At 66.8% G+C, this 56725-nt stretch carries 60 protein-coding genes (2 of these 60 only partly in view); 29 read left to right on the forward strand and 31 right to left on the reverse strand.

Annotated elements, in window-relative coordinates; genetic code table 11:
* Positions 1–131 carry the 5' portion of a PD-(D/E)XK nuclease family protein gene (locus ACIBG8_RS19535; RefSeq protein ID WP_397344244.1) on the reverse strand. Its footprint begins 670 nt before the window's first position, so only the first 131 of its 801 coding nucleotides appear in the window; the start codon lies at positions 129–131; its stop codon lies beyond the left edge, outside the window.
* A 392-nt stretch (positions 132–523) separates the two neighbouring features.
* Complete coding sequence (locus ACIBG8_RS19540; protein ID WP_397344245.1) at positions 524–943, reverse strand: hypothetical protein; 420 nt, start codon at positions 941–943, stop codon at positions 524–526.
* Between the two features lie 1047 nt (positions 944–1990).
* Here ACIBG8_RS19540 and ACIBG8_RS19545 point away from each other — a divergent pair.
* Complete coding sequence (locus tag ACIBG8_RS19545) at positions 1991–2182, forward strand: HNH endonuclease (protein WP_397346146.1); 192 nt, start codon at positions 1991–1993, stop codon at positions 2180–2182.
* A 541-nt stretch (positions 2183–2723) separates the two neighbouring features.
* Positions 2724–3149 (forward strand): hypothetical protein, encoded by a 426-nt coding sequence (locus ACIBG8_RS19550; RefSeq protein ID WP_397344246.1) that lies wholly within the window; start codon positions 2724–2726, stop codon positions 3147–3149.
* Here the strand turns inward: ACIBG8_RS19550 and ACIBG8_RS19555 are convergent, their stop codons facing one another.
* Positions 3150–3686 carry a hypothetical protein gene (locus tag ACIBG8_RS19555; protein ID WP_397344247.1) on the reverse strand — a complete coding sequence of 179 codons (537 nt, stop codon included), beginning with the start codon at positions 3684–3686 and terminating at the stop codon, positions 3150–3152.
* A 335-nt stretch (positions 3687–4021) separates the two neighbouring features.
* Here ACIBG8_RS19555 and ACIBG8_RS19560 point away from each other — a divergent pair, with 335 nt between their 5' ends.
* The 20 genes from ACIBG8_RS19560 (at position 4022) to ACIBG8_RS19655 (ending at position 22638) form a co-directional block, all read left to right on the forward strand.
* Entirely contained in the window at positions 4022–4177 is a 156-nt protein-coding gene (locus ACIBG8_RS19560; protein ID WP_397346147.1) for an HNH endonuclease, read from the forward strand.
* Positions 4178–4183: 6 nt separating this feature from the next.
* Entirely contained in the window at positions 4184–5782 is a 1599-nt protein-coding gene (locus tag ACIBG8_RS19565; RefSeq protein ID WP_397344248.1) for a terminase TerL endonuclease subunit, read from the forward strand.
* Between the two features lie 12 nt (positions 5783–5794).
* Positions 5795–7285 (forward strand): phage portal protein, encoded by a 1491-nt coding sequence (locus ACIBG8_RS19570; protein ID WP_397344249.1) that lies wholly within the window; start codon positions 5795–5797, stop codon positions 7283–7285.
* An 89-nt stretch (positions 7286–7374) separates the two neighbouring features.
* Positions 7375–7956, forward strand: coding sequence for a hypothetical protein (locus tag ACIBG8_RS19575; RefSeq protein ID WP_397344250.1), 582 nt, complete (start codon positions 7375–7377; stop codon positions 7954–7956).
* Positions 7957–7999: 43 nt separating this feature from the next.
* The gene (locus ACIBG8_RS19580; protein ID WP_397344251.1) at positions 8000–8893 is read left to right on the forward strand and encodes a phage capsid protein; all 894 of its coding nucleotides are present in this window, start codon (positions 8000–8002) and stop codon (positions 8891–8893) included.
* Positions 8894–8961: 68 nt separating this feature from the next.
* Positions 8962–9351, forward strand: coding sequence for a hypothetical protein (locus ACIBG8_RS19585; RefSeq protein WP_397344252.1), 390 nt, complete (start codon positions 8962–8964; stop codon positions 9349–9351).
* On the forward strand, positions 9348–9719 hold the full coding sequence (locus ACIBG8_RS19590) for a hypothetical protein (RefSeq protein ID WP_397344253.1): 372 nt from the start codon (positions 9348–9350) through the stop codon (positions 9717–9719). Before ACIBG8_RS19585 ends, ACIBG8_RS19590 begins: the two co-directional genes overlap by 4 nt.
* Complete coding sequence (locus tag ACIBG8_RS19595; protein WP_397344254.1) at positions 9716–10009, forward strand: DUF5403 family protein; 294 nt, start codon at positions 9716–9718, stop codon at positions 10007–10009. The genes ACIBG8_RS19590 and ACIBG8_RS19595 overlap by 4 nt, the downstream gene beginning before the upstream one ends.
* Entirely contained in the window at positions 10006–10416 is a 411-nt protein-coding gene (locus ACIBG8_RS19600) for a hypothetical protein (RefSeq protein ID WP_397344255.1), read from the forward strand. The genes ACIBG8_RS19595 and ACIBG8_RS19600 overlap by 4 nt, the downstream gene beginning before the upstream one ends.
* 45 nt (positions 10417–10461) lie before the next feature.
* A complete protein-coding gene (locus ACIBG8_RS19605; RefSeq protein WP_397344256.1) occupies positions 10462–11313 on the forward strand; it encodes a hypothetical protein in 852 nt (283 codons plus the stop codon).
* A 137-nt stretch (positions 11314–11450) separates the two neighbouring features.
* Entirely contained in the window at positions 11451–11792 is a 342-nt protein-coding gene (locus tag ACIBG8_RS19610) for a hypothetical protein (RefSeq protein WP_397344257.1), read from the forward strand.
* A 546-nt stretch (positions 11793–12338) separates the two neighbouring features.
* Complete coding sequence (locus tag ACIBG8_RS19615) at positions 12339–15470, forward strand: hypothetical protein (protein ID WP_397344258.1); 3132 nt, start codon at positions 12339–12341, stop codon at positions 15468–15470.
* A gap of 102 nt (positions 15471–15572) precedes the next feature.
* Positions 15573–16574 carry a hypothetical protein gene (locus tag ACIBG8_RS19620; RefSeq protein ID WP_397344259.1) on the forward strand — a complete coding sequence of 334 codons (1002 nt, stop codon included), beginning with the start codon at positions 15573–15575 and terminating at the stop codon, positions 16572–16574.
* Between the two features lie 2 nt (positions 16575–16576).
* The gene (locus ACIBG8_RS19625; protein WP_397344260.1) at positions 16577–18112 is read left to right on the forward strand and encodes a hypothetical protein; all 1536 of its coding nucleotides are present in this window, start codon (positions 16577–16579) and stop codon (positions 18110–18112) included.
* A gap of 87 nt (positions 18113–18199) precedes the next feature.
* Complete coding sequence (locus ACIBG8_RS19630; RefSeq protein ID WP_397344261.1) at positions 18200–19414, forward strand: hypothetical protein; 1215 nt, start codon at positions 18200–18202, stop codon at positions 19412–19414.
* Positions 19415–19436: 22 nt separating this feature from the next.
* A complete protein-coding gene (locus tag ACIBG8_RS19635) occupies positions 19437–20627 on the forward strand; it encodes a hypothetical protein (RefSeq protein ID WP_397344262.1) in 1191 nt (396 codons plus the stop codon).
* The gene (locus tag ACIBG8_RS19640) at positions 20624–20872 is read left to right on the forward strand and encodes a hypothetical protein (protein WP_397344263.1); all 249 of its coding nucleotides are present in this window, start codon (positions 20624–20626) and stop codon (positions 20870–20872) included. Before ACIBG8_RS19635 ends, ACIBG8_RS19640 begins: the two co-directional genes overlap by 4 nt.
* Positions 20873–20936: 64 nt before the next feature.
* Positions 20937–21653, forward strand: coding sequence for a peptidoglycan-binding protein (locus ACIBG8_RS19645; protein ID WP_397344264.1), 717 nt, complete (start codon positions 20937–20939; stop codon positions 21651–21653).
* 10 nt (positions 21654–21663) lie between these two features.
* Positions 21664–22023, forward strand: coding sequence for a hypothetical protein (locus ACIBG8_RS19650; RefSeq protein ID WP_397344265.1), 360 nt, complete (start codon positions 21664–21666; stop codon positions 22021–22023).
* Positions 22024–22518: 495 nt separating this feature from the next.
* On the forward strand, positions 22519–22638 hold the full coding sequence (locus ACIBG8_RS19655; protein WP_397346208.1) for an L-serine ammonia-lyase, iron-sulfur-dependent, subunit alpha: 120 nt from the start codon (positions 22519–22521) through the stop codon (positions 22636–22638).
* A gap of 734 nt (positions 22639–23372) precedes the next feature.
* On the opposite strand, the gene ACIBG8_RS19660 is transcribed toward ACIBG8_RS19655, so the two are convergent.
* Positions 23373–24221 (reverse strand): helix-turn-helix domain-containing protein, encoded by an 849-nt coding sequence (locus tag ACIBG8_RS19660; RefSeq protein WP_397344266.1) that lies wholly within the window; start codon positions 24219–24221, stop codon positions 23373–23375.
* Positions 24222–24622: 401 nt separating this feature from the next.
* Here ACIBG8_RS19660 and ACIBG8_RS19665 point away from each other — a divergent pair, with 401 nt between their 5' ends.
* Complete coding sequence (locus ACIBG8_RS19665) at positions 24623–25003, forward strand: hypothetical protein (protein ID WP_397344267.1); 381 nt, start codon at positions 24623–24625, stop codon at positions 25001–25003.
* 52 nt (positions 25004–25055) lie between these two features.
* Positions 25056–27788, forward strand: a complete 2733-nt coding sequence (locus ACIBG8_RS19670) for an ATP-binding protein (RefSeq protein WP_397344268.1) — start codon at positions 25056–25058, stop codon at positions 27786–27788.
* A gap of 4 nt (positions 27789–27792) precedes the next feature.
* Here the strand turns inward: ACIBG8_RS19670 and ACIBG8_RS19675 are convergent, their stop codons facing one another.
* Genes ACIBG8_RS19675 through ACIBG8_RS19685 form a run of 3 tightly spaced genes read right to left on the reverse strand, consistent with a single transcriptional unit; the run spans position 27793 to position 29990 of the window.
* Positions 27793–28617 (reverse strand): alpha/beta fold hydrolase, encoded by an 825-nt coding sequence (locus ACIBG8_RS19675; protein WP_397344269.1) that lies wholly within the window; start codon positions 28615–28617, stop codon positions 27793–27795.
* Between the two features lie 27 nt (positions 28618–28644).
* Entirely contained in the window at positions 28645–29301 is a 657-nt protein-coding gene (locus tag ACIBG8_RS19680) for a DUF4386 domain-containing protein (protein WP_397344270.1), read from the reverse strand.
* Positions 29298–29990: an NAD(P)-dependent oxidoreductase gene (locus tag ACIBG8_RS19685; RefSeq protein WP_397344271.1), complete on the reverse strand. Its 693-nt coding sequence runs from the start codon at positions 29988–29990 to the stop codon at positions 29298–29300. The genes ACIBG8_RS19680 and ACIBG8_RS19685 overlap by 4 nt, the downstream gene beginning before the upstream one ends.
* 55 nt (positions 29991–30045) lie before the next feature.
* On the opposite strand from ACIBG8_RS19685, the gene ACIBG8_RS19690 reads away from it, so the two are divergent.
* Positions 30046–30714, forward strand: coding sequence for a TetR/AcrR family transcriptional regulator C-terminal domain-containing protein (locus ACIBG8_RS19690; protein ID WP_397344272.1), 669 nt, complete (start codon positions 30046–30048; stop codon positions 30712–30714).
* Here the strand turns inward: ACIBG8_RS19690 and ACIBG8_RS19695 are convergent.
* The 4 genes from ACIBG8_RS19695 to ACIBG8_RS19710 are packed head-to-tail and all read right to left on the reverse strand — an operon-like array spanning position 30711 to position 33621.
* Positions 30711–31187: a ferritin-like domain-containing protein gene (locus ACIBG8_RS19695; protein WP_397344273.1), complete on the reverse strand. Its 477-nt coding sequence runs from the start codon at positions 31185–31187 to the stop codon at positions 30711–30713. The two genes, ACIBG8_RS19690 and ACIBG8_RS19695, sit on opposite strands and share 4 nt — an antisense overlap.
* A complete protein-coding gene (locus ACIBG8_RS19700; protein ID WP_397344274.1) occupies positions 31187–31585 on the reverse strand; it encodes a hypothetical protein in 399 nt (132 codons plus the stop codon). The genes ACIBG8_RS19695 and ACIBG8_RS19700 overlap by 1 nt, the downstream gene beginning before the upstream one ends.
* A gap of 3 nt (positions 31586–31588) precedes the next feature.
* Positions 31589–32857, reverse strand: coding sequence for an erythromycin esterase family protein (locus ACIBG8_RS19705; RefSeq protein ID WP_397344275.1), 1269 nt, complete (start codon positions 32855–32857; stop codon positions 31589–31591).
* 2 nt (positions 32858–32859) lie between these two features.
* Positions 32860–33621 (reverse strand): SDR family NAD(P)-dependent oxidoreductase, encoded by a 762-nt coding sequence (locus ACIBG8_RS19710; protein WP_397344276.1) that lies wholly within the window; start codon positions 33619–33621, stop codon positions 32860–32862.
* A 76-nt stretch (positions 33622–33697) separates the two neighbouring features.
* Between ACIBG8_RS19710 and ACIBG8_RS19715 the strand changes: the two genes are divergently transcribed.
* Positions 33698–36832: a BTAD domain-containing putative transcriptional regulator gene (locus tag ACIBG8_RS19715; protein ID WP_397344277.1), complete on the forward strand. Its 3135-nt coding sequence runs from the start codon at positions 33698–33700 to the stop codon at positions 36830–36832.
* Here ACIBG8_RS19715 and ACIBG8_RS19720 read toward each other — a convergent pair.
* Positions 36829–37980 (reverse strand): MFS transporter, encoded by a 1152-nt coding sequence (locus ACIBG8_RS19720; RefSeq protein ID WP_397344278.1) that lies wholly within the window; start codon positions 37978–37980, stop codon positions 36829–36831. The genes ACIBG8_RS19715 and ACIBG8_RS19720 overlap by 4 nt on opposite strands.
* Before the next feature lie 65 nt (positions 37981–38045).
* On the opposite strand from ACIBG8_RS19720, the gene ACIBG8_RS19725 reads away from it, so the two are divergent.
* Positions 38046–38546 (forward strand): DinB family protein, encoded by a 501-nt coding sequence (locus tag ACIBG8_RS19725; RefSeq protein ID WP_397344279.1) that lies wholly within the window; start codon positions 38046–38048, stop codon positions 38544–38546.
* 177 nt (positions 38547–38723) lie between these two features.
* Here ACIBG8_RS19725 and ACIBG8_RS19730 read toward each other — a convergent pair whose 3' ends face one another.
* The 13 genes from ACIBG8_RS19730 to ACIBG8_RS19790 all read right to left on the reverse strand — a co-directional run bounded on the left by ACIBG8_RS19730 (position 38724) and on the right by ACIBG8_RS19790 (position 48218).
* A complete protein-coding gene (locus ACIBG8_RS19730; RefSeq protein WP_397344280.1) occupies positions 38724–39656 on the reverse strand; it encodes a LysR family transcriptional regulator in 933 nt (310 codons plus the stop codon).
* A gap of 15 nt (positions 39657–39671) precedes the next feature.
* Positions 39672–40613 carry an acyl-CoA desaturase gene (locus ACIBG8_RS19735; protein ID WP_397344281.1) on the reverse strand — a complete coding sequence of 314 codons (942 nt, stop codon included), beginning with the start codon at positions 40611–40613 and terminating at the stop codon, positions 39672–39674.
* The gene (locus tag ACIBG8_RS19740) at positions 40610–40885 is read right to left on the reverse strand and encodes a UBP-type zinc finger domain-containing protein (RefSeq protein WP_397344282.1); all 276 of its coding nucleotides are present in this window, start codon (positions 40883–40885) and stop codon (positions 40610–40612) included. The genes ACIBG8_RS19735 and ACIBG8_RS19740 overlap by 4 nt, the downstream gene beginning before the upstream one ends.
* Positions 40886–40961: 76 nt before the next feature.
* The gene (gene ilvA / locus ACIBG8_RS19745) at positions 40962–42167 is read right to left on the reverse strand and encodes a threonine ammonia-lyase (protein WP_397344283.1); all 1206 of its coding nucleotides are present in this window, start codon (positions 42165–42167) and stop codon (positions 40962–40964) included.
* Positions 42164–42991 (reverse strand): YhjD/YihY/BrkB family envelope integrity protein, encoded by an 828-nt coding sequence (locus ACIBG8_RS19750; RefSeq protein ID WP_397344284.1) that lies wholly within the window; start codon positions 42989–42991, stop codon positions 42164–42166. Before ACIBG8_RS19750 ends, ilvA begins: the two co-directional genes overlap by 4 nt.
* A 227-nt stretch (positions 42992–43218) precedes the next feature.
* Positions 43219–43368 carry a DUF3073 family protein gene (locus tag ACIBG8_RS19755; protein ID WP_397344285.1) on the reverse strand — a complete coding sequence of 50 codons (150 nt, stop codon included), beginning with the start codon at positions 43366–43368 and terminating at the stop codon, positions 43219–43221.
* A gap of 87 nt (positions 43369–43455) precedes the next feature.
* Positions 43456–43815, reverse strand: coding sequence for a fluoride efflux transporter CrcB (gene crcB, locus ACIBG8_RS19760; RefSeq protein ID WP_397344286.1), 360 nt, complete (start codon positions 43813–43815; stop codon positions 43456–43458).
* On the reverse strand, positions 43812–44150 hold the full coding sequence (locus tag ACIBG8_RS19765; RefSeq protein WP_397344287.1) for a DUF190 domain-containing protein: 339 nt from the start codon (positions 44148–44150) through the stop codon (positions 43812–43814). Before ACIBG8_RS19765 ends, crcB begins: the two co-directional genes overlap by 4 nt.
* The gene (locus ACIBG8_RS19770) at positions 44147–44494 is read right to left on the reverse strand and encodes a fluoride efflux transporter FluC (RefSeq protein WP_397344288.1); all 348 of its coding nucleotides are present in this window, start codon (positions 44492–44494) and stop codon (positions 44147–44149) included. Before ACIBG8_RS19770 ends, ACIBG8_RS19765 begins: the two co-directional genes overlap by 4 nt.
* 11 nt (positions 44495–44505) lie before the next feature.
* Positions 44506–46308 (reverse strand): hypothetical protein, encoded by a 1803-nt coding sequence (locus ACIBG8_RS19775; RefSeq protein ID WP_397344289.1) that lies wholly within the window; start codon positions 46306–46308, stop codon positions 44506–44508.
* An 11-nt stretch (positions 46309–46319) separates the two neighbouring features.
* Positions 46320–47102, reverse strand: a complete 783-nt coding sequence (locus tag ACIBG8_RS19780; RefSeq protein ID WP_397344290.1) for an alpha/beta fold hydrolase — start codon at positions 47100–47102, stop codon at positions 46320–46322.
* A gap of 9 nt (positions 47103–47111) precedes the next feature.
* Positions 47112–47612: a hypothetical protein gene (locus tag ACIBG8_RS19785; RefSeq protein WP_397344291.1), complete on the reverse strand. Its 501-nt coding sequence runs from the start codon at positions 47610–47612 to the stop codon at positions 47112–47114.
* Positions 47613–48218 (reverse strand): DUF6286 domain-containing protein, encoded by a 606-nt coding sequence (locus ACIBG8_RS19790; protein ID WP_397344292.1) that lies wholly within the window; start codon positions 48216–48218, stop codon positions 47613–47615.
* Positions 48219–48345: 127 nt separating this feature from the next.
* Here ACIBG8_RS19790 and ACIBG8_RS19795 point away from each other — a divergent pair, with 127 nt between their 5' ends.
* Positions 48346–49533 carry an amino acid deaminase/aldolase gene (locus ACIBG8_RS19795; RefSeq protein WP_397344293.1) on the forward strand — a complete coding sequence of 396 codons (1188 nt, stop codon included), beginning with the start codon at positions 48346–48348 and terminating at the stop codon, positions 49531–49533.
* A 1-nt stretch (position 49534) separates the two neighbouring features.
* Here ACIBG8_RS19795 and ACIBG8_RS19800 read toward each other — a convergent pair whose 3' ends face one another.
* Positions 49535–49873, reverse strand: a complete 339-nt coding sequence (locus ACIBG8_RS19800) for a DUF3618 domain-containing protein (protein WP_397344294.1) — start codon at positions 49871–49873, stop codon at positions 49535–49537.
* A 62-nt stretch (positions 49874–49935) separates the two neighbouring features.
* Here ACIBG8_RS19800 and bcp point away from each other — a divergent pair, with 62 nt between their 5' ends.
* Positions 49936–50409: a thioredoxin-dependent thiol peroxidase gene (gene bcp / locus ACIBG8_RS19805; RefSeq protein WP_397344295.1), complete on the forward strand. Its 474-nt coding sequence runs from the start codon at positions 49936–49938 to the stop codon at positions 50407–50409.
* On the opposite strand, the gene ACIBG8_RS19810 is transcribed toward bcp, so the two are convergent.
* From ACIBG8_RS19810 to ACIBG8_RS19830, 5 genes are all read right to left on the reverse strand, one after another.
* Positions 50384–51715: a pyridoxal phosphate-dependent decarboxylase family protein gene (locus ACIBG8_RS19810; protein ID WP_397344296.1), complete on the reverse strand. Its 1332-nt coding sequence runs from the start codon at positions 51713–51715 to the stop codon at positions 50384–50386. The two genes, bcp and ACIBG8_RS19810, sit on opposite strands and share 26 nt — an antisense overlap.
* The gene (locus ACIBG8_RS19815; protein ID WP_397344297.1) at positions 51715–52836 is read right to left on the reverse strand and encodes a cytochrome P450; all 1122 of its coding nucleotides are present in this window, start codon (positions 52834–52836) and stop codon (positions 51715–51717) included. The genes ACIBG8_RS19810 and ACIBG8_RS19815 overlap by 1 nt, the downstream gene beginning before the upstream one ends.
* Positions 52833–54242 carry an APC family permease gene (locus tag ACIBG8_RS19820; RefSeq protein WP_397344298.1) on the reverse strand — a complete coding sequence of 470 codons (1410 nt, stop codon included), beginning with the start codon at positions 54240–54242 and terminating at the stop codon, positions 52833–52835. Before ACIBG8_RS19820 ends, ACIBG8_RS19815 begins: the two co-directional genes overlap by 4 nt.
* Positions 54243–54691: 449 nt before the next feature.
* Entirely contained in the window at positions 54692–56284 is a 1593-nt protein-coding gene (locus ACIBG8_RS19825) for a restriction endonuclease (protein ID WP_397344299.1), read from the reverse strand.
* A gap of 143 nt (positions 56285–56427) precedes the next feature.
* A protein-coding gene (locus ACIBG8_RS19830; RefSeq protein ID WP_397344300.1) for a hypothetical protein crosses the window boundary here: on the reverse strand, positions 56428–56725 show its 3' portion. The gene runs 131 nt beyond the window's last position; the window shows 298 of its 429 coding nt (coding positions 132–429); its start codon lies off the right edge, out of view; its stop codon occupies positions 56428–56430.

The raw sequence follows: 56725 nt of genomic DNA on the forward strand, positions 1-56725 counted from the left end.
CCCTGCATGGTCCAGCCAGCTTGGAGCTGGGGAAGGCGCTCCACGCGTTCGAGTTCATATGCCGTGCCGCATCGGGCGATACCGGTGACGCGGGAAACGGATGTTCGGGTTAGCAGGAAATCAGCTTCCAATCTTTGTTTTAGGGAGAGGTATTAGTTTGCGGCCCAGAAGCCTAGACAGACGTCCTCTTCGTCGTCGGTGGCGAAAACGGGCACCGCCTTGCTGGGGATGCTCTGAAGCGCCCTATTGACGGCCTCGCGCGTGGCATCGCCGACCGTAGCGAGCACCTCGTAATAGAACCCTTCTCCACTCATTTGCTCGAACTCGGAGACAGTGACGCCATGCCTGTCATACACGAGGGTTGGCGACTTGAGTGCAGACCTAGAGGTGCGAGGATCGAACATATGTGAGTGATTCCAATCTATGTTTTGAGCGGTAAGAATAAGCCCGGCCCATCAGCACAGGCCGGGCTTTGCATGCGGGGAAGGGGTCCTATCAGGTAATCACTGAATTAGGGAAGCCTCTAGTCCTCGATGACTTCCCGCACGTCCTCCAGCACCATCTTGATGTGCCAGGGCTCCCCAGCAGGCTTCTCAAAGAAACCCCGCTCCGGGTCGTAATCGATATCCAGGTTGTTCTCCTCAAGCCCGACTGCCCACCGAAGTGCACTGTTCAGCTTGGTGATGGGAATCGCCTGCCCCTGAGAGACCTTCGAGAGGTTGCGCAGGGAAGTGATCGGTCCCGACTGCCTGTGCTCTACGGCTATCTCATCCCACGGAATAAACTTGTCATGCCGAAGGTTTTTTCTCTGAAATCCGAGCCTTTCAGCAGCCGACTGAACACCAGCGACGGTGGTGTTGTAGCGGCGGGCGATATCGCGGTACGGCGTCTTAGCCTCGAACATGAGGCGAAGTTCGTCGTCTTCCATCTTCTTGTTAGCCATTTTCGTAGTCCAATCCGAAGTCTAACTGGCGCATATCATCAAGATCATCTCCGTTCCTTTTACCTGACGGCTCAAGGAAGTGACACTCGCGGATGGTACTTCCAAGACAAACATTAACTTGTCGCCTCTATGGATTCCGAGAAAGAGGAGAGAAACTTGGGTCTTAGCTGAACACGCGAACAGAGGTCCATACGCTCAATAAGACTCGAAACTTTGATCAAGTCATAGGCCAGCCGCCAATCGCGAAACACTACCAGAAGGTAACATGCACGAGTGGAGGCGGCCCAAGATCTTGCTTTGGCTGCAAACTGGGGCGCGGCGAATGACGGCCGTCTTTATATCTCCACCTCACGGGGCTAGACGGGTCGCTTTCGGCTTAGCTACCTGCCCCGGACCGTTCTTCTGGCGACGGTGCCCATAGATTGACATACAACAAGCGCGTGACCGCCGTCCATCCCGCAGATGCGGAACCTCTCGGCAGTGCGTCTAGATTCAAGCTACCACTCTTGGTTTTGGCTGTCAATCTCGCCTTGACCAGCACCAGAAGCTCCCGTTGGGGCGAGGACCCAAGAGCCTCACCCCTTCGATGCTGCGAAGCTACCACACAAGGTTTCGACACCCAATACATTTCGATTACTTGTTCGATTCCAAGCATGTGACGCATATCACACATGCTGAGTTGGACCAGCCACACGAAAGTCCCTCCCATAGCTCTATGGGAGGAGGGAGAGGAGGAGCGAAGCGAAACTCCCCGACCGACGAACCCCCCTCCTTCGATCGGAACCCCCTAAGGGGTTCCGATACTCACTAACTCCTTAGGACCGCCTCCGGGGCGGTCCTTTGAGGTTCCAGGGGTTCTTCCTTCTTTCGACTCCAGGCCGTACGACGTCTGAGGGGGTGGCGACAATGATCAGAGCCCCGAAGAAGTGCCTTGAGCCAGGATGCTCCAAGGCTGCCAGCGCCAGAGGGCGCTGCCTCCTTCACCACAAGCCATGGGCCCAGCAGAGCCCACGCAACCGCTCACGGCCCTCCAATGCCGCGACGCTGATGCGTCGAGTTCGCCAACGCGACCGAGAGCGCTGCTACCTATGCGGCAAGCCTGGACGGATCGTTGACCACATCCTCGCGGTGGCCGAAGGCGGCACCTGGGAGATGAGCAACCTGGCGTGCATCTGCGATGCCTGCCACGCCGACAAGACCCAGCAAGAGTCAGCACGCGGAAAGGCACGAAGGCATTGACCGATGGCACAAGGACTGCACAGGGCCCCGAGCGACCCCCGGAGGATGCTCCCCGTTGGAGCTGCGATCGTGGCGGCCCTGGCTGCGGGTCTTGTGGGGACTTTGACGATCAGGACTTTGCCTCCCTCGTCGAACGAGGCCCCGAGGCCGACGACGAACTCGAAGACTTCGACACGGGCTGTGCCCGCTGGAATGACCCCGACGCCGACTGCGACGGGTGCGAAGCGGCGGACCTCTGCTACGCCGACTTCGAGGAGTAGCCCAAAGGACTGAACAACTGCGGCTGCCAGCGATACGACCGAGCCTCGGGCCGGTGGGGCTGGCTTGCGTGTGTGAGGGCGGGTTCCACACGCACAACTTCTTCCTTCTACCTTCAGGGGGTTCCTGATGGCCCAAGCTGCGCGCGGACGCGGCTCCCGAGCAGCCAAGCCCGTGGAGACGCCCGAAGACGACAAGCTCAATAGCCCTACGCCCGACCACACCGACGACTCGTGGACGGTGAGCGACATCCTTGCCGGCCGATACCGGGTGGGGTGAGCCGGTGGCAGGACGTGGACCCGCTCCCAAGGAGAACGCGGTCCGGCGCAACGCCGTGGACCTGTCCCACCTCGAAGGCGACGAGGACGTCCCCGACAAGCTGAGGAAGCTCTTCAAGCGCGACGGCTACTCCGTGGCCACCCAGCGTTGGTGGGACACCTGGGTTGACTCCGACCAGGCCGACAGCTTCAAGGCCACCGACTGGCAGCGCCTCCAGATGTTGGCGCCTCTTGTCGAGTCGTACTACCGCCGCCCCGGCCACAACGCGCTGGCCGAGATCAGGCAGAACGAGTCCCTGCTGGGCGCGACGGTCACTGACCGGATGCGCCTGCGCATGAACAAGACCGACCCCAAGCAGAACGACAAGCCAGATCGCTTGCCCGAGAACGTCGCCGACTTCGAGCTGTACCGTTCCCTAGGTGGCACTTAGTTAACGCTCTATCTGGCGCATTTCCGTGCCTGCGGCTCGAAGCTTTTGATATGCCTTCTTGGCCCGCTCCGCCTCCGCTCGCCCCTTATACCACGAGGTTTGAAGCGTCGGAAACCATGAACCAAGTTTCGCCGGATTCTTGAGCAGGTAGATGACGGTTCCTACAAGGCTCCCACTCCCGACGCCGGTAATAAGTAGTTCCATTGCAAACGGCGAGTTCATGGACAGCTTTTGGACGAACGCATTTCGCTCGGTGGTGAAGCGTTTAATGCCAACGTTATCGCTGATGCTGATTATCGGATCCTCGTCAAGGAAGCGCAGTTGTGCGTCGTCGGCTTCTTTTAGGTACATAGCATCATCCACGGCTTCCACCACCGTCTGTACAGCAACTAAAAGGTCATTCATTTCCGCAATGGTTGGCGTGGAGCCCGGTCGGACGCGATCTATTCCGTCCATGCCGAATATTGCTGGCGAACGAATCCCGACGTGGAGCAGGCTGCCGGTGCGTGTCCCAACGTCTGTCCAGAGGTCCGTCATAGCCAACAGATACTAGCGCCCCTGAACTTGGGAGGTGATGCCTGTTGCTGACCGTCTGCATCGACTGTGGAACCCCCGAGAAGTACCACGGCTCTCGCCGATGTAGGACTTGCTACAACAAGCGGGCGGCCGAGCAGGCTGCCGCTAGGGGAGCTGATCCGGGGCACAGGGAAGCCCTCAAGGCTCGGGCGCGAGAACGCGAACGGGAGCGGTACCAAACCGACCCGGAGTTCAGGGCTCGGAAGCAGGCGGCGCAGACAAAGCGCCGCCTTTTCTATCACCAGGGCTCGCTAACTGAGGCCGAGTGGACGGTCCTCAGCAAAATCTATGGCGGGTTGTGCGCCTACTGCGCGTCCCCTGCTGAGGTCATCGACCACGTAGACCCATTGGCCGTTGGCGGCTCACATACCGCCGCCAACGTCGTTCCAGCTTGCTCCTCCTGCAACTTGTCGAAGGGGGACCGGCTGCTCATCGAGTGGGGCGGGAGGTGACCCAGCTTGCAAACGGGAAACCTCAGAGAGGGCGTACCGCACCCCTCCCGGTCACTCGGCTACGGCATCCTCCGCTGGGCTCGCACGTACATCGTCCAGCCTGACGGCGAGAACGCTGGTGAGCCGTGGGAGTTCACTCCCGAGCAGATCCGGTTCGTGTTGTGGCTGTACGCCATCGACTCCAAGGGGCGATGGCTTTACGACACTGCCACGCTGCGCCGGTCGAAGGGGTGGGGCAAGACCCCGGTCCTTGCGGCCTTGGCCATCATCGAGTTCATCGGGCCCGCCCGCTTCTCCCACTTTGACGAGAACGGCCTGCCGGTCGGCAAGCCCGTCCCCCTGCCCCTGGTCCAGCTCGCTGCAACGTCGATCGACCAGACGCAGAACACGCGCGACATGGTCCGCGGCATGCTAGCCAGTTCTCCCGCCGAGTACGAGTACGGGCTTGAGCTTGGCAAGGAACGCATCCAGTTCAAGGATGGCCGTCCGGGTCGGATCGAGCCGGTTACCAGCTCGTCGCGCGGCCTGGAGGGCGCACGACCCACGTTCGTCGTGGGCGATGAGACCCATCACTGGGTCTCCTCCAACGGTGGCATCGCCGTCTATGAGGTGCTCGACCGTAACGTCCGTAAGACGGCTGGCGCGGGCTCACGCTTGGTGGAGTCGACCAACGCGTTCAACCCGAACGAGGACTCCGTCGCGCAGCGCGCCTACGAGGCGTATCTGAAGAAGCCCGATGGCAGGCAGCTCTACGACTGCGTTGAGGCCGACTCCGACGAGATCGACCTGAAGGATATCGAGGCTGTCGAGCTTGGCCTGAAGCAGGCGTATGGCGACTCGCACTGGGTGGACATTCAAGGTCTGATCGACGCTATCCAGGACCCGCGTACGACGCGGGCCCAGGCGTACCGCTTCTACCTGAACAAGATCCAGGAGTCGGCTGACGCGTGGATGCCGAAGGCCATCTGGGATGGCCTGGCCGACTCCGACGACCCGATCAAGCCGGGCGATCAGATCGCCGTGGGCTTCGATGGCTCGCTCTACAGCGACTCCACCGCGATCGTCGGCTGCCGTTTGCGCGACGGCAAGCTGTTCTTGATCCACCTGGACGAGCAGCCTGACCCGAAGCACTCCAAGTTCGCAGCCGACTGGCAGGTGGACACGCTTCTGGTGGATCGCAAGATGCGTGAGGCCCGCGATACCTACCGGATCGAGTGGGCCTACTGCGATCCGTCGTACTGGCAGAACGTGGTCGCCACTTGGGCGCTGGACTTTACCGAGAAGGACAAGCTCGGGCGCGACATCGTCTTTGAGTTCTCGCCCCAGCGGGCCAAGCAGATGGCCGAGGCCATCGAGCGGTTCCACACCGCCGCGCACCTGGGCGAGGGCATCCGCCACGACGGTGGCGCGGACATGGCCCGCCACATCGGCAACGCGGTGACCTACGAGGTCCCCCAAGGGCTGCTGATCCGCAAGGAGTCCAAGCGCTCCCGGAAAAAGATCGACATCGCCATCGCGGCCGTCCTCGCTTACGAGGCCCGCGCTGAGGCCATCGCTGACGGACGCATGAGGGTGCGTCGCATGGCTCGCCTACGCAGCTACTAGAAAGGAGGGCCCTTGACGCCTGGCCGCATTGGGGGCCGTCCCGAGACACCACTTGAGTGGGTCGTCTACCTCGAAGGCAAGCTGAATTCCCAACGCTCTGCGAGCGCCCGGTACGTGCAGTACTACGACTCCGAGAACAAGGCGCTGAACTACGCCCAGTCCAAGTTCCGCGAGATCTTCGGCGACATGTTCCTCGGGTGGCGGGACAACTTCTGCCCGCTGATCGTGGACTCCATCAGCGAGCGCCTGCGAGTGCAGGGCTTCCGGATGGGGCCTGAGGAGGCGGCCGACAAGGAAGCTACCGAGATCTGGCAGCGCTCCTTCATGGACGCCGAGAGCAACGCTGCTCACATCGACGCTCTGGTGCAGGGCACCTCAGCCATCACGGTGTGGGGCGATGAGGACGATGAGCCGACGATGACGCCCGAGTCGGCTGACGAGGTCGTCGTCCAGTACAAGCCCGGCTCGCGGCGGCTGCTCGAAGCCGCGCTGAAGAAGTACAACGACGACTGGGGCGCGGAGTACATCACCCTGTGGACTCCCAAGACCATCTTCAGGACTACCCGGCTGATGGACGGTCAGAAGTGGGCCGACCCAGAGGAGATCACCAATCCCCTGGGCCGGGTGCCGGTCGTGCCTTTGATGAACCGCACCCGGCTGAAGCCAACCCCGTTCTCTGAGCTGGCCGGGATCATCCCCGTTCAGGACGCGATCAACAAGGTCGCCGCCGACGCATTGGTGGCCTCAGAGTTCGCGGCCTTCCCGCAACGGGTGATCACCGGCGTCGAGCCGCTGCCCGATGACGCCACCGATGACCAGGTGGCCGCCGCGCGCCAGGAGGCGCTCAAGGCGTACATCGACCGCATCCTGACGCTGGACAACCCCGATGCCAAGTTCGGTCAGTTCCAGGCCGCCGACCTCAGCAACTACGTGACGTTGATCGACATGCTGGTCCAGCACATGGCCAGCCAGTCGAGGGTGCCATTTCACTACTTCCTCCTCAACGGCGGGCAGGCCCCCTCTGGAGAGAGCATCACCGCTGCCGAAGCCGGGCTTGTGGCCAAGGCCCGCGAGCGGATGCTGCACTTCGGAGAGTCCTGGGAAGAGGCTCTGCGGATCGCGTTCCACGTCAAGGGCGACATGTCCAAGGCGAAGGCGTACGCCGCAGAGGTCATCTGGGAAGACCCCGAGTACCGCTCCAAGGCCGCTCTTGCCGACTCCCTTCTGAAGATGAAGGAACTCGGCGTTCCGGAGAAGCAGCTCCACGAGGAGTACGGCTACACCCCCACGCAGATCGAGCGGTTCGCCGCCATGCGCGAGGAGGAGATGAAGAGGCAGAAGGAGCTGAACGACAAGTACGGCTCCGACCTCCTCGATCCCGTGACCGGCGCACCAGTCAAGCACGGCAGGCCGGGCCAGGCCCCCGCACGCGGTGAGGCCAAGCCGAAGACCCCCACCGACAAAGTTGCCGCTGTCGAGCGCCAGCGCTCGAAGGCCGCCTGACCTTCTTACTTCTTCCGACGGGCCCTAGCCGACATGGCTGGGGCCTTTTTCATGCCCCCAATCCGACATGGAGAGGACCCACCCCGCCGATGGACCCGCAGGACACTCCGCAGACCGAGCCGAACGTCGAACCCACCACGACCGCCCCGCCCAACGAGGCCGAGGTGGATTGGAAGGTCGAGGCCGAGAAGTGGAAGACCCACGCGCGCAAGCACGAGACCAACTGGAAGAGGGCCACTTCCGAACTCGATGAGGCGCGCAAGGCCAGCCTGAGCGACGCCGACAAGGCGCTCGTGGAGGCCGAGGAGCGAGGCCGTAAGGCCGCGCAGGGTTCCATCGCAACCGAACGCGCCCAACTGAAGCTGGAGGCCGCCGCCGCAAAGGCCGGCGTCGACCTGTCCGTGGTCTCCGACCTGCTCGATGTCTCCAAGTTTCTGACGAACGACGAGGTCAACGTGGACGCGATCGGCGACTTCGTCTCTCAGCTCTCCGCACAGTTCACCGCGCCGAAGGGCCCGCGGTTCCCGCAGGGACTCGGCATCGGACCACAGTCGAGCGCCGGTAAGCCCGGTCAGCTGACGCGGGCGGACCTGAGCCGGATGAGCGCCGCCGAGATCGCCGAGGCCGATGACAAGGGCCTGTTTGACGACCTCAAGAACGGCCTCGCGTAGGCCACCCCTCTCCCCCTGACTCCTTACGGATTGGAACTCCTACATGGCTAACGCCTTCAACGCCACCGCGCACGGTGTCGTGAATCCGGGCTTCGTCCCGGAGATCTACTCCGCCAAGCTCCAGATCAAGCTGGAGGGCTCGCTGGTCCTTGCTTCCGCCCTGGTCGCCAACCGCGACTTCGAGGGCGACATCCGTGATGCCGGTGACACGGTCAAGATCCCGATGGAGATCCTGGACCCGACCATCACCCCGTACCACCTTCAGACCGGCCTGGGCACTCCTCAGGAACTCACCCTGAAGGACACCGACCTGAAGATCACTGAGGCGGACAGCTTCAACTTCCGAGTTGAGGACATCGCACAGGTGCAGAACAAGGTCAAGGGCCTTGTCGCCAAGGGCCAGGAACGCGCGGCGCGCAAGCTGGCTGAGGCCGCCGACGTGTTCGTGTCCGGTGTCATCACCACGGCGGTCGCCACGGCCGACAGCCGGGGCAAGAAGGTCACCCAGATCGTCCGCGACCCCGCCGCTGTGGGCGGCGCGGGCAAGGCGTACGAGACCATCGTCGCCGCGAACCTGGTCCTGGACACCAACGACGTGCCCAGCCAGGGCCGCTACATCGTGGTCTCGCCGAAGATCTACAGCGAGCTACTGCTGGATGAGCGGTTCATCTCCGCCGACAAGTACGGCGCTGGCTCCGTCATCACCAACGGCGAGGTCGGCCGCATTCTCGGCATGACGGTCTACATGACCACTGTGATGTACACGCGCGAGATGGTCATCGGCCACCAGATGGCCGTCACCTTCGCCAACCAGATCGTCAAGACCGAGAGCTACCGCCCCGAGAAGTACTTCAGCGACGCGGTCAAGGGCCTCCATGTGTATGGCGCCCGCGTGATCCGCCCGGAAGCGCTGGTCACGGTCATTCCGAAGCCCTAGTCCCCCGTCTGCGAAGTTAGCCTCCGGCCCGTTGGGGTCGGGGGCTTTCTCCTGTTGAAGGGAGTTTCGTGCTGCTCGTTGATGTTCCTGACATCGAGGCGCGCTCCGGCCGATCCCTCACGGGTGCCGACCTGGCCAAGGCGCTGGCCTACATCGCGGACGTCTCGGCGCTGATCGAGTCCTACCTGCGGCGCACCTACACCTCACCCGGCGAGGTGCCTGGGGTGGTGAAGGCGATCTGCTGCCTTGAGGTGCAGCGCTTCATGAACACCGACCCCGGAGTTGCCAACGACCGGGTTGGCGATCTGTCCACCATGTACGCCGATGGCGGCTCGGTGGTTGCCCTGTCGGTCGATGCCAGGGTAGCGCTTCGCCCGTTCAGGGCCGGTGGCGGGATCGGCACGATCAGGCTTTACAGCCACCTGCTTCCCCCGCTCACCGCGGGAGGTACGCCGTGATTCTCGATAGGGCACCCACGCCGGTCAAGGTGTTCAAGGTCGACTGGGTCGAGGACGGCTACGGCGGCCGGTCCCCCAAGCCCTCCACGGAGTTCGTCACCATCAACGCGTTCGTTCTGCCGACCGGCTTCTCCGGCGCTGGCTGGGCCGCTGCGATGCGCTACGCCTCCGAAGGCTGGGCTGATACCGCCCGATCCACGATCGTGGCCAACTGGACTCCCGAGATCGCTTCCCTGGACTTGGGCCGGTGGACTCGCGTGGAGATCAACGGCCAGGACTGGACGCTCGTGCAGACCCCCAAGCAGTGGTCCTCGCTCCGTGTGCACTACTTCACCGCTCAAATCGAGCTGAAGGGCGACGCCGCGTGAGTTTGTGGATCGACCCTGACATCGCCGAGATCGTGGCGGGACTCGACGGAGTCCACGACGAAGTCATGAAGGTAGCCCACAAGGGCGCGGGCCTACTGCGTGCCGCGATCAGGTCCAAGACCGGAGCCATGGCCGCGAGCGTGGAGTCTTCCGCGCTCGGCAGCAAGGACGCCTGGTTCGGGATGTCCGATGAGGGCGCGATCGGCTACAACTTCGGCCACCACAACACGTGGGCGGATCGGCCGGTGTCTGGCAGCCATGTGATCGAAGAGGCTGTGAAGCGGCTGTGATCGACATCGATCCGGAGAAGCTCATCATCAAGGCGCTCCAGTACTACCTTCCTGAGCACTCCGACCGGGTGATGACGCTCGCTCCCACCGACTGGAGCGACCGGGAATTTCTGGTCGTGCGCGCTACCGGAGGTGGTGCGTCCAGCCAGCCCCACCTGTACAAGGTGTGCTACTTCGAGATCGAGGCGTTCTCCTCCACCCGAGGGGATGCGTCCCGGCTCGCTCGGCGGGCCGGGGAAGCGATGATCGCTGCCGCGCGGGAGAACTTCCGCGATGAGACGGCCTACCTGTTCCGCTTCCGCGAGGTCAATGCCCCCTGGCTGGTGCATGACGGTCTGTCGTCCAAGCACGGCGACGAGTTCATGTTCCAGGGGACCTACAACATCTCGATGCGCTCGCTGCGTTGACGCGGGCCTCTTCGTTCTTCTTCCTACGCCACCCAGGAGTTTCGCATGCCACCGACTTACCTCACGAAGGACCCCGTCCTCGTCCCGAACACGGGATACATCTTCGTCGCGCCAGAGGGCACTCCGAAGCCGACGCTCCCCCTGGACATCCGTAACCTGCGCACGCTGCGCGAGACGGTTGGTTTCCCGTGGGCGTCGATCGGTAACACCTCGCTGGAGAACGGCGTCGGTCACGAGACCGAAGGTGATGACGCGGAGGTGCTGGGCACCTGGCAGAACCCTTCGCTGCGGACGACCAACCCGCCGAAGGTCTACACGGTGACGCTGGCCCTGGCCGACTTCACGATCGACACCTACAAGCTGTACTACGGCGGCGGGACGGTCACGGCCGATGGCAGCTTCCAGATCCCGTCCGTCCCGGCCGCGAGCACCAAGGCGATGCTGATCGTCGCGGTGGACGGCGACCGGCACGTGGTCGAGTACTACGAGCGGGTCTCCCTGATCGGCGCTGAGGGGGTTACCTTCGACCCGTCCGCCCTGACGGAGATGCCGGTGAAGGCCACCATCCTGGGTGGCGTCGCTGGCTTGGGCGAGATCTCGCCCGTCATGTGGGGTAAGGCAGTGGTCGTCAAGCCGCCGACCGTGACCGCTCTGGACAAGACCACGTCGGCTCCGGCTACCCGTATCAAGATCACCGGCACCAATCTGAACGCCCCGCTGACGGTCTGGTTCGGCGTCTACGAGGGCACGGATGTGGTCACAACGCCGACCGGCACTGAGCTGACGGTCGCGGTGCCCAAGCCGGTCGAGACGGGCGACCTGGCGGTGGATGTGAAAGTCGAGACGAACTTCGGTGAGTCTGCGGCCAAGCCGTTCACGATCAAGCAGACCCCCTAGCCCTCCCCCCTTTTTTGCCCTCAAAACCGAGATTGGTAGCTCTTGAGGGCTCTTTATCAACCCCGCCGAGCGTGCTTGGGAATGGCGCGTTCGGCGGGGCTTTCCATTCCCACGTTCCCATCTTGAGAGGAAATCCTGTGGCTGTACTGAAGTTCGACGACCTGAAGGCTGACGTAGATCGTGAACTCAGGGCGAAGGGCCTGGAATTCATCGCCAAGAACGGCGATACCGTTCTGCTCCGGCCAGTCATGCTTCTAGGCAAAGAAGAGCTGAAGGTCGTCCGCACCCTCCTCGAAGTCATTCAGGACGACAAGTCCGATGCTTTCACCCGGCTTGAGGCCATGGACTCCATGATGATTGCCGCCTCTGACGGCAAGAAGGCGTTCAAGGACTCGCTGGCAGAACTGCCTCCACAGATTCGATCCAAGATTTTCGATGCCTGGATGAAGGGCGGCGAGCTGGGGGAAGCCTCAGCCTGATCGAGCTGCTCGACAGCCACGGCGGGGAGATCACCGCAGACCTGCTGCGGTATTACGGCCTGGACATACGTGACGTGGTGTCCGGCCGACGCTCCCCCAAGGTGGCGCTCGAACTCATCAGGCACCTCCCCCTGGAGTCGGCCTATGGCTTGGCCATGCGCGGTTCGGAGTTTCTCGGCTGGGACCGGCATGCGTACATGCTCGCGGACCTATTCGACTCCGTCCAGCAACTTACTTACTTCTTCGCGGTCTCGAAGGCAGAGAAGCCGAAGAAGGTCCCGACTCCGACGCGCTATCCGAGGCCGGGCGTTGAGCAATCCCCCGAGTCGAAAAAGACCAATCCACTGCTTTCCCGCCTTCGGGGTGAGGGCGCAACGCCTGCGCACCTAGGGCCTGGGTCGTCGATTCCCCTGCCTCCATCACGCCCGATTGAGCGGGCCTAATGGAGGTTTCATGGCTGGCAGCCCCGCGCGTAAGGAAGTCTCGCGTGTAGGCGTAAAGGTTGTTCCCGACACTAGCGGATTCGGCAAGGAACTCGAATCCGAATTGGCCCGTTACGCGAACAAGTCCATCGACATCGAGATCAAGGGAAAGTTCGCCGAATTCGAGGCCGATCTCAAGCGGATCACCTCCGGCCAGCATGAGGTCGAGATCAAGGTCAAGGCCGACACGTCGGCCGCCGAAGCCGCTCTCGCCAAGGTCTCCCGCGACCGTACGGCCAAGCTCAACCTGGACGTCGAGTCCAGCGCCATCGAGTCGGCCATCGCACGGGCCCAGCAGAGGCTCGCGGGCCGGAACTCCGCGAAGGTCACCCTCAAGGTCGACCTGGACGCCGCTGCGGCCGAAGCCAAGCTTGCGCTGCTCACCCGCACGGAGACCAAGCGGATCAAGGTCGACCTCGACGTCAGCTCCTTCGACACCGCACGGGACAAGATCCACGACATCTCCAACGGGCTGACCACCCTGTTCTCCGCGATCAGTGGCGCAACCAGCGCGATCAGCAACTCCTTCAGCACGCTGGCCAGTTCCGGATCTAGTGCGCTGAACGGGATCACCTCCGCCAGCTCGGGCGCGGCTTCCGGGCTCAGCTCGGTTTCCAGCATGGCCCTGTCGATCGCAGGCTCGATCGCCCAGTGGGCGGGCCTGGCGGTCCTCATTTCCGGCGTGATCGCCATCCTCGGGGCGGTTGTGGTTGCCGCTGGTGCGGCGGCCATCGCCATTGGCGGGGTGCTGATCGGGGCTACAGCCCTGATCGCCCTGCCGGTGATCCTCGCAGGGGTCGTCTACGCCTTCATGCAGAGCTCCAAGGAGCTCAAGGAGGAGTGGGACGCGGTCATCGGGGCTTTCACCGAAGCCTTCCGATCGTCGATCCAGCCGATGCTGGAGTCCTTCACCGACCTGGCCACGCGTGCCGGAAACGCGATGCGGGAGGGCCAGCCCTTCTACGACGCGTGGGTCCTGGCGCTCCAGGCGTCGGCCCAGGCCCTGGAGCCCCTGGCTCGGGGCATGGCGGATTTCGCCACCAACGCGCTGGTCGGCATGGCCAACGCCATGGAGGACCTCATGTCCTCCGGCTTCTGGGAGGGCATCCAGCAGGGGCTCGCCACACTGGGCCAGGCGTTCGGGGACTTCTTCACCAGCCTGTCTGCGTGGGCCCCCGGGTTCGCGGCCGGCTTCCAGGCCGTGGCCGATGCGGCGCTGATTCTGCTGCCCTCGATCGCCAATCTGGCAGGCGCTTTCTCCTCTTTTGCGCCAGATGTGCTCACAACGATCGCAGAGGCCTTTAAGAGGCTGTTCGACGCCTTTTCCGCGAACAAGGATGTCTACGGCGCTGCGGCGCAAGCCCTGGCCGACGCGCTCGTCCAGATGGCGTCCCCGCTGGAGCAGGTGGCCCGAGCCTTCGCCCTGATGGCTCCGGAGGTCCTCTCAGCCCTGGCCATGGCCGTATCCCAGTTCGCTGAGACGTTGTCGGACCCCGACATCATCGCGGGCCTGACCACTCTGGCCGAGACCATCATCCTGCTGGGTGAGAAGGCCGCCGAGGTGGCCACCAACATGGCGGCGACCACCGGGGCCGCCATCGACGAGGCGGGCAACTACTGGGACAAGCTGACGGGCGTTCTCAAGACCACCGCCACGGTTTCCAGCGAACACCTCAAGGGCCTGGTCACACAGGCCGATTCCACCGCAGAGGCGGCCAACAACCTCCAGCGCCAGCTCGCCGTCTCACTCCAGAGTGCGGTCTCCGCAGCCGAGACGGGCATGGGCCAGATCTCGCTGACCTGGCAGCGCGGCTGGAACCAGATGGTGACAGATGGCAACACCAGTGGAGCCCAGCTCAACCAGCAGTTCCAGTCCACCTTCCAACAGCTACTCACTGACCTGGCGTACGCCGACGGGCAGATGAGCGCCGAGTGGCGCAAGGCGATGGAATCCCTGTTGTCGGAGGCCGAGAAGTCCGGCGATCCGCTCGCCCAGAAGATGGCCGCGAACATGCGCGCCGTCCTGGCCGAGATCGACAAGGGCGGCCAGGCCAATGTCGAGAAGGTCAAGGCCATGCTCCTGAGCATGGACAACCAGGTTCAGGCGTCGCAGATCGCCAGCCTGCTCGGCATCAAGATGAACGAGTCTGCCACGCAGGTGGATGCAGGTGGGCAGAAGATCACGCAGTCGTTCTCCAAAGTCCTTGAAGCGCTGCCGGAGATGATCCGTAACGCCAAGACCCCGGAGGAGCTTCAGACCAAGCTCGACCAGATGACCACGATCGTCTCGGGGGCCGCTCCTGCGATGGGGCAGGCGTTCACCGCGCTTGGCCAGTCGATGGTCAAGGGCATCGCCGACGCGGACGTCTCCAAGGCGACCACCACGCTGATGACCTCGATCGCCACGGCGGTCACCTCCGGCGTTCCGGCCGTGGTGACGGCCTTCCAGGCGCTACCGACCCAGCTCGCGTCCGCGATGACCACCGGTTCCGCCACGGTCACCGCAGCCGTGACGACCCAGATGACCAGCATCACCACAGCGGTCACGACGGGCGTCACCAACACGGTGACGGAGTACAAGAAGCTGCCCACCGATATGGCCGCGGCTTCTGACTTCTCGACAACCAATCAGAAGATCACCGAGGCCCTGACCAAGGGCAAGGAGGACGTCACCACCAACGTCTCCGCCATGATCAAGGAGCTGGAGAAGCTACCCCCGGCAGGCAAGAAGGCCGGGGAACTGGGCGGGTTCGCCAACGCCATCAAGTCGGAGATGAGCCAAGCCCAGTCAGCCGTCTCCTCAGGTGTCGCTGACATCCTGGCTCAGCTTGAGCAGCTCAACCGCACCTTCACCACGAACATCGTGGTGAACATCGAGCGGAACGAGACAGGCGGAGACGGCGGCGGCGGGGGCGACGACGGCGGAGACAACTTCCGATCCATGGCCCCCATGGGTGTCAGTCCGCTCGCGGCCGAACCCATGGCCCTGATGGCAGCCCCGATGGCGGCCCAGGCCGATATGGCTGAGCAGATGTCCTCCTACGCCCGCGCCATACGCGCACCGGAGGACGACCGCTCGGCGAAGGCCCCGACCGTGCAGAAGATCTACAACTTCACGATCACCGCAGCGCCGAACATCCCCACCGAGGAGCAGCTTCGCAAGCAGCTCTCCTACGCCGACGCGCTGTACGAGTAACCCTCCGCCCTCCACCAAGCCCCGGCTCACCAAGCCGGGGCCTTTCCCTTGCCAGGAGGCTTCTTCGTGCTGTTCAAGCCCACCGCCGTGCAGCTACGCGGCGTGGACAACAAGCTCTACACCCTGGCCGGTGAAGGCAACGACGCCACCGCCGTCCTCCTCCAGCCCAAGGCCAAGGGTCTGGATGCCCCCTCGTTCACCATCAACGCCGACGAGTACCCGGCGATCCCCGGTGGGTTCGTCCGCTCGGTGCGAGCGGGCATCCGTGAGATCTTCCTACCCCTGAAGATCGTGGCCCCTACCCGGCCGGAGATGATGCGCCTCAAGCGCAAGTTCATCGCCAGCCTCAACCCCAGCCAAGGGCTCGTCAGCCTCATCGTCACCGAATACACCCAATACTCCCCTGGCGGCCCGTGGGAGGCCGAACCCGCTCGGCAGCTCACCTGCTACTACGTTTCGGGAGCCGAGGGCGGCGAGGAAAGCTCGGCGGGAGTCAACTGGACCACCTACGGCCTGGTCCTTCGCGCGACTGACCCGTACTTTCGCGGCTTGGCCCGTGCCACCGCGAGCTTCGTCCGCTACGGCAAGCTCAGCCCGTTCATCGCCGAGACCGGCAGCCAGTTCCTCAGCCCCGATGGCGTTACACCTGGCGATGGCCTCGTCCTGTCCGCCAACCCTGAGTGGATCACCTCTCAAGTGGTCACCAACGTTGGCGAGGTTGCCGCTCAACCTCGCTGGTGGATCGAGGGCCCGCTGGCGTCTACCTTCAGCATCCACCTGGCCGACCTGGCGACGGAGACGGCCAGAACGCTCCGCTTCAACAAGCCCGTCACGCTGACGACCGACGACGCCATATTCATCGAGACCGCCAAGGGCGAACTCGACATCTACAAGCAGCGCAAGGACGGTAACGGGCCGCGCACTCCCCTGTGGGGTGCCGTGGACATCACCTCCGAGCTGTGGGCGCTGGAGTCCGGCGAGAACATCGTCGAGCTTGCGATCGACAAGCCCCCCGGTATGACCCCGGCCGAGGAGTTGGACTGGCTCTCCCGTAACCGCCCCGTGGTCTCCCTGTCCTATCTGCCTGGCTACCTCGGGATCTGATCGTGTCCTTCGCCTTCCGCGTCCTCGTGCGCGAATCTCTCTTCCCCCGCGACCCCCATGCTGTCCCGCTGGCCATCGTTGGCGAGCTGGACTCCTACAGCGATTTCGAGGCAATCGCACGGCACAACATCGTGGGCGCCTGGACCATGGATATCCCTGCCCAGCACCCGCAGGCCAAGTTGCTCACCCCTGGTCGGGGCGTTGTCGTCTTCCGAGACGGCAGCGACACACCCAGCTTCTCCGGCCCTATCCGGAAGATTCACCGCAAGTGGAACGACGCCGAAGACGCCGGGGCGGGCACCCTGGAGCTGTCCGGCGTGTGCGACAACGTCTTCCTTGCCGAGCGCCTCGCGTGGACCAACCCTGCTGCCGATATCCACCTCCAGGGGGCGACCCCGCAGTGGATGGCGGACCTGAAGTGGAAGCACGCCGGCGAACTGCTGTACAAGCTGCTGAAGGCCAACACACAGGGGCACACGGCACGCAGGGGGCCGCCGCTATACCTCGCGCCTCCGGCCGACGACATCCTGCCCGATGAGTCAGCCAAATCGGTCCGGCTGAAGTTCGCTCGGGTGGATGAGCTGGCCTCCCTTCTGGCCAGCGTCTACAACCTGTCGGTTCGGTGCATGTGGCACCCCGACCCAGCCTCCGTCGGAGCATCCAACGGGGAAGCAAGCCCTTCGGGGCCGGGGCTCGTCGTCACCTTCTCGCGAGCGCGGGACCTGTCCCAAACGGTGCGCTTCTCCGTGGACATGGGCAACCTGAAGGGCTTCTCCTACTCGCTGACCGCGCCCGAGGCGACCCGGCTTGTCATCGGGACGCAAAACCGGACATGGTTCGAGGCCGAAGACCGACCCACCTTCGATGAGCTGGGAAACATCACCGGCTACACCGTGAACATGGTCGAAAAGCAGGGCCCGGAACGCTGGTTCGGCTACTACTCCAACCGCTCCAACGACCCGTACTGGTGGGGAGACCCCGCCAAGACTCCGGCAGAATCCGCGGGCACTCTGCGCTGGGCACAGCAGGGCATTTCGGCGGCCGAAGTCGAATGGGGAATGACTGCCGAACGCTTCAAGGATCGGCGTGACATCCCCTGGCAGTGGGCACAGGACCCGGCCCGCCAGACCGGCTGGCAGTTGGACCCGCCATCCTGGTCTGCGCACTACCGGGCGCTTGCCGATGAGGCGGAGTCGTTCAGCCTCACCTCCGGGGCCAAGGCCGCAATCAGCATTCAGCCAATCGAGACGCCGCGCCTTCGCTACCACTTCGACTACACGCTCGGCGACCGGGTGACCGCCCATCTGGACGGCTCAGATCGCAGTGAGCGCGTGAGCGAGATCCGGCTGTCGGCGTCGGCCAGCGATGGCCCTCGGGTTCAGGTGACGTTGGGCAGCCAGGCGTCAGAGACGCCGTACCTGTACCGGTCAGTCCGTGACCTGTGGCTGTCGTTGGGCGCATTGCGCTCCCGCGAGGACGCCACTCAGCCCGTAGAGACGATCCCGAAGGCTCCCATGGTTCTCAGAAAGGCGGCCTAGCGCTTGGCAACCTCGCTCTCCCTGAACGACGCTGCCCCCAGTTGTGTTGTTGATACGACTGGGGGCCTTCCCGCCTCGCCTGCTTCTGTGGGCTCCTTCAACGTCAAGGTATCCGGAAGCGGGAACGTGACGATTCTCGTTGATGGGTTTTATTCGGCGTGGACTCTCAACCTGGGAACCAACGGCAGCTCGAATATCACCGTCCAAGTCCCGAATGATGGGATGGACCACCGCCTGGTCGCAGTCGATGACGGAACTCAGGGCGCTGTCTCAACCGCTGAGCTTCAGCTACCTCGAACCTCCTGCACCGGGGCGCTTCTCCTCAGGTATCTAGGGTCTGCGACGCACCCTGTCACCAAGGAAACCCACGTCAAGATCAAAGCGTCTCATACGGGAATCCATCAGGAGCCGCTCGCTGCCGGAATCTCCGTTCCCGGCTTGGGCACCGTCTTGTTCGAGACTCTGAATGCCAAAGAGGAGCGCGTACTTACCTTCAAGCTTCCTGCAGACGGCGTTGAGCACCACATTGACGGAACCCACTACCGAAGCACCCCAGGTGGCGGATTTACCGGATCGCGGTACCCGCACCTTTCGGTAACGGTCCGCTCCAACCAGCCGCCACCTCCCGCCGAGGACCCGATCGCGAGCGCGCCGTACTTCTCGCCTGGCGAGACGGTGTTCGTCCGCAGCGCCCCCGGCAGCACGCCGATGGCGACCGATGGCTCTGAATGGGTGCTCCTGGAGATCCGTAAGCGGCCCGAGTCTGGGCAACCCGTCCCGCCGTGGAAGCTCACGGGGACAGAGAAGGGATTCGTTCTACCCAGCCAGGACGGCTCCTGGTCATCCTCCATCCAGACGAACTCCGCCACCTTTCCCGTGGGATCGAAGTGGGATCTCCGAACGCGACGGTTCCGTGAATTCAGGTCTTCGAATGAGTCACTCCAGTACTTCAACATGGGGTCCGCACCAATTCCAAAGCCTCAGCTCGACAGGCCGTACATTCTCGCCCCGCTGACCAATCAGAGTTACGACACCTGGGTAACTCTAGCTGGAACCGGAACCCCTGGTTCCATCATCGAGTTCAGCGCGACGGATAAGACAGCCGCACCCAGCCCACCTCAAGTGCCGCCGCCGACCACCGTGGGAAGCGACGGCATGTGGAGTTCCAGAATTACGGAGCACCCTGTAGACCCGAACAACTACTACGAATATCGCCATGTCGTCTATCGCGCTCGTGCAAGCCTGAATGGCGAAGCCACTGCCTGGTCGGATGGCCTCTCTGTGAATTACATCGGGCGCTAGATTTAGCTGGAAAGGATTGCGCATGGCCTCCTTCAACTCCCCCAATCCCAGCGAACACGGCTGGCCGTTCCCTGGTGGACCTGGACAAGTCGTCACCCAGGGAAACTGGAAGTCGATGGCCAAGACCTGGCAGTCCAACGGCGTCGTAGGCAAGCCGGAACTGGGCGGCGTCCCGTCAGCCGGCAATCGCGACCTGTTCGCGGTCAAGCTCACGGCGACGCAGGTCGAGGTCCAGCCGGGCGTGGCCTCGATCGATGGCTACTACTTCGACCTGGCATCGCCCAAGGCGTTCGATATCGACATCACCGGAGCCGACTTCGCCGACGACGGCACCGGCAAGCTCATCCGGCGTGATCTGGTGGCTTTGAAGGTTGACGAGACCACCAGCGCGTTCCGCTTCGTCCAGATCAAGAACGCCATCAACCAGGCGTCTGGGTCGTGGAAGGTCAATCTCAACGACGCCAGGACGGAGATTCCCCTCTTCGAGGTGGCCGTCGAGAAGGACGTCGGAGTCACCACTATCAAGGACCGGCGCTGGTTCCTCAGCCAGCGGATCAGGCCGATGACCTTCGAGCAGCCGGGCTTCGAGCCCGTACCTGCCGAAGGTGCGCTGGGCGTGGACGCGACCGGCTCCCGCCTGGTCATCGGAAAGGGCGGTCAGTGGGTATCAGCCCGCGAGGTGTTCACCAACGACATCCCTGCGCAGATCGCCACGCGCCTTGGTGCCGTGGAGACGTCGGCGGCCTCCCTGGACACCAGGGTTTCTGGGCATGACGGCCAACTGACCACGCTGACCACCTTCGATACGGCGATCAAGTCCAAGCTGGCCGTTCGACCGGTGACGCTGGACGCTCCACAGGACACAGGTTCGTGGGACACCACAGGAACGTTCGCCTACGTCTTCGGCCCCATCCTGTATGTCCACCTGACGGTGACGAAGAAGGGCGCTGACCTCGCCGCCCAAGCCTCCGCTGGCTCGAAGCTGGCCATCTTGTCGTTCAACCACAACCTCCCGACCGGCCTGACGATCGCCAAGGACACCTACGCCCGCGCGTTCGTCTCCGCCGTGGTCAGCACCACAGCCCTCCCGGACGTCTGGGTTCGCATGGATTCCTTCAAGGAACTGACCCTCTGGAAGTGCCCGACCGGCGTCAAGCTCAACGCCACCCTTCAGTCGGTCCTGACCATCCCCCTGAACGGATTCACTCTGTGACGAATGACGATCCACAGAGCGGTGGAGTCCTCATCACTTCCCGCGACATCTACGACCAGCTCACCGAGCTGAAGTACGCGGTCAACGAGCTGGTCTACCGGCTCGAACGGTCCCAGGAGGCCAACACCGACCACGAGGGCCGCATCCGCGACCTGGAGAAGTGGAAGTACGCCATCTCGGCGTCACTGCTAAGTGCGGTCTGCGCGCTGGTGATCCAGCTCGTGCAGATCTTCCGACCCGGCTGATCAAGAAGAAAGAAGTCCCCTCAAGCCCTGCCGTACAGCGGGGCTTTTCTGTTTGGAGCAGCATGTGACCACCCCTGCCAAGGTGATCGCCCAGGCCCGCAGGGATCTGGGCATGCGAGAGAAGCCTGACGGCTCCAACCTCGTTCCGATCACGAAGAAGTTCGGCAAGATTCCCGGCTACCCCTCTGGTGGCTACGGCTATCCATGGTGTGCCGCCGCCACCTCGATCTGGTGCAAGCGGGCCGGGATGCGCCCCAACATCGACTACCCGCACACAGCGGGCACCAAGGCCCAGTACGCGTGGGCCAAGGCCCGTGGCCGCTGGTTCTCAAGCCCCAAGGCCGGAGACCTCGTCCTGTTCACCAGGGGCGGCGCCAACGGCATCTACCACGTGGAACTGGTGGAGAAGGTCACCGCGGCGACCATAACCACGGTTGGTGGCAACACCTCAGGCCGCACCGACAAGGGCGTGCAGGGCAACGGCAACGGCGTCTACAGGAAGACCCTGTCTCGCATGGGCTCGCGGATCTACGGCTACGTACGTCCTTTCTACGACAGCACATCGACCACGCCCGGTGATCGGGTGCTGGAGCAGGGCGATAGGGGCCAAGACGTCTTGGCCCTGAAGAAGCACATGAGGACGCTCGGCTACACCTACCTCGGCGAAGACATCTCCTTCGGCCCGCTGACGCATGTCGCGGTCATGGACTTCCAGGCCCGTCGCGGGCTTACAGCTGACGGCGAGATCGGTCCGAAGACGAAGAAGGCCCTTGGCCTGTGAGGAGAAGCGCATGGATGTGAACGACCTGGCGGCGCAGCTACGTGCGCTGTCTGCCAGACAGGCAAGAGCCAGCCATTCCGCCACCGAAGACCCCCCAGCCCTCGAAATGGTCGAGGAGCTGGATGACTACCTCTTGGAGGAGATCGAAATCGCTGACGTCGTAGAGTCCAAACCCAAGGCGGTGGCCGCCTACCGTGCCAAGCGCACCGGATACCAGGGCCTCATCGCCGCAGTCCTGATCGCTGTTGGCGGGGTGTTCACCTCGCTTTCCATCGGCGCTGACATCGACTGGCGGCTACTGGGTCTGTCGGTCGGCCAGGCGGTCCTGACCGCCGTGGTCTCGTATCTGCACAACGACAAGGCGGCGTAGTACGAAGGAAGACCTGGCTTTCTAGCGACGGATTACGTTGCCGTACTCATCAACCGTAAGAACGATCCTCATCCCAAGTGCGGGTTTCGGCTGCGAGATAGCCATAATCAGCCAAACCACCGCCCAAAATCCGCACGTCACCAGCGTGAGGAGTAGGTGAAGCACATGGTTGACCGGCTGAACACTTCTTCCCTCGGAGACTAGAACCGCCATGTAGTCGGTATGGGACTCAACCCGCCACCCACGCGATACCTCGAACACCACTGCGTCAGACAATGCCCGTCTCGGGTCGTGGTAGTGAGTCGGGTACATTGTCACACCTCATGTCGAGTCGGGGGCGGAGCGCGACGATAGCGTCTCCGACCTGGTCTGCTCAAGGAAATGCGTGTACGTCTTGGCGCGAATACGACAAAGCCCCCAACCGTGACGGTTGGGGGCTTTTCGTCGTCTCACACATCGGGATTTTGGACCCTCCCCAATAGGCACGAGATCGCAGTGTGGACCGTATGGCTCGACAAGGCCATCAAGACGATGCGCGACACGGGGCGGGACATGCTGGACAAGTACAAGGAGACCTCCCGCGGCGGCCTCGCCGTCAACGTCATCGAGTGCTAGGGGCTTCCGCAAGGGGGCGCTTCGCGCTTTTGACCTCCAGACTGTGACCAGTGGGGGGCTCAGCGCCCCCCACACCCCCACAACGGCGAGGTCCTTCGATGGGGGCGCTTCGCGCCAAAGAGCTTCGGGCTGTGACAGTGGGGCTTCGCCCCACACCCCGGCGAGGGAGAACCCTCGCGCTCCCCACGTGGCCAGGGTCCTGCGATTGCGGCAGGACGGGTTCCCACCTGAGCTAGTGGCTTCGATCTCCAGCTAAGCTGGGACAACCGTCAAAGCCACTGGACGCGGACAACGTACACCTCGCGCTATGTGATCAACCCTCGTTCCCAGAAGGACAAGAGCCGCAGGTGGCGAAGGGCCTCCTCGGGAAGGCTCGATCAGTGCCAAGGCCGAGCTGATGCTCTCTGGGTCCTCCACGGGATTGTCGAGGACGCTGTCATCGCTGATCACGAAGCACGGTCCGTCCATCAGGTGATCGAGTGCGTGCGGGTCGTCGCCGGACCGCATCGAGCTCTCGGGTGAGAGTGGGTCGAAGGAGACCACCGTGCGGCATCGAGCCCCTCGGTGGAGAGGGTCGAGACCAGAAGGTCGTGCAGGTAGGTCGGTGACTGCATGGCCGCCTCTCGAAGGAGGGGACATCCCGCAGGACACCCCCGCACTGCGTGTGGGGACCGCGTATGGGCGACCCGCTCCGGTCGGTAAGCCGACCTTGGTGCGGGGCAGGTGGCTGGGGGTCAGACGCTCTGCACCACGTGCTCTCTGGCCTTTTGGATCATGTCGTGGGCCTGGTCCCCGTAGACAGCCTTCTCGGCCAGGAGCCCGAACACTCTGGCGTACACGGCTAGCTCCTTCGGCTCCTGCACGAGAATCTGCTTGGTGATCCCATCGGCTCGCATCTCGACCTCGTCATAGAGCCAGAACGATTCCCAGGGGTAGAACGGCAGCTCGACGTCAAATGGCAGGAGGCCGACGACCAGATTGGATTGCCGCATGATCTCCGAGACGTGGAAGAGCTGGTCTGCCATCACCAGCGGAGGCCCTACACGGTTGCGAATGGCAGCCTCACCCAGGATGAACACGAAACGCTTCTCTGGGTCCTGTAGGTACTGCTGAAGCTCCATACGGGCCTTGATGGCATCTTCCAGATGCACGGCGCCGGATCGCACATTGAGCGTTGTCAGGTAGGCCCTGGCGTAGCGCTCCGTCTGCAAGAGGCTCGGGAAGAACGTTTGCTGCAGGATCCGGAACTGTGTGGTTGCCCGGTACATCGGATGGAAGCTGCGTTGCCGTGTGCAAATGTCCGATGTGGGCTCGTGGCAGTACTCGGCGAACACGGCTTCGATACCCTCAGCCAGACGAATCAGCTCCGATGCCCGCTCGGGAACCCCGCATGCTTCCGTCCATTGCTTGATCTCGACCTCGTTGGGCATCCTGTCGCCAGACTCATAGCGGCTGACCTTGGACTCATGCCATCCGACCGTTTGAGCCAGCGCTCGACCTGTGGGGAATGCTGCCGCGCGGATCTGGTGAAGTCGTGTGCCCAGAATGAGACGGGCCTCTTGGTGCCGTGTCTGGAGGGTCACTCTCCGACCATACGCGTGCTTTGACCTGCTGTCCTTGGCGTCGCGGGAAGTGATCACTGGCACACATTGGCAAGCATCTGGAGGTCCAGCAGGCCCGCTGGCACCGTTGAACCATGGCCCCCCGAGACACGAAAGTCACCACGGTCCAGTACATCCTGCTGGAACTACGCCCCCTCACCCCCATGCGGCCTCAACGTCGCGGCACGGAGCAATAGATCTACGAGAACGGCGTACTGGTCAAGATCGTGCCGTTGGAGAAGTGATGGGCGAACGCAAGGACTGGTCCGGCCCGTTGACCGATGCGCCCACGTGGAAAATCGATGGCGACACAGCGACCTTCCGGCACCAGAACCGTGTTCATGCACTCCAGGAAGGCCGCAGGGAACGGGTAGCGTGACGGCGTGACGGGGCAACACCACGACGAGGTCATCACCATTTCTCTCGACGAACACGAGGCCCTCAAAGCCGAGGTCCGACGGTTGCGCCGGGAGATAGGCCGCCAGCAGGCCATGCGAGCCATCATGGACAACAACGCCTGCCCGGGCACGGTGCAAACGTTCTCTCGTGAGGAGTTGGCGGCCGAGTGGGGCATCAGTGCTGACCGGAGCATCACCTTCCCCAAGACTGCAGATGCTCAGGCCATCTTCGCCACTGTCCCAGCCATCGACTGGGATGAAGTGCGCGCCGAATGGGACGCCGTGATCGACGATTCCCTACACGACCCGTTCGAGGGGCTGGAGCCATCCGTGCGTGTTACAGAGGAATCTGGATCAGCAGGGTGACTATTTCGTTATAGTTTGCGGCCTATGGGGCTATTCGTGCTGGTGAGTGCTGGTGGCTGACCTGGTGGGCAGAGGACCGGAGATGGCGGCCATCGCGGCCCTCCTTGCGGGAGCCCGTGAAGGGGACAGCGGTTCTCTGGTGCTGCGTGGCGAGCCGGGGATCGGGAAGACCGCGCTGCTGGAGCATGCCGTAATGACCGCCGGAGACCTGCGGGTGGTGCGCGGGACCGGGGTCGAGGTCGAGGCGGAGCTCCCGTTCGCCGGGCTTCAGCTGCTGCTGCGTCCGGCGCTGCCGTCGGTGGGTGCGCTGCCCGAGCGCCAGCGGAACGCCCTGGAGGCCGCGCTGGGGCTGGGTTCGAGTGCGCCGCCCGATCCGATGCTGGTGGGGTTGGCAGTGCTGTCGCTGCTCGCCGAGCACGCCGGTGACATGGGCCTGCTGTGCCTGGTGGACGACGCGCACTGGCTCGATCGGGCGTCGCGGGACGCGTTGCTGTTCGCGGCCCGCCGGCTCCTCGCCGAGGGCGTGGCCATGATCTTCGCAGCGCGTACAGGTGATGCCTTTCCCAGCACGGGGCTGACTGAGCTGCCGGTGGCCGGGCTGGCGCCCGAGGACGCCGCCGCGCTGCTGGATCGCCAGCGGCCGACGCCGGCCATGCGCCACCGGCTGCTGACCGAGGCCCGCGGCAACCCGCTCGCCCTGCTGGAGCTGCCCATCGCCCTAGCCGAGGAGCAGCACGACGGTCACGGCCCCGGCGCGCTCCCCCTGACGGAACGTCTCCAATCTGCCTTTCACGGCCAGCTCAGCCGGATGCCCGCGGCGACGCGGAGCCTGCTCCTGGTCGCCGCGGCAGACGAGACCGGGGAGCTCGACGTCGTGCTGCGCGCCGCCGAGGCCGTGGGTGCCGGCGTGGACGACCTGGCGCCCGCCGAGGCGGCCGATCTCGTCAGGCGCTGCGGGCCGCTGGAGGGCGGCATCGCCTTCCGCCATCCGCTCATCCGGGCCGCCGTCTACCAGCAGGCCCCGCTGGGCAGGCGGCTGGCCGTACATCGTGCGCTGGCCGACGCGCTGAACGCACCCGAGCATGCCGATCGGCGGGCCTGGCATCTCGCGGCCGTGGCCACGGGGCCCGACGAGAAGACGGCGGCGGCGCTGGAGCGGTCTGCCGCGCGGGCCTGTGAGCGCAGCGGCCACCTGGCTGCTGCGACGGCGTACGAGCGGGCGGCTCGTCTCACCGCCGACCCGGAGGGTCGTGCGCGCAGGGAGATGCTCGCCGCCGAGACCGCGCTGGAGGCCGGGGAGCTCCGCAGGGCCGGTGACCTTGCATCACAGGCGGCCCGCCGTACCGAATGCCCGGCGATCCGCGCGCGACTCGCGCACGTGCGGGGGCTCGCCAGCTTCTACCAGGGCCCTTTCTCCTCCGCCCACCGGATGCTGGTTGACGGTGCCGCGCTGATCGGCGACGTGGATCCGGCCAGGTCCGCCGCGATGCTGGTCACCGCGGTCCACACCGCCTGGTATCTCGGCGAGGGGGAGCTGACCGACACCCTGGAGCGCCTGGCAGCGCTCCGGCTGCCCGAGCAAGACCCGCTGGCGCCGGTGATCTCGTACCTGCTCCGTCTGCTGGACCGGGGCGCGGGCGGGGCGCCACCGGTCCTTCGAGACATCCTTGAGGAGGTACGGCAACGCGGACGCGCACCCAAACTGGCGTTGCAGATCCTGTGTGGAGCCGCACTGGCCCGAGGCCAGGACGTCTACGCCTACGAGCTGGCGGCCGGGCTCGCCGCCGAGCATCGGGCCGCGGGCAGTCTGGGGCGGCTGCTGCCGTCGCTGTTCCTCACGGTCGAGAGCGAGATCTTCACTGGCCGCCATCGGGACGCGCTCTCCACCGCGAGCGAGGCGCTCGGACTGGCCCGCGACACCGGCCAGCGGCATTGGATCGGACAGCTCAGCAGCGAGCTGGCCTACCTGCGTGCCCTCGCGGGCGAGGAAGAGGCCTGCCGCGAGTACGCCGAGGTGGCCATGGACGGGGCGAGCGCAGGGTCGATCGCGCCGGGCGCGCCCTGGGCGAACTGGTCGCTCGGCCTGCTGGACCTCGGTCTGGGCCGTGCCGAGGCCGCGCTCTCCCGCTTCGAACGGCTCACCAGCGAGCCCATCCGCCACCACATCTGCGCCACGCGGTCGATCCCCGACCTGGTCGAGGCGGCCGTGCGGGTGGGAGAGCCGGCGCGCGCCCGCGAACCCCTGGGCCGGTTCGAGCAGTGGGCGGTCTCGGTGCGGCAACCCTGGGCGGACGCTCTCGTGCTGCGTTGCCAGGCGCTGCTCACCTGCGACAACCATGCGGAACAGCTGTACACGGACGCGCTCAAGACGCACGACCGCGATGGCCGCCCGACGGAGTACGCCAGGACCGCGCTCCTGTACGGCGAGTGGCTGCGCAGGGCCCGCAGGAAGGCCGAGGCCCGCGCCCAGCTGAAAGACGCGCTCGACATCTTCGACCGGCTCGGCATGCGCCCGTGGGCGCTGCGGGCTCGCGGAGAGCTCACCGCGAGCGGCGCCCAGGACACCGCCCCCGAGCCGGTGCGCGGAGCCGCGGCGGATCTCACGCCGCAGGAGTCGCAGATCGTACGGCTGGCCGCCCGCGGCCTGTCCAACAGGGACATCGCGGCCCAGCTCTTCCTCAGCCACCGGACCGTCGGCTACCACCTGTACAAGGCCTATCCCAAGCTGGGCGTGGCCTCCCGCGGCGAGCTCACCGACCTGGACCTGGGTCCGGCTATGGCGTAGGCGGTCATGCGGGTGCACCCGCGAAGTCCAGCAGGTCCTTGGTGAGCTGCTGGGCGTGGGTGACGAACATGCCGTGGGCGCCTGTCGGGTACTCCGTGTACTGGCAGCCGGGGATCAGCGCCGCGGTCCTGCGGCCGGTCACGTCGATGGGTGCGTTGACGTCGGCGGCGCCGTGCACGACCAGCGTCGGTACGTCGACCTTGGTCAGCTCGTCGCGGAAATCGGTGGAGAAGACCGACTCCCAGAGCTTGATCGCCACCATGGTCGGCGTCTGCGAGCCGTAGTCCACGAGCCAGCGCACCTGCTCCGAGGAGACCGGGTTGCCCAGGTGGGGCTGGAAGAAGGCCTGGCCGAAGTCGCCCATGAACTTCGGCTTGTCGGCTCGGAGCACGGTGAAGTTGGCGGCCAGCACCTCCGGCGGTGCGCCCTCCGGGTTGTCCTCTCCACCCCACAAGTAGGGCAGGGTGGCGCTGACGATCGCGATCCTGCCGATCCGGCCGCTACCGTGCCGGGTCAGGCAGCGGATCACCTCGCCGCCGCCCATGGACGGGCCGACCAGCGTCACGTCGGTCAGGTCGAGATGATCCAGCAGCGCCGCCACGTCGTCGGCGAGGGTGTCGTAGTCGTACCCGCGGCCGGGCACGTCCGAGCGGCCCTGACCGCGCCGATCTGGCAGGACGCAGCGGAACCCGGCATCCACCAGTGCGGGCACCTGGTACTCCCACATCTCGGTCCCGAGGGCCCACATGGTGAGCAGCACGATCGGCCTTCCGGTCCCCCAGTCCTGGTAGAAGAGGCGAGTGTCGTCTGAAGCCGTGAAATGCGGCATGGTCCACCTCCGTAGATGACGACCACGCTAGGAACCGGTGAGCGAGGGGGAATCTGTCACGCTTAGGTATTTTCGAGGCTTCAGCAGCAGCCAGGCGATGAAGGTGATCTCTGCGACGGCCGCTGGGGTCATGGCGAAGGGGGAGATGGCTGCGCCGAGGTCAGGGGCGAGGAAGCGGGTGAAGACGTCTGTGAGGTGGCCGCAGCAGCCGATCGCCAAGAGGACGCCCATGAATTTGGGGAAAAATCCGGACTTGGTGACTAGGTAGGCCAGCGGGAGCAGCCACAGGCCGAAATATGTCTGGGCGATCAGATAGCCGTTGTGCTGCATCTCGGTGAAGAGGAGGGTCAGCTCGTCGGAGCTGCTCGCGAGGGTCAGGGCCGTCTGCTGGTTGAGGAGGTTCAGGCTCTGCATCGCCACGCTCACGGCTACGAAGATCACCATCGTGCCTGCCACCAACCGGTTGACGTGCGCCAGGAGGCGGTACAGGGCCACAGCGGTCAGGAGGAAGGCAGTGGCGCCCAGCAGTTCGCTGAGGAAGCCCAGGCGGTACAGACCCATCGAGGCCTTGATGTTGGTGGCTGTCGCGGTCGCGTTGCCCGGGACGACGATGCTGGTGTTCACCAACCCGGCGAGGCTGGTCAGGACGGCGACGATCAGGTACAGGAACCCGGCGGTCCTCATGAGCTGTGGGCCAGGGCCGAAGGGGTAAGGCGGCCGACTATGGCGGGGGCCTCGTGGATAAGCGTGTCGTCCTCCACTGCCTCGACCATGAACCGGGCGTAGTCCACCCGCCGCGTGATGTTGCTCGCCAGCACCGGGTCCCCCACGTGCCTGCTCCACACCGGCAACCCCTGACTCTCCCCCTCCTCCAGGTCGCTCCCCCGCACGACCGTCCACCGGGCGTCGCTGGCGAAGACCCTCCGGCACGCCTCCACCTGGTCGTCCACGTCCACGACCCGGGCGAGCTTGGCCAGCCGTCCGAACACGGCCGCGTACACCCTGAACGACCGCGGATACACGTCCCTGCCGTCCCGGCTGATGTGCCACCCGCAGGAGAACACCAGCCGCGCCCCGGGACGCGCATGGTCCAGTACGGCCTGAGCCGTACCTGACGCGTAGTGCTTCACCCCCCACGGCACCAGCACGGTGAGTACGGCGTCGCAGTCGCGCACCGCCCGCGCGACGACCGCCCGGTCGTCGGTCGCCCCGGGCACCACCGTGATCCGCCCCTCGAACTCCGCGAGCTTGGGCACGCTCTGCTCCCGGCAGACGCCCACGACCTCGTACCCGCGCTCCAGCGCGTGCCGCACCATGTAGCGGCCCAGCTTCCCTGACGCGCCGATGACGCACATCCGACCGATTGCTTCCATGAGCCCTCCCATGACGTCAGCCTTACAGTGCAAGGTATAGCCTTGCAGTGTAAGGTTGGTCAAGACGTCGATCCAGAAGGAGCAGCTCGTGGGGCTGAGCAAGGAGCTGGTGCTTCGCACCGCTGTCGAGATGGCGGACGAGGCCGAGGTGCCCAGCCTGCGCACCCTCGCCAAGCGGCTCGGCGTCGAGGGGATGTCGCTCTACCACCACTTCCGCAACAAGGACATGATCCTCGACGGCATGGTCGACCTGGTCTTCAGCGAGATCGAACTCCCGCCCGAGGGCGAAGGCTGGCGGGAGGCGATGCGCGGAAGGGCCGTGTCGATGCGCGCCGCGCTCACCCGCCACCCGTGGGCGATCCGGCTGATGGACTCGCGGGCGAACCCGGGCCTGGCGACCCTGCGCCACCACAACGCCGCCATCGGCTGCCTCCGCGAGGGCGGCTTCTCGATCGCCGGTGCGGCGCACGCGTTCTCGGTGCTGGACAGCTACGTCTACGGCTTCACGCTGCAGGAGCTCAGCCTGCCGTTCACCTCTCCGTCCGACCTCGAGGAGGTGGGGGGCTCGATCATGGAGCAGCTGCCCCACGACGAGTTCCCGCACCTCACCGAGATGATCGCCGACCGCGCCCTGAAATCCGGTTACGCGTACGCCGAGGAGTTCGACACCGGGCTCGACCTCATCCTCGACGGGCTGGAGCGGCAGCGGGAGAGCTGGGGTTAGCGGGCCCCGGCGGCTTCGAGGTCGCTCTCCCTGGCCACCTCGTGGCGCAGGAGTTCGAGCAGCAGCACCCGGCTCAGCTCGTCGCCCGCCGTACGGTCCAGGACCTGGCCGTAGGTGCGGATCGCCGTCCTGGTCCTGGCCAGCGCCATGCCCAGGATCGACCCCAGGTCCGCGCAGTCCGGCAGCTCGACGGTCTCCAGCGACGCCTGCCGCAGCATCGCCGCGGGATCGACCGTGACCGCGCCGCCGAGCTCGGCCACCCGGTAGGCCAGCGCCAGCGCCGAGGTGAGGTTGCGCTCGTGGACCTGCTCCAGCTCGTCGTTCAGGAGGTAGAGCGGCTGGCCTTCCAATCTGTTGCGTACGCCGAGGGCCCAGTTCGAGGCGAGCATGTGGTAGCAGAAGAGGCGGTCGAGCTCGTCCGCGACCTGCGCCGGGTCGGCGCCCCTGAGCAGGGCGTTGCCTTCGCGCCCCATCACAGCAGCCCGATGCCGAGGACGAGCGTGCCCACGACGAGGCAGGCGCCGCCGAGGTACGTCAGCCAGATCAGCTTGCTGGGCTTCGTGTCGCTGGGCCGTACGACGGAGAGGAAGAAGCCCAGCGGCATCAGGATGGGCGCGGCCACGATGAGCAGGCGCGCGAGAGTCCTGGTGCCCTCGGACAGGTCGGCCTGGTCGAGGTAGATCAGGGCGACCAGGCTGAACAGGACGAGCACTCCGGCGTGCGCGTGGCCGGCCCGCCACAGGCCCCGGCGGACCGGGTTGTCGAGGTAGCCGGGGACGCCGCGCATGAGGAAGGTGAGCAGGGTCATCCCGCCGAAGGCGACGGCGGGGACGGTGATGAGGAGCACGCCTGCGGTGCTGGTGGACGACATGGACTACCTCCGCAAAAGGTGTGTGGCGGTGACACGGTTGAGGTGGATGAGGACGTCGTAGGACTTGCCGAGGGCGATGAGCTGGTCCGGCGCCGGGTACTCCTGGCCGATGCCGCGGGTGGGGCGGGCGACGTTCAGCCAGGCGCGGGCGTTCCCGGTGGTGGCGCGCAGGTCCAGGGAGAAGTCGCGGTAGCGCACCTGGTCGAGGGTGTACTCGTTGTTGCCCTTCGGTGCTGCGCCCACGGTGAACTTCTGGGTGGCGCCGGCGGAACCCGAGTAGAAGGAGCCACGGGAGAAGGTGAACCCGACGCTGAGGAAGCGGGCGCCGAGCCGGTCGCGCAGGAACGCGCCCTGCGTCTTGGTGATCAGGTCGGGCTCCGGGCTGACGTAGGCGGCGTGCTCGTTCAGCACCGACAGGAGGATCTTCGCCCCCGTCTTCTCGTTCCACCACGCCACGTTGTCGGCCATGACCTGCTCGCGGTACGCCACGGCCTTGAGCAGTTCCACGGGGTCGGCCAGGTCGAAGCCGTACTCGTGGGCGCTCTGGGCGATCGCCCTGGCGTGCTGGACCGCCCAGTCGTGACCCTCGCCCGGCGAGAGCCGTTCGAGAAGATCCACGGCCTGCTGCGCGCGCTTGTCCATGTCCTGGCGTTCGGCCAGCGGCTTGGCCATGTAGGTGGCCATGTACTCGCCGAGCGAGGCGGTCGTGGGCCGCTGCCCCGCGTACAACGCGGCCAGTTCCGCCGACCGCGCCGGGTGGTTCTCCTTGACGTAGGCGGTCACCCGGTCGAAGAGGACGGCGCCGGGGAAGGCGAGGTCGTCGCCCATGATCTGCAGCTTGGTGGCGCTGCGCTGGTTGTGCCTGCGGATCGACTCGACCACGTCGAGGAACTCCCGCACGTTGATCCACCGGTGGAAGGCCTGCAGCTCGTTGGCCATGATCGTGCGCGGGTCGCCCGTGCCGTTCAGGACGTAGTCGTTGAGCAGGACCCCGGTGCTCCAGCTCATCTCCTGGGCGTACGTCGTGAAGCCCTTGTTCGCCGCGAGGTGGCCGAAGAGGCGCTGCTTGGTGGTGATGAACTCGGCCGAGCTGTGCGTGGCCTCGCCGACGGCCACCACGGTGGCGTCGCCGACCATGCGGCCGATCGGGGCCAGGTCGCGCAACGCGTGCGCGTCGTGCTCCAGCGCCCGCACGGGGTCGGGGGGAGGCGTGGCGGCCAGGGTGGTGCCCCCGCCGATCAGGAGCGTGAGCGCGATATGGAGGTATGTCATGATCAGAACCTCGGTCCCAGAAAGCAGCCGCCGGTCACGTCGAGCAGGTGCCCGGTGATCCAGCGAGCGTCGTATGAAGCGAGAAAGGCGACGGCGTCCGCGATGTCGGACGGCTCGCCCACCCGGTTGAGCGCGTTGCCCGCCGCGACCCTGGCCTCGACCTCGGGGCTGGACTTCATCCAGCTCATCGCCTCGGTGGCGGTCGGCCCGGCGACCACGGTGTTGACCGTGATCCCCCGGGTGCCGAGCTCCTGGGCCAGCGTGTGGCCGAGGGCGTTGATCGCGCCCTTGGTCATGGCGTAGGCGAGCTCGGGCAGGGCGATGCGGGTGACGGCCGAGGAGATGTTGATGACGCGCCCGCCGTCGCTCAGCAGGCCGAGGGCGCGCTGGACGAGGAAGAACGGCGCCTTGACGTTGACCGCGAACAGCCGGTCGAACTCCTCGGGCGTGGTGTCGGCGAACGACGCGGAGACGCCGATCGCGGCGTTGTTGACCAGGATGTCCAGCGGCAGCCCGCCCAGACCTTCCTTGAGTACGGCGAGCAGGGCGTCGACGTCGCCGTCACCGCCGAGCTCGGCGCGGATCGGGAAGGCGTGCCCGCCCGCCTCCTCGATCTCGGCCACGGTCTGCTTGGCGGCCTGGTCGTTGGTGGCGTAGTGCACCGCGACCAGCACGCCGTCGGCGGCCAGCCGGGTGGCGATGGCCTTGCCGATGCCGCGGGAGGCCCCGGTCACCAGCGCTGTCTTGCCCCTCAGTTGCGTCATGAGCGACACCCTGGCCGGGGGCCCGCATCGGCCGAGTATGCGGTTCGTATCCCGGCGATGGACTAGCTTGAGGGACATGTCCGTAGACCAGGTGAAATTTCGGGTTCTCGGACCAGTCGAGGCCGGCGTCGCGCTCACCGGCAGGCAGCGCGCCTTCCTCGCCGTCCTCATGCTCAACCGCGGCAAGGTGGTCTCCACCGGCCACCTCATCGACCTGGTGTGGGACGACCCCCTGCCGGTCACGGTGGACTCCCAGGTCAGGATCGTGGTGTCCGCGCTGCGCAAGCTGCTCGGCGCCGACACCCTCGTCACGAAGGCGCCCGGCTACCTGCTCCAGATCGGCGACGACGACCTGGACCTCGCGGTCTTCGGCCGCCTGTCCGAGGAGGCGGCCAAGCTCGCCGCCGAGGGCAGCCACGACCTCGCGCTCGCCCGCTACGAGGAGGCCCTCGCCCTGTGGCGCGGCCCCGCCCTGGGCGGGGTGACCAGCCGGTTCGCCGAGGTCGAGTCGGCCAGGCTGGAGGCGTCGCGGCTGCGGGCGCAGGAGGGCCGCGCCGAGGCGATGCTGGCGCTGGGCAGGCACGGCGCGCTCGTCGAGGAGCTGACCAGGCTCGCCGCCGAGCACCCGGCGCGCGAGCCGCTGCACGCGCTGCTGATGACGACCCTGCACCGCGCGGGACGCCGAGGGGAGGCGCTGGCCGTCTACCGCGCGCTGCGCGAGCACCTGGTGGCCGAGCTCGGCCTGGAGCCCACCCCCGAGCTGAGCCGCCTGCACCAGGGCATACTCAAGGACTCCTCCCCGCTGATCAGGCAGCTTCCCGCCGAGAGCGGGCCGCTGGTCGGCCGCGAGGCCGAGCTGGAACAGCTCGACGCCCTCAGCGCGCGGCCCGGCCGCCTGCTGCTGGTGGCCGGGGCGGCGGGCGCGGGCAAGACGGCGCTGGTCGTGCACTGGGCGCGCGGCAGGACGGAGGCGTACCCCGACGGGCAGTTCTTCCTCGACCTGCGCGGCTTCGACCCGCGCGGGCGGATGCCGGCCACCCAGGCGCTGCCGCAGCTCCTGGCGGCGCTGGGGATGGCTGCCGACCAGATCCCGGTGGAGATGGACCAGCAGATCGGGCTGTATCGCTCGCTGATGGTCGGGAAGAGGGCGCTGCTGGTCCTGGACAACGTCGGCGAGGTCGAGCAGGTGCGCCCGCTGCTGCCCGGCGACCCGGCGTGCATGGTGGTGCTGACCAGCCGTGACCGGCTCGGCGGGCTGGTGGCGCTGGACGGCGCCTGCCGCCTGACCCTCGACGTGCTGTCACCCGGGCACGCGGTCGAGGTGCTCGCCCAGACGGCCGGGCCCGCCAGGATCGCCGCCGATCCCGCTGCGGCGGCCGAGCTGGCCCGGCTGGCCAGCCATCTGCCGCTGGCGCTGCGGGTCGTCGGCGCGCGGCTGGCCGACCAGCCGCATCGTTCGCTGGCGAGGTTCGTGACCGAGCTGGCCGCCGCGGGGCGGGTGGCCAGCCTGAGCATCGACGACGACGTGCGGGCGAACGTGTGCGGGGCGCTGGGCCTGTCGTACGCGGCGCTTCCTGTCGCGGCGCAGGGCATGTTCCGGCTGCTCGGCCTGGTGGCCTCCCCCACGGGCCTGTCCGTCGCGGCTGCCGCGTCGATGGCGGCGGTCGGGCCGGCGGACGCGGAGCGGCAGCTGGACACGCTGGCGAGGCTCCACCTGGTGGTGCCGGTCGCCGAGGGGCGGTTCGCCTGTCACGACCTGGTGCGCGACTACGCCGCACGGCTGGCCGTACTCCATGATCCGGCCGAGGCGCAGGACGCGGCCGTGGCACGGCTCCTTCACTTCTACCTGCGGACGATCCACGACACGGTACTGGACCGTCCAGTACCGCCCCGGTTGCCGGAGCTCCCGCCTGTGCCGGGGGTCATGAGGATGGAGTTCGCCGACGAGGTGGAGGCAGGCTCCTGGATGCGCGGCGAGTGGGACAACGTGGTGGCCGCGCTCAACCACGCCGCCGCCCACGGCCCCTACCCGCTGGCGTGGTATCTGGCCAGCGCGCTGCAGTTCCACAACCACCTGATCAGGGCCGGGTCCAGGCCCGAGTGGGTGGCGCTCACGGAAACGGCACTGGCGGCCGCCCGCGGGGCGGGAGACCTGACGGGCGAGGCCGCGATGCTCGCCTGCCTGGGCCTCATGGGCTACTACGCGGCCGACTACCGGGCGGCGAAGGAGCTGCAGGGGCGGGCGGTGGAGCTTTATCGGGAGGGCGGCTGGGCGGGCGGCGAGTCGTCCGCGCTGCGTGGACACGGGGTGACGCTGTCGATACTGGGCGAGATCTCGGCGGCAAAGGAGGTGTTCCACCAGGCGCTGGCCATCGAGCGGCGACTCGGCTCCCGCTACGGCGAGTTCGCCACCCTCAACAACCTGGGCAATCTGGCCAGGCAGGAGGGCGACCTGGCCGAAGCCGTTCGCCACGACACGGACGCGCTCGCCGTCGCCCGGATCATCAACCTCCCCATAGCGGTGCCGGGCGCGCTCGAGAACCTGGGCAACGCCATGCACCAGCAGGGCCGCCTGCGAGCCGCCATCGACGTGCTGACCGAAGCCATCCACCTCTTCGGGAAGATCATCATCCTCGACGAAGGCGTGAATGCCTGGACCTCCCTCGGCGAGGTGTATCTGGACGCGACGCTCTACACCGAGGCAGAGGAAGCGTTCGCCACCGCGCTCGACCTGGCTGGACAGCGCGGCGAACGCAGCCTGGAGCAGTGGCCCCTGTGCGGCATGGCGCGCATGGACATCCTGCTCGGCCGCCCGGAGCAGGCGATCGGTCGGCTCGACGCGGTCCTGAACATCATTGGCCAATCCACCCAGGTCGTCGGCCATTCCGGGGCCCTCAGCCTGCTGTCCCAGGCGCACCACGCGCTCGGCGATCACCAGCAGGCCTACGAGCACGCCGTGCACGCGCTCGACCTGGCGCGCGGCCGCTGGGCCGAGGCCGACGCGCGCTACGCCCTCGCCCATCTCGGGCTCGGGGACCTGGCGCAGGCGCTCGACGAGGCCAGGAAAGCCCTGCGCATCCAGCGTCAGGGCGGTCTGCTGATCGCCCAGCTCCACACCCTGCGCCTGCTCACCCGCGTCCACCACCGGATGGGACGCCTGCCCAGCCCCTACGCGGCCAAGGCACGCCGCGTCGCCCGAGCCATCGGCTAGCGAACCCGGACCAGCACCACGCACGTGAGCGCCGTCACGCCGGTCAGCATCCACCCCCCAGCCGCTATGCCGTACGCGTCGCCGACGAAGCCGAACAGCAGCGCGAACGGGAAGAACACCGCCCCACCCAGCGCCCCGACCCCCGAAGCCACCCCCGTGCGCACCTCCGACGGCACGGCGTCGTGCATCAGCCGCGTCACGTGCAGCCCGATCGCCACGATGAGCAGCGCGAGCACGATCTGCGCCGCGGTCACCACGGCGAGGGTACGGCTCAGCGCCAGCGTCAGCGCCGAGCCGAGCATCGTGACGACCACCGCGGCGAGCGTGACGGGCCGGTCCAGCCGTACCCACGGAGCAATGAGCGCGCCGAGCCCGCCCGTCGACATCAGCCCCGCCCAGAACGGCCCGTACAGCACCGTCGGTGCCGACAGCGCGAGCAGCCACAGCGGGCCGAACTCGAAGACCGACTGCAGCAGCAGCCCCGACATGATCGCCAGCGTGACCACGGGCAGCAGGTGGCCGCGCTGGAGCAGGACGCGGTAGGTGAGGGCGACCTGGCTGCGCATCGACGTGGTACGCCGGTGGAGCTTGGGCTCGTCGAACCTCAGCAACGCGACGACGGACAGCGCGGCGACCGGCACCGTGAGGAAGTAGGTGATCCTGGTGGAGAGGAGCGAGGCGATCCAGCCGCCCGCGATCGAGCTGGTGACCAGCGCGGCGCTCTCGACCAGGCGCGCCCTGCCGAGGAGCTTCTCGAAGGAGGCGCTGCCACCGCTCTCCTCCAGGAGGGTGTCGTAGAGGACGGCGTCGAGGGTGCCTGAGTGCATCGCGAAGTAGGCGCCCAGGGCGAGCGCGGAGATCACGTAGGTGATCACGTTGGTGCTGAGGCCGCCGACCAGGGAGCTCGTCATGAGCGCGCCGGCGGCGACGATGAGGACGCCGCGCCTGCTCCACCGGTCGGCGAGGAGGCCGGAGGGGATCTCGATGATCGGCACGAGCGCCGAGTAGGCGGCGGCCATCATGCCCATGCTCGCGGTGTCGAAGCCGATCTCGTTCATGAAGAGCTTCTCCACCGGGGCCCACAGGTTGAAGCCCTGCAGCCCGGCCGCGACGTACAGCGGGAGCAGGCGTTTTGGCATGGGGTTCATGGGGGCGAGCTTGGGGGCGGGGGCGCATCGGGCGGGTATGCGGGCGGTATTGGTAATGTGCCGAGATGCCGTTCACGTCGCCTGTTGTCAGAGTGAAGCCGGATCTCATGGCTGGGGAGCGGGAGGCGCTGACCCAGCAGCTCGACTTCCATCGGGCCACGTTGCTGATGAAGCTCGACGGGCTGGACGACGCGCAGCTACGTCTTCAGGGGACGGCTTCCGGGCTCAGTCTGCTGGGGCTGGTCAAGCATCTGGCGCTGGTCGAGCACGGGTGGTTCGTGATCGACTTCGCGGGGTTGGACGAGCCTGATGTGTATGACCCGGACAACTCCTTCGAGATCACGCCGGAGGACACTACGGACTCGGTTGTCTCGACGTATCTGACTGCCTGTGAGCGGGCTCGGGAGATCGTGGCGAAGGCGGATCTGGACGACGCTTGCACGACGCCTTGGGGTGAGCGTGCGAACCTTCGCGCGATCCTGGTGCACCTGATCGAGGAGACGGCCCGGCACAACGGCCACGCCGACATCATCCGCGAATCCATCGACGGCACGACCGGCATGTAACCCCACCCAACAAACAAACCCAAAGGGACAACCCCGCACGGGGTGACCCGCCCTTTGGGGGTGACCCCCAAAGGGCGGGTGGCCCCCTAGGCATGCCCCCTCCGAGGGGGCGGTCCCTCCCAGGGGGTGATGGGGATGCTGTTGGGCTACAGGGGGCAGCCGCCGGGGAGTCCTTTGTCAGGGGGTTTCTGTGGAGGTGGGTTGGAGGGTGGGTTGTAGCCAGTTGAGGCGGTGGGCCAGTTCTCTGGCGCTCTCGATGATGGCTGTCAGGTGCGGTGATGAGGGCCCGGTGCGCCACAACAGGGACCACGGGCAATACACCCCAGGCTGCACCAACGGCCGCCACACCGCGCCCGGCCGGTTAGAGGTACGAAACGACGACGGCACGCACAACACGCACCGCTGCTGCAACACCAGGTCCACAGCCGCCCGGGTGCTCTCCACCGTCCCCTCGTAGACCGTGGGAGAAAACCCAGCAGACCGGCACATCTCACCGACCAGCTGGTTGAACTCCGGCGTCTCCGTCTCCTCCCCCAGCAGAAGCAGCTCCTCGGCCAACGCCACCACAGGCACCCCACCGACCAGGGAGGCGAGCCGGTGCCCCTCGGGCACCAGCACCCCGAGCGGATCCAGCCTGATCAACTCGGCCGTCACCCCCGCAGGAGGAAGGGCCGCGAGCCCCACCCCCACGTCCAGCCGCCCGTCGGCAAGCTGCCGATACTGCTCAGGAGTCCCGGCCTCCACCTGGTGGATGGTCAGCTCAGGATGCCGCTGCTGCACCTCGCGCACGATCTGCGGCATCGAGTCGTACCCGGCGTCCACGATCCCCACCCGCAGCGTGGGCGTCACCGCCGCCGCGCTCCGCGCGGTCTTCGCCGCCACGCTCACCTGGTTGAGTATCGCCCGCGCCTCGACGAGGAACGCCGCCCCCGCCGGGGTGAGCTGAACATGATGGGTGCTCCGGTCGAGCAACCGCACCCCGAGCTCACGTTCGAGCCGCTGGATCTGCTGGCTCAGCGCGGACTGCACGATGTGTTCACGAGCCGCCGCCCGACCGAAGTGCAGCTCCTCGGCCAGGGCGACGAAGTACCGAAGCTGGCGCAGCTCCATGGCCGCCAGCGTACGTCAGGCGCGGCGCCGTTCAAGACGGTCGTGGTCGGGCCAGCGCACGTCGGTCGCCCACCCGAGCCGTTCCAGAGCCCGGATCAGCCCGGCCGACGGGTCCACCTGCCCGCGCTCGACGCCGTGCCTGGCGCAGCTCGGCTCGCTGTGGTGCCCGTTGTGCCAGCTCTCGCCGAACGACAGCAGCGCCAGCGGCCACAGGTTGGTCGAGCGGTCGTGCCTGCGCGTCCTGAACGGCCTGTTGCCGAGCATGTGGCACAGCGAGTTGACGCTCCACGTGACGTGTTGCAGCAGCGCCACCCGGACGAGACCGGCCCACAGGAATGCGGTCAGCCCGCCGTACAGGCTGCCGCTGATGGCCCAGCCGGCGGCGAACGGCAGCGCCAGCGACACCGCGCACAGCAGCGGGAAGGCGCGCGCCACCCTGACCATGGCCGGGTCGGCCAGCAGGTCGGGCGCGTAGCGGTCGGCCGGGGTCTCGTCGCTGGTGAACATCCAGCCCAGGTGTGCGTGGGCGAGCCCCCGCAGTTGCCCACGCAGGCTGGTGCCGTACCGGTAGGGCGAGTGCGGGTCGCCCGGCTGGTCGGTGAAGGCGTGGTGGCGCCGGTGCACGGCGACCCAGTCGACCAGGTTGCCCTGGAAGCTCATCGATCCGGCCACCGCCAGGGCCACCCCCACCCACGGCCGGGCGGTGAAGGAGCCGTGGGTGATCAGCCGGTGGAACCCGACGGTGACCCCCAGCCCGGTGACGATGTACATGACCCCGGCCAGCAGCAGATCGGTGAGCGCGATTCCCCGGCCCCAGGCGAGGAAGATCGCCACGATGAGCGCGACGAACGGCAACACCACGATCGCCCCGGTCAGACCTACCTGCGTCCTGCTGGCCGGGGCGAACTCGGTCGCTCCGGGGAACGGTGACGCGCCGTCGTAGTCCAGGCGTTTCATATGGCTCGCCCGTGCACGTAGCACCAACGCCAGGTCGACCCCGATTCGATGGAGGCGGCCACCGGGTGGTCGGTCTCCTGGTAATGGGCTCGGGCGTGAGCGGAGCACGCCACCCAGCCGCAGGTCATGCAGCCGAACAAGTCCGTCCAGGTCTCACCGAGCGCCAGGCACGCGCGACACTCCGGCAGCCCGCGCTCCACGGCGGGCAGGAGGTCGAGATGGTCGCAGCGCGGCGCCTGCCCGTTGAGGCCGCTGCGTATGGTCGTGATCACATGAGTAGCCACACTCCTCAGTGAACGGGGCGGGCGCGCGGACGGAAACGAGCAAAAACAGCAAGCGTCATCACTTTCAGAGCTTGTAGCCGTCCCGCCGCAGCGTGCTCAGCGCTTCTTCGCAGTGCTCCGGCCCCCGGGTCTCGAGCTGCAACTGCACCTCGACCTCGTCGACGTGCAGCCGGGTGGCGAGGCGCTCGTGCACGATGTCCAGCACGTTGACCCGCAGCGCGGCCAGGGCGGCGAGCAGCCCGGCCAGGGCTCCTGGACGGTCAGGCAGCAGCACGCGGACGGCGAGGTAGCGCCCGGCGGCGGCCAGGCCGTGCCGCAGCACCCGGGCCAGCAGCACCGGGTCGATGTTGCCGCCGGACAGCACGGCGACCACGGGAGGCTCGAACGCCGACGGGTGCGCCAGCAACGCGGCGACGCCGACGGCCCCTGCGGGCTCGACGACCTGCTTGGCGCGTTCGAGGCAGAGGACCAGCGCCTTGGAGATCTCGTCCTCGCTGACCGTCACCACCCGGTCGACCAGGTAGTGGATCAGGTCGAAGGGCAGCTCGCCCGGCCGCCCGACGGCGATGCCGTCCGCCATGGTGGAGAACGGCTCGACCAGGACCGGATGGCCGGCCGCCAGCGAGGCGGGGTAGGCGGCGGCCCGCTCGGCCTGCACGCCGACGATCCTGATCCCGGGCCGCAGCGACTTGGCCGCGAGGGCGAGTCCGGCCGCGAGCCCGCCGCCGCCGATGGGCACCACGATCGTGGCCGTCTCGGGGAGCTGTTCGAGGATCTCCAGCCCGATGGTGCCCTGACCGGCGATCACGTCGGGGTGGTCGAAGGGGTGGATGATCACCGCCCCCGTCTCCTCCGCGTGCTGCCTGGCCCTGGCCAGGGACTCGTCGACGGTGCGGCCCGCGAGGATCACGTCGGCGCCGTAGCCGAGCGTGGCCTCCACCTTGGGCAGCGCGGCGCCCTCCGGCATGTAGACGGTCGACTTGGCGCCGACCAGCCGCGCGCTGAGCGCCACGCCCTGCGCGTGGTTGCCCGCGCTGGCCGCCACCACTCCCCTGGCCCGCTCCTCCGCGCTCAGCCCGGCGATCCTGACGTAGGCCCCGCGCACCTTGAACGACCCGGCCCGCTGCAGGTTCTCGCACTTGAGGTGCACCGGCCCGCCGACCGCGTCGGACAGCACCCGGGAGGCGAGGACGGGGGTACGGACCACGACCCCGTCGAGGAGATCTCGGGCGGCGACGACGTCGTCGTAGGTCACCTGCGGCGAACTCATTCCAGGAGTCTCCCATTGGCTGCCAGGTCGCTGACCGTGCCGTGGTTGCTGGTGGCCGCGATGGCCGTGGCGAAGAGAATGAGCTGGTTGACCACCTTGAGGAACACGAGCATGCCCACCGCGCCCGCGACCACCTGGTAGGCCGGGTTCGACACGGTGATGTTGAGGAAGAACTGGCCGATGCTCTTCAGCACCTCCAGCCCGACCGTGATGAAGAGGGCAGGTCCCAGGGTGCGGCGCAGCGGCAGCCTCAGCCGCGGCGGGGCGCAGAGCAACGCGATGGCCAGCAGGAAGTTCACCCCGAGGCCGAGCGCGAACGCCGCGGCGGACAGGATCCAGCGCGCCGGGGTGGCCTCGACGCCGACCGTCTGCACGGCCAGCCAGGTGAGCAGCGTCTGCGCGCCGAACGACAGCGCCAGCGACGCGCCGAGCAGCAGCCCGAGGCCGAGCAGGACGCCGAGGTCGATGAGCTGGCGCAGCCAGAACCCGCCCGGATATTGCGGCAGCCGCCAGATGGCCCTGGACGCCGAGCGTAGGGTGTCCATCCAGAACAGCCCGGCCAGGGTGAGACCGACGGAGGCGACGACGCTGGCCGTGCCCCGCGCGTCACGCAGCGCCTGCACGTCGAGGCGGGGGAAGTTGTCGGTCAGGTAGTCCTCGACCGTGGCCAGGGCGATCGGATTGTCCAGGACATGTCCGAGTACGGCGAAGCCGAGCAGGGCGAGGGCGAACGTGGCGAAGAACGCGTAGTAGGTCAGCGCCGCCGACAACCGGCCCGCGTCGGTGTGGTCATAGCGGATCACCGCCCGCGAGAGGTGATCCACCCACCGATGGCGACTACGGGCGCGCGACCACGCGGCCGCGACCCGCTTTCCCCACCCGGCCGTCATACCTGTGCACTACCCCGGATCAAACCCTTTAGAGGTACGGCGGAGCCGACGGACGGCCACCCGCCGACGCGGGTCACCGTCCGTGCCCCATTGGTACTCAGCCGGACAGACGTCCCGCCGCTACATCGGCGCGGAAGACATCTCCACGGTGGTGGATCCCGTCAGGACTCCGAGGTCGGCTGGTCGGATTCCGAGGAGTCGTCAGAGCTGCCGAGTTCGGCGCGCAGCCGATCCAGATCGAGGCCCTGACTGGTGTACTTCAAATCACGAGCGACCTTAGCCTGCTTTGCCTTGGCGCGACCCCGACCCATGTCTGTACTCCCTCACCGGGGTCATGCGAAGACCCCACGTCCCATCACATGCCGCACATGATATCCGGAGCACCGCCCATGGCGCGATCAGGTAATGGCTCCGGCGGCCAGCATTCCGCACCAGGCCGCCCCGAGACCCACTCCGACGCTGGTCAGAGCGTTGAGGAGGGCGTACAACCGGGCCCCTTCCCTGGCCAGCCGTACGGTCTCGTAACCGAACGTGGAATAGGTGGTCAGAGCCCCGCAGAACCCCGTTCCGAGCAGCGCGGAAACGCCGTCGGGGACCGGCAGGCCGACGAGGAGGCCGAGCACGAACGACCCGGCGACGTTGACGAGGAACGTCCCCCACGGGAACAGCGAGTCGTGGCGCGCCTGCACCGCCCGGTCGGTCAGGTACCGCAGAGGCGCGCCGACGGCGGCGCCCAGCGCGACGAGGAGCGCCGTCACTCCGTCCTGCCCGTGTAGCGGATCACCTCGACCGGGTCGACGATCACCAGCCCCTCGGCGACCAGCTCGTCGAGCTGCGGGAGGAAGTCCCTGATCTTCTCCTCCTCGTCCACGATGACGATCGCCAGCGGCAGGTCCTCCGACAGCGACAGGATCCTCGTGGTGTGGATCCTGCTGGACGCGCCGAACCCCTCGATGCCCCGCAGGACGCTCGCCCCGGCCAGGCCCGCCCGATGGGCCCGGTGCACGATCTCGTGGTAGAGCGGCTTGTGCCGCCAGAGATCGCTCTCACCGATGAAGACGGTCAGGCGCAACGCGGAGCCATGGAGTCTCATACCGGGTCCTTGCGGGTGAAGAGCAGGCGGCCGAGCGACTCGCCGAGGAAGGCGGCGACCAGGGCGGTGACCAGGGTGCCCCCCAGGTAGAGGAGCGACCCGGTCTGGAGGCCTTCGACGGCGTAGGTGGAGAACGTGGTGAAACCGCCCAGCACGCCGACGCCCAGGAAGGGGCGCAGCAGCGGGTGCGAGCGCCACGCCGAGGCCATCAGCAGCCCGATGAGCAGGCATCCGGCCACGTTGATGCCCCACGTCACCCACGGGTGCGGGAGCACCAGGCCGAGGCCGTAGCGGAGCAGCGCCCCGAGCACGCCCCCGAGCGAGATGACCCCGAGTGTCCTCACGAGCAACGATGCTACTTCTTGCTCTCCTTCCAGAACTCCTTCAGCATCGCCTCGCCGCCCTGGGCGCGGAAGTGGTCGTAGAGCTGGTTGGCCATCGCCTGGAGCTTGTCCTCGGACGGGCGCTCCCCCACCGGCAGCTGGCCGGCCTGGTAACGCAGGTACTCCAGCGTCTGCTCGCGGTATGCCTTCTTGAAGTCGTTGTAGAACTCCTCCGGGTCGTACTCCTTGTCGCCGACCGCGTCGAAGTACTTGTCGGTGAGCCACTTGAAGGCCGGGGTGGTCATCCCCGAGGTGCCGACGTCGATGACCGGGCCCGCCGGGCCGGCAGGCATGGTGAGGTAGCCCACCACCAGGCCCTTGAGCGCGTCGGCCGTCTGCGCCCTGCGGTTGTCGCCGTCGATGCTCGCCCGCTGCACGCCGGCCAGCATGAGGGCCAGGAGCGCCTGGTCCTGGGCGAGGGCGGCCTGCAGGTCGAGGTTCTCCAGCTCGCCCTTCTTGACCACGTCCGGGGTGATCATGCGCATGCCCTGGCCGTTGTCCATGAGCTTCTTCGCCTCGGCGAGCAGGATGTCGCGCGCCTTGTCGTCGGTGTTGACCATGCCCATGAAGTTCTTGATGTCGTCCAGGGACAGGCCGTTGTCGAGCGTGGCCGTGCCGTTGGGCAGCGGTTTGAACGGCAGGTTCATGTCCTTGCCGAACTCGCGCGCCTGCTTGTCGGCCGCCCAGAGCAGGTAGGGGCGGAAGTTCTCGGCGAGCGCCTGGGCCACGTCGGGGCTGCGGTTGATCAGGCCTCTGAAGCTCTCGTCGTTGGACTTCCTGATGATCTCGGGCCAGATCTTCTGCTGCAGGGCCGGGTCGCCGGCGCCGGGCGCCAGGGTGGTCCTGAAGAGCGGGCCGAGGGACTTGCCGTAGTCGCCGTAGGTGGTCCAGTTGGAGCCGTCGAGCAGCCACTTGCGGTACTCGTCGTTGGCGAGGATCTCCTGCCCGAACTTCGGGTGGTGGGAGATGATCTCCGGGATCTGCGTCATGGCGAGCTTGCCGTCGGGCGTGTACCGGTGGTCCCAGGCGCGGTTGAACAGGTCGCGGGCCATGCGCTCGCTCTGCGGGGCCATGCGCAGGAACACCGACAGGGTGCCGATGTCGTTGCCGGGCTTCAGCAGCTCCTTGCGGAAGTCCTCGGGCAGCATGCCCGCCTTGTCGGAGACGCCGATCATCGTGGCGAGCGGGCCGAGCGTGTCCTTCCAGAACTGGTAATTGCCGTCGACCAGATAGCGGTTGTCCGGCCGCCCTGTGTCCATGAACAGCTCGATCATGGTGTGCAGCTTGTCGGCGCCGAACTGCTTGAGGAACGCGGTGGCGAACTCGGGATCGTACGCCTGGGCGCCGTACTTCTTCAGCGCGTCGAGAAACGCCTGGCGCTTCTGCGCGTAGTCGGACAGGCCGATGGACTTCTGGTATTCGTCCCAGGCCTTGGTCAGCGCGTCGGCCGCGTTCTTGCCGTTCCCTGCCGCCTCTTCCGGGGTCGGCAGGGTCGCGGTGACCTTGTTGCCGTCCTGGCCCAGATCGGCTTTCGGCATATTCGTGATGATCGCGATACGCCGGTCGAGATCCTTGATCCATTTGTCGAGCAGGGCCGCGTAGTCGCCGTAACGCTTGGGCGAGGCGTGCGCCTCAGCCGTGCCGTCACTTTGCGCCACGCGCAGGCCGTACTTGAGCGGCTCCCCCAGCTCGCCGTTCAGCCCTTCCCTGGCCTTCTTCATCGCGTCGAGGAGCTTGCGCGCTCCGTCGGGGTCAATCCCCACTAATTCACCCACGAGGCGTCACTTTACTCAAGAAACTTCTGAACCGCGCGAAGCCAGTCAGTTCGCTGATCGACATGAGCCATATGCCCGGCGTTCTCGAGGATGACAGATTCCGCGAATGGCACCCTTTCAGCTAGAAAAGCGGGAAAAGTCATGTCTTGTCGGCCTTGGAGGAGCAGAACTGGAATGCCAGTCGCCTCCAGACGCTCGGGCCCGTCGGGGTAGCGGGCGGAGGGGAACTTTCCCGCGCGGTAGACCCCCAGGTAGGAGGCGGTGAACCGGACCTTCTCCAGGATCTCCAGATAGCGCGGCAAGGACGAAGGCCTCCAGACCTCGCAGGGCGCGCACGCGAACGCCTCCGCCCTGGTCAAGGCGACCCCCTCCAGCCCAGGCGCGTCCCACACCGACGGGTACAGGGCGCGCCGCCGCTCGTACTCCTCCCAGCCCTCGAACGCGTCATCGGGCACCGGCAGCACGCTGCTGGACGCCACGATCAGCCGCCGCACCAGCGCGGGGTGCTGGATGGCCAGGCGCTGCGCGATCAGCCCGCCGTACGAGAAGCCGAGCACGTCGACCGGCCCCTCGCCGATCAGCTCGGCCAGGTCTGCCACCATCGCGTCGGGGGTCAGCGGCTCCTCGGCCGGAGAACGGCCGCACCCGCGCAGGTCAGGGAAGAGCAGCCGGTGCGCACCAGCGAGCTGGTCGAGCGGGTCCACCAGGTAGCTGTGGTCCCAGTCAGGGCCGCCGTGGATCACCAGGAGCGTGCGGTCGGCCGGCCCGTCGAATTCCCTGCAGTAGAGGCGCATCGCGCCACGTTAGCGGCGGACGTGTACGCGGACCACGGTGCCGAGGTCGTCGTCGCAGAGTTCGCGGCGGATGCGTCCGACGATCTCCTTGTCGAGCTTCCCCACCACGCTGCCGACGTCCGCGGACGACGGGCAGGTCAGCCCGATGCGCAGCCGGTCGACGTCGCCCACGACCCGGACGGTCGCCTTGGCCAGGCCATCGACGTCCTTGAGCCCGACGGTGAGCAGCGCGGTTCCTGTGCCGCTGCGCGCCCCGCGGCGGCCCCAGCCGAGCGACAGCAGCAGCCAGCGCAACGTCACCAGCGCCAGCAGGACCATGGCGAGCGCCGCCGCCCACAACACCCACGGGTGCTCGCCGACGGTCTCCGCCGCGCGCGGCGGCAGGATCCGGCCGCGCGGCGCGAGACCGGGCAGCCGGTCGTCGCCGCGCAGCCACGCGTAGGTGCCGAGGCCCGCCAGCACCACGCCGACGATGGCCAGGCCGATCCTGTTCCCCGTGTACTGACGCATCTACAGGCCCTTCCTGCGCAGCCGTACGACGACCTCGCCGCCACAAAGGGCGCCGATCCCGTTGAGCCGGTCGCCCACGGCGGTGCCGACCTGCCTGAGCATCAGCCCCGAGCTCTCGTTCCCGGTGACGACGGTGACCTCGATGAGCCGCCTGCGCAGCCGTACCCTGGCCTTGGCCACGCCCTCGACGTCCTGGGCGACGGCCCTGACGGTACGGCGCAGCCCAGACCGGGTGATCCCGATGACGATCAGCGGGTCGCTGGTCTCGACCGGCACCAACCGGCTCCTGCCAGGGAGTACGGCGAGCACGACCAGCAGCGCGCCGAGCCCGGCCGCGCCCAGCCCGGCCAGCGGCAGCTCGGCCCACACGTGGTCACCGGCCAGCTCGATGGCGTCGTCGACGGGCAGCCAGCCGAGCGGCGCGCCCAGCAGCGCGGAGACCACCTCGGCGGCGGTGAGACCGAGCACGGCGGTGAGTGCGAGGGCGAGCGCGGCTCCCGGCACCGTGCGCGCGGGCCTGAGCACCCGGTTCGACCTGCGGCGCGGGCCGTCCTGAACGACGGAGTCCACGACGCTGCCTGGCAGTAGCTGCTGGAGCGTGGTCATCACATCGACCAGAGGTACACGGATCCGGCATCACCTGAACCGTGCCCCCGCCGCCGATTTGCCGGAACATTACCTAATGCGACCCCCGCTCATGTTCAACGGTCCGATATGTCGTTACGCTTCCGGTATGGATGACCGCCAGCGCTACGACCGGGCCACAGCAGAACTCGACCCGCCGTTCGCGATCCTCGATCTGGCGGCGATGCGCGCCAACGCAGCCGACCTGGTCCGCCGGGCCGGCGGCAAGCCGATCAGGGTCGCCAGCAAGTCGATCAGGTCGCGGCCGGTGCTGGAACGCATCCTGGAGATGGACGGCTTCCGCGGCATCATGGCCTTCACGCTGCCCGAGGCGCTGTGGCTGGCCGGGCACGGCTTCACCGACATCATGGTCGCCTACCCGACCGTCGACCGGGCCGCGCTGGCCGAACTCGGCGCGAACGCGGCGGCCGCCAGGGAGATCGCGCTCACCGTCGACTCCACCGACCACCTCGACTTCATCGAGGCCGCCATCGGCGCGAACCACCACGAGATCCGCCTGTCGCTCGACATCGACGCCGCCTTCGTCGCGTTCGGCGGCCGCTTCAGGGCCGGCGCGCTGCGCTCCCCCATCCGCGAGCCGTACGAGGCAGCCGACCTCGCCGCCGAGATCGCCAAGCGGCCCGGATTCCGGCTGGTGGGGCTGATGGCCTACGAGGGCCAGGTCGCGGGCGTCGGCGACGACGCGCCGGGCAGCGCGGCCTTCACCCGGGTGATCAGGCTGATGCAGGCCCAGTCGGTGCGCGAGCTCATCGTACGGCGAGGCCGCATCGTCAACGCCGTCCGCGCGGTCGCCGACCTGGAGTTCGTCAACGGCGGCGGCACCGGCAGCATCGAGAAGACGGTGCGCGAGAAGGCGATCACCGAGGTCGCGGCCGGGTCGGGCTTCTTCCATCCGCGCCTGTTCGACTTCTACCGCGGCTTCAAGGGCCAGCCGGCCGCGATGTTCGCGCTGCCCGTGGTGCGCAGGCCGTCCCTGGACACGGTGACCGTGCTCGGCGGCGGCTACCTGGCCTCCGGCGCGGCCGGGCCGAGCAGGCTGCCCCAGCCGTACCTGCCCGCCGGGCTGACCTACTCGGGCGACGAGGGCGCGGGCGAGGTGCAGACGCCGCTCATCGGGCAGGCGGCGCAGGACCTGCGGATCGGCGACCGGGTGTGGTTCAGGCACGCCAAAGCGGGCGAGATGTGCGAGCGGTTCGACGCGCTGCACCTCGTCGACGGCGACAAGGTCGTGGAGAAGGTCCCGACCTACCGCGGCGAGGGCAGGACCTTCCTCTGAGTCAGCGCCTGCGCCGTCTCCACAACACGATCACGGCGCCGACCGCGAGGACCGCGCCGATGGCGATCAGCGCGGGCGCCACGCTCGGCGGCTCGTCGTTCCACAGGTCGTCGGGCTCGCTGGTGAGCGAGGCAGGGCGGGGGGTCACGCCCAGCGCGTCGCCGACGTTGGACACGAACGTGCTGGCTCTGTGCTTCACGTCGGCCACGGTGCGCTCGGCGACCCGCTTGGGGCTCACCCGGTCGGCTATGGCGTCGACGGTCTGAGCCAGCTCCGCACGGGTCTGCGCGATGCGGCGCTCGACCTCATCGAGATCGCGGTCAGCTTTAGGATCAGCCATGTGATCAGTCTGGCAGGTCCGGGGCCCGTACGGCACGGCGGGCAGGCCGGTAGGTTTTCCTTGTGACTGACATCAAGCTCGCGCCGGGCGACGCGGCGCCCGAATTCACCCTGCCGGCCGCCGGCGGCGACTCCGTGTCACTCGACGCCTTCCGCGGCAAGCGGGTGATCCTTTACTTCTACCCGGCCGCCATGACGCCCGGGTGCACCAAGCAGGCGTGCGACTTCCGCGACAACCTCGGGCAGCTGACCGACGAGGGGTTCGTGGTGCTGGGGGTGTCCAAGGACAAGCCGGCCAAGCTGGAGAAGTTCGCCGAGCGCGACGCGCTGACCTTCCCGCTGCTGTCCGACCCCGAGCTGGAGGTGCACAAGGCCTACGGGGCCTACGGCGCCAAGAAGCTGTACGGCAAGGACGTCGTGGGGGTGATCCGCTCGACCTTCGTCATCGACGCGGACGGGAAGGTCGAGCAGGCGCTCTACAACGTGAAGGCCACCGGGCACGTGGCCTCGCTCAAGAAGAAGCTGGGGCTCGGCTGAGCCAGTCGCGCACGTAGCCGACGTCGGTCTCCGGCTTCATCACCACGCTGCGCAGGACGCGTCCGCCGGGAGCGTCGAGTTCTATGCCGGGGTGCCTGGCGGCCATGGACTCGGCGCTCACCTGGAAGGTGCTGAGGTAGACGTCTTCCGCCATGCCTCTGGCCAGGATTTTCCCCGACGCGGCATCGATGCTTTTTAGGGACGTATTGGTCGGGAAATATGTGACGATGTCCAGCTCTGGCTGCTGATAGAGGGTGAAATCGCCTTCCATTCGCTTGGCGAGGTCTCTTGCTTTGCGCCGCCCCGCCCTCAGCGCTTGCCCCAGGCCTTCCTTCGTGGGTGGGAGCAGTTCGAACGTCAGCCACAGTGCGGCGGCCGAGGCTCCGGCGCGCGAGCACTCCAGGCTGATCTCGCCCAGGTGCAGCTCGTCCGAGGTGAAGTAGGTGTAGGGCGAGTCGTGCACGTAGAAGCGGCCCACCGACGGGTCCTTGAAGAGCACGGCGCCGCACCCGTAGGGCTGGAGGCCGTGCTTGTGCGGGTCGACCACGATCGAGTCCGCCCGTGCGATCGCCTGCCAGGGAGCGGGGTCGATGCCGTCCTCGCCCGCCAGGAGGGTGAAGAAGCCCCCGTAGGCGGCGTCCACGTGGATGCGCGTGCCGTACCTCTCGGTCAGTTCGAGCGCCTCGTGCACCTGGTCCACCGCGCCCAGGCCGGTCGTGCCCGTGGTGAGGACGACGGTGCCGATCTCGCCGGTGCGCAGCGCCGCTTCCAGCGCGTCGAGGTCGATCCTGCCCCTGGCGTCCGCCTGGATGGCCTGGCCTTCGACGCCGAGCACGCGGCACATGCGGGCGTGGGTGTAGTGGGCCTCGGCGCTGTAGGCGATGCGCCTGCCGGGGTGGAGTTCTCTGGCGACGAACAGGGCTTCCAGGTTGGCCATGGTGCCGCTGCTGGTCAGGTGGCCTAGGTGCGTGCCGTACCCGAACATGGTGGCCAGCCGGTCCACGACCTCGCGTTCCATGGCGGCGGTCGGCGGGCCGCCGTCCAGGGCGTGGTTGTTGGGGTTGATCAGCATGGCGGCGAGGTAGCCGACGACGGCGGCCGGGTGGGGCGGCTTGAGCATCTGGCCCGCGTAGTGCGGGTGGAAGAACGGGTAGTTGCCGTGCAGCCGCTCGACCAGGCGTTGGAAGGCCTTGCCGAAGTCCTCGTCGCCGACGTGGAGCGAGGGGTGCCTGTCGTAGGGGGCGAACCGGTCCTGCCAGCTCTCGACCGCCTCCACCGCGCGGCCGAGCCAGTGCGTCAGGTCCATCAGAGCGCGACGTCCAATCTGCTCGGCGCCCGGAACTCCCAGCCACGGAAGACGGGTTCGTGCGTAAGCCTCATTCCCGGAAATTTCTGGACAAGCGCTTGTACGGCCAGCTGGATCTGATGCCGGGAAAAAGCGTGACCTGTGCAGTAGTGCGGGCCGAAGCCGAAGGCGGCGTTGGTGCGCCGCTCGCGGAACAGGTCGAACGTGTCGGCGTCCCGATAAATCGTCTCATCGCGGTTGGCCGACGACAGGAGCGCGGCGATGGGCGCGCCTTCCGGCAGGTCCACTCCCCCGAGCGTGACCGGCCTGGTCACCTGGCGGGTCTGGGTGCCGATCGGCGACACCCAGCGCAGCGCCTCCTCGACAGCCATCGGGACAAGCGCCGGGTCCGCTTTCACGGCCTCGTGTTGTTCCGGGTTCCGCAGGAGCCCCGCGATCGTCGTGCCGCCCGCGTGGCCGGGCTCCTGCATCCCGCCCAGCAGGATCACCTTGAACGTCGGCATCACGTACGCGGCGGGACGGCCGATGCCCATGAGGTGGGCGATCGTGGAGTCGTGCGGTGGCGCGTCCATGAGCGCGCCGACGTGCTCGTCGATCTCCCTCGCCGCGCTGTCGGAGATCGCCTGCTTGGCCGGGCTGCGCTCGAAGTTCGTGGCGCCCTCCGACAGGCGGGCGAACCAGCCCCGCAGCGTCTCCGCGTCCAGGTCGGCCAGCCCGAGCACCTTGCCCAGGCTGAGCACCGAGATCGGCTCGAAGTAGTCGGCCATGAGCTCGGCGGTGCCCTTCAGCCTGCTCAGCTGCTCCTCGACGATGGGGCCCACCAGGTCGTCGATGTAGGTCAGCACCTCGCGCGGCCGGTATTTCGTGTCGAGGCTCCGGCGCAGCTCCTTGTGCACCGGGCCGTCGACGGTGATGATCGTCGGGCTGCCGAACGCGGCCTCGACCGGCGAGGTGTCCACCTGCGCCGAGAACGTCTCCGGGTCGCCGCCGACCCGCTCGACGTCCGCCCAGCGGGTCACGAACCACACGTTCACCGCCTCGACCCAGGCGACCGGCTCGTTTCTCCGCAGGTGGGCGTAGATGGGGTACGGGTCCCTGTCCAGGTCCTCGACGGTGATCAAGCAGCCTCCCCGTGGCCGATGCGGCGGTACACGTCCGGCTTGGCCGTACGGAGGAAGAGTCCGAACAGCACCCCCACCACGGCCGCGCCGATCACGACGGCCGGGAGGATCCACACCAGCGGCGAGCCCTTCTCCGCTCCCAGCAGGGCGTCGAAGTTGACCAGCGCCACCACGAACACCGCTCCCAGGGAGAGTGCGGCGAGAACCGGGGCGATGCGGCTGTTCCAGGCGCTCTCCTCCTCGCGGCGGCTCGCGAAGAACCCGACCACCGACGCCGACGTCACCGCCAGCAGCAGGATCACCCCGATCGCGCCGAGGTTGGTGAGCCAGGTGAACAGCGTGGCGACGGGGTCCTTGCCCGCCAGCCCGAACACCGAGACGACGACCACCGCCGTCACGGTCTGGACCAGCGACCCCCGGTACGGCGAGCCGGTGCGCGGGTGCACCTGGCCCAGGGCGGGCGGGAGCACGCGCTCGCGGCCGAGGGCGAACAGGTAGCGGGCGATCGCGTTGTGGAAGGACAGGAGGGCGGCGAAGAGGCTGGTGATGAGGAAGACGTTCGCCACGTCGGAGAACCACGCGCCGAACCGGCCCTCGCCGAGCACGAACAGCAGCGCGGGGCCGTTCTTCTGCGACTCCGCGACGATCTTCGACTCACCGGCGCCGACGAACATCGCCCACGCGCTGAGGGCGTAGAAGACGCCGATGACGCCGACCGCGATGTAGGTGGCCCTGGCGACGGTCGTGCGCGGGTCGCGGCACTCCTCGCTGTAGAGGGCGCCGGACTCGAAGCCCATGAACCCGGCCATCACGAACGAGAACGCGGCGCCGACGGCCCCCGTGGTGATCGCCGCCCAGGTGAACGGCGTGGCCGAGATCCCCTCCGGCGCGGAGGTGAACGCCCCGATGTCGAAGACGAGGACGGTGAGGCTTTCCACGATCAGCAGAACGGCGAGAACTCGGGCATTGAGATCCACCCTCAGATAACCGAGCACCCCAACCCCGGCGATCGCCACCAGCGCGATCACCCACCAGTTGTCGAAGCCGAGGAACTGGGCGACGGTGAAGCTGAACAGGCCGTAGATGCCGATCTGCATGGAGTTGTAGGAGACGAGCGCCACGAACGCGGCGCCGAGCCCGGCGACGCGGCCGAGCCCTTGGGAGACGTAGGCGTAGAAGGCGCCGGCGCCGACGATGCGGCGGCTCATGGCGGCGTAGCCGCCGGTGAAGACGGCCAGGACGGCGGCGAGGATGAGGTAGATGGCGGGGATGCCGAGCACGCCGGAGACGGCGAACGCTACGGGGGTGCCGCCGGCCACGACCGTGAGGGGGGCTGAGGCTGCGACGACGAAGAAGACGATGTCGGCTGTACCGATGCGGCGCTGCCGTAGGGCTAACTCTGCCATGGCCCACACCATTCGTTTGGATCCGTACGATGTCCACGGATGCTACGGACCCGACCGCCCCATGACAAGACCCAACAAACCCCGCCTTCCCTTATAAATGGGGTATTTGGCCTTTCTGCAGTGGTTAACCGTAGATCGACCGCGCGGGGCATGGGCCTTCGGGGTGGGCGCGCTACGCGCGAATTACCCTCCGGGCTGGTCTTATTGGGGGGCCGAGCCCCCCAAGACCCCCAGCCGGGCGGCCTACCGGCCCCCGGACCCCCGAGGTCTCGGGCCCCTCCCCAGGCAGCAGCCGGGATCCCGATGAACCTCGAAAGCCCTTGCAGCGCCAAAGAGCGCCCTTGGAGTGCCACGGGCATAGAAATGTGTGCGTGCGTTTCGCGCGAGCAACCCTCCCGGGCTAGGCATGAGTAATGAGCCCGCCTCGCACGACCGAGGCTCTTGGACGGTCAGGGACCAGGACGGCCGGACTGAGTATTGTTCGACGCCCGGGCTCGTCGGGGTGGCGTGACGCCGGGGATGACGTCAATGTTGAGGTGCTCCTTGAGCAGGTGCTTGAGTTCCGCTCCGTTGATGAGAGTGATGCGGTTGCGTTGTGCGAACTGTTCGCTTGCGCGGCCGAACCACGAGGGGGTGACAAGAACACCCGTTGTCGCATTGTGGTCAGCCATAACGCCAGTCAGCGCATGAACTGCATCCAGTCCAACAAGGCCCTTCCATCGTTTCGCCTGGATCAGGCAGACACCGCCGAAGAAGATGTTCCTGCTGGTCGCCACAGCATCGACACCTCCGTCCTTGGAAGGGACCGTCGTCCAGCTTTCCGCACCCATCGCGATGAAGAGTTGCCGGATGAGGTGTTCGAACTCGGTGGGAGTGAGGGTGAGGAGGTTCCGGCGCGAGTCGAGCGACGAGACAACGTCCATATCCTCGCTGAAGCGAAAGCGCCTGAGGTCGAACTCGATGAACGGCTCGATGGCCTCGACGTCGTATGGATTCGGGGAGACCAGGGCGTGCAGTCGCTTCAGACAGGCGGCCGGATCCACCTTGGAGAGGACGAGGTCGGCAAAGTCAGCGCGCTCTGCTTCAACGCTGACGAGGTGTGGGCGGATCTCTCTCCCGGTGGCGTTGTCGATCGTGCTGATCCTGCCGTTCAAAACCACGGCCTCGATTACGTCTGGCGTCGCGGCGAACACCTCGTGAAGGGTTCGCAGCACGACGCGTGCTATCAGGTGGGCATATCGCTGCTTGATCTCGGCCTGAGGGCGCGGAAGAGGATCGATGGCATCTCGCGCCTTGACGTACTTGTAACCCCTCACGGCTGGGATCACTGAACTCAGAGGGAGTTCCATCTCGATCACGACGTCGCGGTTCTCCGGCCGGTACGCGACTTGGACTCGTCGCGGGAAACCTCCTGGGTACGTCGAAGCCTGCAGGACCTGGCCAACGAACCACTCCACCGCGCATGGATCTCCCACCCTGAGAGCTGCCCTCGCAATCTCCAGCTCTTGGTTCTTTGCTTGCGCAGCCTGGTTGAGTGCCTTCACATGCACTGCATGTGCGGCCCGGGCAGCGGCAAGATCGGCGAGACGCCGAGACTCGCGCTGAGAATGACCCGCCGACGCCTGTTCATATCTCTGCCGGGCGACGTTCAGCTCGCGCTCGTAGCGAGATGCACCGCCGAGAAGGCGGCCGAACATCCGCGGAGGCTCCGGTTCGTAGTCACTCCAATTCGGCGGCGGCTCTGGATTTCCCAACGCCCCCGCCGTGAATGGCTGCGCCTGAACCCTGATAAGAAAGTCATCAATAGCCAGGGGTCTATTCGAAAGCACCTCTGCCAAGATCGAATCCAGACGAGCAACGGCCGCCGCAGCCTCTGACGTCTTGCGATCCGCAAGCCTTGTTTGCTCGTCGATATGGCGTTGCTGTCGAGCCTTCTCCGCTGCCTTTGCTTGCCGTTCGTTCTCGCGAGCGAGACGTTCGGCTTCGCGACGTTGCGCGGCTTGCCTCCGCTCCCACTCCGAGCGCCCTCCCCTAGCGGCCACGTAGAGACCTCCGATGATCGGCGCAGACAGATCTGCTCACCGACTACGTTTACTCCGAGAAGAGCGCAGGTCAATACCTCTGTAAAGCTGTCCATCGGGAAGGGGAGGAATGCTCCGACAGGTGAATGAACGAAGCGACCCGACTATGTGGCTGTAGGCCAGAACTTGGGGGGATTCGCCGAAGGGTCGGTCACTCGTAGTCGGCTGGCTACCGTGGGGTCGACTCCGCGCAACGTGATCAAGCGCGGACCCCCGGCCTCCTCCAGCAAAGCCAGCGCGCTCGGCAGCCCCGCCGCGACGGTTGCGATCGCGACGCCCATCCCGAGCAGTCCCGGGTGCTTGTGCGGATATTCGATCCGGTGAAGGCCGGAGGCGGCTATCGCGGCCACCTCTCGGGGGCGCTGCATCTGGCGGCCGTCGTTGGTGATGACGGCGTGGAAA

This window comes from Nonomuraea sp. NPDC050556 (assembly GCF_044457355.1).
GTDB lineage: Bacteria > Actinomycetota > Actinomycetes > Streptosporangiales > Streptosporangiaceae > Nonomuraea.

Coding starts and splice junctions, on each gene's coding strand:
- ACIBG8_RS19540 (WP_397344245.1), bottom strand. CDS start 943: ATGGCTAACAAGAAGATGGAAGACGACGAACTTCGCCTCATGTTCGAG.
- ACIBG8_RS19545 (WP_397346146.1), top strand. CDS start 1,991: ATGCGTCGAGTTCGCCAACGCGACCGAGAGCGCTGCTACCTATGCGGC.
- ACIBG8_RS19555 (WP_397344247.1), bottom strand. CDS start 3,686: ATGACGGACCTCTGGACAGACGTTGGGACACGCACCGGCAGCCTGCTC.
- ACIBG8_RS19575 (WP_397344250.1), top strand. CDS start 7,375: ATGGACCCGCAGGACACTCCGCAGACCGAGCCGAACGTCGAACCCACC.
- ACIBG8_RS19580 (WP_397344251.1), top strand. CDS start 8,000: ATGGCTAACGCCTTCAACGCCACCGCGCACGGTGTCGTGAATCCGGGC.
- ACIBG8_RS19605 (WP_397344256.1), top strand. CDS start 10,462: ATGCCACCGACTTACCTCACGAAGGACCCCGTCCTCGTCCCGAACACG.
- ACIBG8_RS19635 (WP_397344262.1), top strand. CDS start 19,437: ATGGCCTCCTTCAACTCCCCCAATCCCAGCGAACACGGCTGGCCGTTC.
- ACIBG8_RS19650 (WP_397344265.1), top strand. CDS start 21,664: ATGGATGTGAACGACCTGGCGGCGCAGCTACGTGCGCTGTCTGCCAGA.
- ACIBG8_RS19675 (WP_397344269.1), bottom strand. CDS start 28,617: ATGCCGCATTTCACGGCTTCAGACGACACTCGCCTCTTCTACCAGGAC.
- ACIBG8_RS19680 (WP_397344270.1), bottom strand. CDS start 29,301: ATGAGGACCGCCGGGTTCCTGTACCTGATCGTCGCCGTCCTGACCAGC.
- ACIBG8_RS19685 (WP_397344271.1), bottom strand. CDS start 29,990: ATGGAAGCAATCGGTCGGATGTGCGTCATCGGCGCGTCAGGGAAGCTG.
- ACIBG8_RS19695 (WP_397344273.1), bottom strand. CDS start 31,187: ATGGGGCGCGAAGGCAACGCCCTGCTCAGGGGCGCCGACCCGGCGCAG.
- ACIBG8_RS19700 (WP_397344274.1), bottom strand. CDS start 31,585: ATGTCGTCCACCAGCACCGCAGGCGTGCTCCTCATCACCGTCCCCGCC.
- ACIBG8_RS19705 (WP_397344275.1), bottom strand. CDS start 32,857: ATGACATACCTCCATATCGCGCTCACGCTCCTGATCGGCGGGGGCACC.
- ACIBG8_RS19710 (WP_397344276.1), bottom strand. CDS start 33,621: ATGACGCAACTGAGGGGCAAGACAGCGCTGGTGACCGGGGCCTCCCGC.
- ACIBG8_RS19715 (WP_397344277.1), top strand. CDS start 33,698: ATGTCCGTAGACCAGGTGAAATTTCGGGTTCTCGGACCAGTCGAGGCC.
- ACIBG8_RS19720 (WP_397344278.1), bottom strand. CDS start 37,980: ATGAACCCCATGCCAAAACGCCTGCTCCCGCTGTACGTCGCGGCCGGG.
- ACIBG8_RS19725 (WP_397344279.1), top strand. CDS start 38,046: ATGCCGTTCACGTCGCCTGTTGTCAGAGTGAAGCCGGATCTCATGGCT.
- ACIBG8_RS19730 (WP_397344280.1), bottom strand. CDS start 39,656: ATGGAGCTGCGCCAGCTTCGGTACTTCGTCGCCCTGGCCGAGGAGCTG.
- ACIBG8_RS19735 (WP_397344281.1), bottom strand. CDS start 40,613: ATGAAACGCCTGGACTACGACGGCGCGTCACCGTTCCCCGGAGCGACC.
- ilvA (WP_397344283.1), bottom strand. CDS start 42,167: ATGAGTTCGCCGCAGGTGACCTACGACGACGTCGTCGCCGCCCGAGAT.
- ACIBG8_RS19755 (WP_397344285.1), bottom strand. CDS start 43,368: ATGGGTCGGGGTCGCGCCAAGGCAAAGCAGGCTAAGGTCGCTCGTGAT.
- ACIBG8_RS19765 (WP_397344287.1), bottom strand. CDS start 44,150: ATGAGACTCCATGGCTCCGCGTTGCGCCTGACCGTCTTCATCGGTGAG.
- ACIBG8_RS19780 (WP_397344290.1), bottom strand. CDS start 47,102: ATGCGCCTCTACTGCAGGGAATTCGACGGGCCGGCCGACCGCACGCTC.
- ACIBG8_RS19785 (WP_397344291.1), bottom strand. CDS start 47,612: ATGCGTCAGTACACGGGGAACAGGATCGGCCTGGCCATCGTCGGCGTG.
- ACIBG8_RS19790 (WP_397344292.1), bottom strand. CDS start 48,218: ATGACCACGCTCCAGCAGCTACTGCCAGGCAGCGTCGTGGACTCCGTC.
- ACIBG8_RS19795 (WP_397344293.1), top strand. CDS start 48,346: ATGGATGACCGCCAGCGCTACGACCGGGCCACAGCAGAACTCGACCCG.
- ACIBG8_RS19800 (WP_397344294.1), bottom strand. CDS start 49,873: ATGGCTGATCCTAAAGCTGACCGCGATCTCGATGAGGTCGAGCGCCGC.
- ACIBG8_RS19810 (WP_397344296.1), bottom strand. CDS start 51,715: ATGGACCTGACGCACTGGCTCGGCCGCGCGGTGGAGGCGGTCGAGAGC.
- ACIBG8_RS19820 (WP_397344298.1), bottom strand. CDS start 54,242: ATGGCAGAGTTAGCCCTACGGCAGCGCCGCATCGGTACAGCCGACATC.